This window comes from Nocardia sp. NPDC005746, assembly GCF_040630785.1.
GTDB lineage: Bacteria > Actinomycetota > Actinomycetes > Mycobacteriales > Mycobacteriaceae > Nocardia.
The window spans coordinates 1-55,871 of record NZ_JBEXYE010000011.1; the positions used below are offsets into that span (position 1 = coordinate 1).

Annotated in this window: 57 protein-coding genes, 2 tRNA genes and 1 pseudogene (1 of these 60 running past the window's edge); 39 read left to right on the plus strand and 21 right to left on the minus strand. The window is 68.7% G+C overall.

Annotated features, from left to right (window positions below; translation table 11 throughout):
- Positions 1-123 precede the first annotated feature (123 nt).
- The 3 genes from ABZ412_RS21125 to ABZ412_RS21135 form a co-directional block, all read right to left on the minus strand.
- Positions 124-1,020, minus strand: coding sequence for a helix-turn-helix transcriptional regulator (locus ABZ412_RS21125; protein ID WP_357282837.1), 897 nt, complete (start codon positions 1,018-1,020; stop codon positions 124-126).
- Between the two features lie 121 nt (positions 1,021-1,141).
- On the minus strand, positions 1,142-1,456 hold the full coding sequence (locus ABZ412_RS21130) for a hypothetical protein (protein ID WP_357282838.1): 315 nt from the start codon (positions 1,454-1,456) through the stop codon (positions 1,142-1,144).
- Positions 1,434-1,646 (minus strand): hypothetical protein, encoded by a 213-nt coding sequence (locus ABZ412_RS21135; RefSeq protein ID WP_357282840.1) that lies wholly within the window; start codon positions 1,644-1,646, stop codon positions 1,434-1,436. The genes ABZ412_RS21130 and ABZ412_RS21135 overlap by 23 nt, the downstream gene beginning before the upstream one ends.
- Before the next feature lie 180 nt (positions 1,647-1,826).
- Here ABZ412_RS21135 and ABZ412_RS21140 point away from each other — a divergent pair, with 180 nt between their 5' ends.
- Both ABZ412_RS21140 and ABZ412_RS21145 read left to right on the plus strand, forming a co-directional pair.
- On the plus strand, positions 1,827-2,741 hold the full coding sequence (locus ABZ412_RS21140) for a helix-turn-helix transcriptional regulator (RefSeq protein WP_357282841.1): 915 nt from the start codon (positions 1,827-1,829) through the stop codon (positions 2,739-2,741).
- Entirely contained in the window at positions 2,728-2,937 is a 210-nt protein-coding gene (locus ABZ412_RS21145) for a DUF397 domain-containing protein (RefSeq protein ID WP_357282842.1), read from the plus strand. The genes ABZ412_RS21140 and ABZ412_RS21145 overlap by 14 nt, the downstream gene beginning before the upstream one ends.
- A gap of 6 nt (positions 2,938-2,943) precedes the next feature.
- Here ABZ412_RS21145 and ABZ412_RS21150 read toward each other — a convergent pair.
- The 3 genes from ABZ412_RS21150 to ABZ412_RS21160 form a co-directional block, all read right to left on the minus strand.
- Positions 2,944-3,016, minus strand: a tRNA-Arg gene (locus ABZ412_RS21150).
- A gap of 69 nt (positions 3,017-3,085) precedes the next feature.
- Positions 3,086-3,158: transfer RNA gene (locus ABZ412_RS21155), tRNA-Leu, on the minus strand.
- A 259-nt stretch (positions 3,159-3,417) separates the two neighbouring features.
- Complete coding sequence (locus tag ABZ412_RS21160; protein ID WP_357282844.1) at positions 3,418-3,645, minus strand: hypothetical protein; 228 nt, start codon at positions 3,643-3,645, stop codon at positions 3,418-3,420.
- Positions 3,646-3,960: 315 nt separating this feature from the next.
- Here ABZ412_RS21160 and ABZ412_RS21165 point away from each other — a divergent pair, with 315 nt between their 5' ends.
- The 4 genes from ABZ412_RS21165 to ABZ412_RS21180 all read left to right on the plus strand — a co-directional run bounded on the left by ABZ412_RS21165 (position 3,961) and on the right by ABZ412_RS21180 (position 8,650).
- The gene (locus ABZ412_RS21165) at positions 3,961-4,719 is read left to right on the plus strand and encodes a PaaX domain-containing protein, C- domain protein (protein WP_357282845.1); all 759 of its coding nucleotides are present in this window, start codon (positions 3,961-3,963) and stop codon (positions 4,717-4,719) included.
- A 73-nt stretch (positions 4,720-4,792) separates the two neighbouring features.
- Positions 4,793-6,421, plus strand: a complete 1,629-nt coding sequence (locus ABZ412_RS21170; RefSeq protein ID WP_357282847.1) for an acyl-CoA dehydrogenase family protein — start codon at positions 4,793-4,795, stop codon at positions 6,419-6,421.
- Positions 6,422-6,454: 33 nt separating this feature from the next.
- Positions 6,455-7,963, plus strand: a complete 1,509-nt coding sequence (locus ABZ412_RS21175; protein WP_357282848.1) for a long-chain fatty acid--CoA ligase — start codon at positions 6,455-6,457, stop codon at positions 7,961-7,963.
- A gap of 195 nt (positions 7,964-8,158) precedes the next feature.
- Positions 8,159-8,650: a hypothetical protein gene (locus ABZ412_RS21180; RefSeq protein WP_357282850.1), complete on the plus strand. Its 492-nt coding sequence runs from the start codon at positions 8,159-8,161 to the stop codon at positions 8,648-8,650.
- Here the strand turns inward: ABZ412_RS21180 and ABZ412_RS21185 are convergent.
- The gene (locus ABZ412_RS21185) at positions 8,647-9,165 is read right to left on the minus strand and encodes a hypothetical protein (RefSeq protein ID WP_357282851.1); all 519 of its coding nucleotides are present in this window, start codon (positions 9,163-9,165) and stop codon (positions 8,647-8,649) included. The genes ABZ412_RS21180 and ABZ412_RS21185 overlap by 4 nt on opposite strands.
- 212 nt (positions 9,166-9,377) lie before the next feature.
- Here ABZ412_RS21185 and ABZ412_RS21190 point away from each other — a divergent pair, with 212 nt between their 5' ends.
- The 3 genes from ABZ412_RS21190 to ABZ412_RS21200 all read left to right on the plus strand — a co-directional run bounded on the left by ABZ412_RS21190 (position 9,378) and on the right by ABZ412_RS21200 (position 12,984).
- Positions 9,378-10,436, plus strand: coding sequence for an asparagine synthase-related protein (locus tag ABZ412_RS21190; protein WP_357282852.1), 1,059 nt, complete (start codon positions 9,378-9,380; stop codon positions 10,434-10,436).
- Positions 10,433-11,200, plus strand: a complete 768-nt coding sequence (locus ABZ412_RS21195; protein WP_357282854.1) for a pyrimidine reductase family protein — start codon at positions 10,433-10,435, stop codon at positions 11,198-11,200. The genes ABZ412_RS21190 and ABZ412_RS21195 overlap by 4 nt, the downstream gene beginning before the upstream one ends.
- A gap of 419 nt (positions 11,201-11,619) precedes the next feature.
- Positions 11,620-12,984 (plus strand): glycosyltransferase 87 family protein, encoded by a 1,365-nt coding sequence (locus tag ABZ412_RS21200; RefSeq protein ID WP_357282855.1) that lies wholly within the window; start codon positions 11,620-11,622, stop codon positions 12,982-12,984.
- Here the strand turns inward: ABZ412_RS21200 and ABZ412_RS21205 are convergent.
- The gene (locus ABZ412_RS21205) at positions 12,944-13,228 is read right to left on the minus strand and encodes a YciI family protein (RefSeq protein WP_357282857.1); all 285 of its coding nucleotides are present in this window, start codon (positions 13,226-13,228) and stop codon (positions 12,944-12,946) included. The genes ABZ412_RS21200 and ABZ412_RS21205 overlap by 41 nt on opposite strands.
- Before the next feature lie 41 nt (positions 13,229-13,269).
- Positions 13,270-13,812 (minus strand): amino-acid N-acetyltransferase, encoded by a 543-nt coding sequence (locus ABZ412_RS21210; RefSeq protein ID WP_357096706.1) that lies wholly within the window; start codon positions 13,810-13,812, stop codon positions 13,270-13,272.
- Positions 13,813-14,040: 228 nt separating this feature from the next.
- Here ABZ412_RS21210 and pgsA point away from each other — a divergent pair, with 228 nt between their 5' ends.
- The 14 genes from pgsA (at position 14,041) to ABZ412_RS21280 (ending at position 27,028) form a co-directional block, all read left to right on the plus strand.
- Complete coding sequence (gene pgsA, locus ABZ412_RS21215) at positions 14,041-14,649, plus strand: CDP-diacylglycerol--glycerol-3-phosphate 3-phosphatidyltransferase (protein ID WP_357283187.1); 609 nt, start codon at positions 14,041-14,043, stop codon at positions 14,647-14,649.
- 67 nt (positions 14,650-14,716) lie between these two features.
- A complete protein-coding gene (locus ABZ412_RS21220) occupies positions 14,717-15,196 on the plus strand; it encodes a CinA family protein (RefSeq protein WP_357283188.1) in 480 nt (159 codons plus the stop codon).
- Between the two features lie 81 nt (positions 15,197-15,277).
- Complete coding sequence (locus ABZ412_RS21225; protein WP_213556733.1) at positions 15,278-15,643, plus strand: helix-turn-helix transcriptional regulator; 366 nt, start codon at positions 15,278-15,280, stop codon at positions 15,641-15,643.
- Between the two features lie 187 nt (positions 15,644-15,830).
- A complete protein-coding gene (gene pspA, locus ABZ412_RS21230) occupies positions 15,831-16,655 on the plus strand; it encodes a phage shock protein PspA (protein ID WP_357096702.1) in 825 nt (274 codons plus the stop codon).
- Between the two features lie 654 nt (positions 16,656-17,309).
- Positions 17,310-18,233, plus strand: coding sequence for a hypothetical protein (locus ABZ412_RS21235; RefSeq protein ID WP_357282858.1), 924 nt, complete (start codon positions 17,310-17,312; stop codon positions 18,231-18,233).
- Between the two features lie 435 nt (positions 18,234-18,668).
- Positions 18,669-18,845 (plus strand): hypothetical protein, encoded by a 177-nt coding sequence (locus tag ABZ412_RS21240; RefSeq protein ID WP_357096697.1) that lies wholly within the window; start codon positions 18,669-18,671, stop codon positions 18,843-18,845.
- Positions 18,846-18,917: 72 nt separating this feature from the next.
- Positions 18,918-19,862, plus strand: a complete 945-nt coding sequence (locus ABZ412_RS21245; RefSeq protein WP_357282860.1) for an NADP-dependent oxidoreductase — start codon at positions 18,918-18,920, stop codon at positions 19,860-19,862.
- A 138-nt stretch (positions 19,863-20,000) separates the two neighbouring features.
- Positions 20,001-21,155, plus strand: coding sequence for a substrate-binding domain-containing protein (locus ABZ412_RS21250; protein WP_357282862.1), 1,155 nt, complete (start codon positions 20,001-20,003; stop codon positions 21,153-21,155).
- An 86-nt stretch (positions 21,156-21,241) separates the two neighbouring features.
- The gene (locus ABZ412_RS21255) at positions 21,242-22,015 is read left to right on the plus strand and encodes an ATP-binding cassette domain-containing protein (RefSeq protein ID WP_357282864.1); all 774 of its coding nucleotides are present in this window, start codon (positions 21,242-21,244) and stop codon (positions 22,013-22,015) included.
- A gap of 17 nt (positions 22,016-22,032) precedes the next feature.
- Positions 22,033-23,457, plus strand: a complete 1,425-nt coding sequence (locus ABZ412_RS21260) for an ABC transporter permease (RefSeq protein WP_357282865.1) — start codon at positions 22,033-22,035, stop codon at positions 23,455-23,457.
- A 25-nt stretch (positions 23,458-23,482) separates the two neighbouring features.
- Positions 23,483-24,634 carry an ROK family protein gene (locus tag ABZ412_RS21265; RefSeq protein WP_357282867.1) on the plus strand — a complete coding sequence of 384 codons (1,152 nt, stop codon included), beginning with the start codon at positions 23,483-23,485 and terminating at the stop codon, positions 24,632-24,634.
- A gap of 122 nt (positions 24,635-24,756) precedes the next feature.
- Positions 24,757-25,470 (plus strand): PIG-L deacetylase family protein, encoded by a 714-nt coding sequence (locus ABZ412_RS21270; RefSeq protein ID WP_357282868.1) that lies wholly within the window; start codon positions 24,757-24,759, stop codon positions 25,468-25,470.
- 88 nt (positions 25,471-25,558) lie between these two features.
- The gene (locus tag ABZ412_RS21275; protein WP_357282870.1) at positions 25,559-26,707 is read left to right on the plus strand and encodes a nucleotide disphospho-sugar-binding domain-containing protein; all 1,149 of its coding nucleotides are present in this window, start codon (positions 25,559-25,561) and stop codon (positions 26,705-26,707) included.
- A 129-nt stretch (positions 26,708-26,836) separates the two neighbouring features.
- Positions 26,837-27,028: a DUF3046 domain-containing protein gene (locus ABZ412_RS21280; protein ID WP_357282872.1), complete on the plus strand. Its 192-nt coding sequence runs from the start codon at positions 26,837-26,839 to the stop codon at positions 27,026-27,028.
- A gap of 7 nt (positions 27,029-27,035) precedes the next feature.
- Here ABZ412_RS21280 and ABZ412_RS21285 read toward each other — a convergent pair whose 3' ends face one another.
- Positions 27,036-27,587 (minus strand): CGNR zinc finger domain-containing protein, encoded by a 552-nt coding sequence (locus tag ABZ412_RS21285; RefSeq protein ID WP_357282873.1) that lies wholly within the window; start codon positions 27,585-27,587, stop codon positions 27,036-27,038.
- A 155-nt stretch (positions 27,588-27,742) separates the two neighbouring features.
- Here ABZ412_RS21285 and ABZ412_RS21290 point away from each other — a divergent pair, with 155 nt between their 5' ends.
- From ABZ412_RS21290 to ABZ412_RS21300, 3 genes are all read left to right on the plus strand, one after another.
- On the plus strand, positions 27,743-28,195 hold the full coding sequence (locus tag ABZ412_RS21290) for a VOC family protein (protein WP_357282875.1): 453 nt from the start codon (positions 27,743-27,745) through the stop codon (positions 28,193-28,195).
- Positions 28,196-28,277: 82 nt separating this feature from the next.
- Positions 28,278-29,195: a pyridoxamine 5'-phosphate oxidase family protein gene (locus ABZ412_RS21295; protein ID WP_357282877.1), complete on the plus strand. Its 918-nt coding sequence runs from the start codon at positions 28,278-28,280 to the stop codon at positions 29,193-29,195.
- Positions 29,196-29,230: 35 nt separating this feature from the next.
- The gene (locus tag ABZ412_RS21300) at positions 29,231-29,683 is read left to right on the plus strand and encodes a nuclear transport factor 2 family protein (RefSeq protein ID WP_357282878.1); all 453 of its coding nucleotides are present in this window, start codon (positions 29,231-29,233) and stop codon (positions 29,681-29,683) included.
- Positions 29,684-29,818: 135 nt separating this feature from the next.
- Here the strand turns inward: ABZ412_RS21300 and ABZ412_RS21305 are convergent, their stop codons facing one another.
- Together ABZ412_RS21305 and ABZ412_RS21310 are read right to left on the minus strand one after the other, a co-directional pair.
- Positions 29,819-30,394, minus strand: a complete 576-nt coding sequence (locus ABZ412_RS21305; protein WP_357282880.1) for an MFS transporter — start codon at positions 30,392-30,394, stop codon at positions 29,819-29,821.
- A gap of 44 nt (positions 30,395-30,438) precedes the next feature.
- Positions 30,439-31,224, minus strand: coding sequence for an MFS transporter (locus ABZ412_RS21310; protein WP_357282881.1), 786 nt, complete (start codon positions 31,222-31,224; stop codon positions 30,439-30,441).
- Positions 31,225-31,314: 90 nt separating this feature from the next.
- Here ABZ412_RS21310 and ABZ412_RS21315 point away from each other — a divergent pair, with 90 nt between their 5' ends.
- The 3 genes and pseudogenes from ABZ412_RS21315 to recX form a co-directional block, all read left to right on the plus strand.
- Entirely contained in the window at positions 31,315-32,337 is a 1,023-nt protein-coding gene (locus ABZ412_RS21315) for an AsnC family transcriptional regulator (protein WP_357282883.1), read from the plus strand.
- 171 nt (positions 32,338-32,508) lie between these two features.
- Positions 32,509-33,543, plus strand: coding sequence for a recombinase RecA (recA, locus tag ABZ412_RS21320; protein WP_357282885.1), 1,035 nt, complete (start codon positions 32,509-32,511; stop codon positions 33,541-33,543).
- A gap of 1 nt (position 33,544) precedes the next feature.
- Positions 33,545-35,062 (plus strand): annotated as a pseudogene (gene recX, locus ABZ412_RS21325) (recombination regulator RecX); the annotation flags it as partial.
- A gap of 641 nt (positions 35,063-35,703) precedes the next feature.
- On the opposite strand, the gene ABZ412_RS21330 reads toward recX, so the two are convergent.
- The 5 genes from ABZ412_RS21330 to ABZ412_RS21350 form a co-directional block, all read right to left on the minus strand.
- On the minus strand, positions 35,704-35,979 hold the full coding sequence (locus tag ABZ412_RS21330; RefSeq protein ID WP_357282887.1) for a hypothetical protein: 276 nt from the start codon (positions 35,977-35,979) through the stop codon (positions 35,704-35,706).
- 59 nt (positions 35,980-36,038) lie between these two features.
- Positions 36,039-36,950: an amino acid ABC transporter permease gene (locus ABZ412_RS21335; protein ID WP_357282888.1), complete on the minus strand. Its 912-nt coding sequence runs from the start codon at positions 36,948-36,950 to the stop codon at positions 36,039-36,041.
- Positions 36,947-37,627, minus strand: coding sequence for an amino acid ABC transporter permease (locus ABZ412_RS21340; protein ID WP_357282890.1), 681 nt, complete (start codon positions 37,625-37,627; stop codon positions 36,947-36,949). The genes ABZ412_RS21335 and ABZ412_RS21340 overlap by 4 nt, the downstream gene beginning before the upstream one ends.
- Before the next feature lie 91 nt (positions 37,628-37,718).
- Complete coding sequence (locus ABZ412_RS21345; RefSeq protein ID WP_357282891.1) at positions 37,719-38,558, minus strand: glutamate ABC transporter substrate-binding protein; 840 nt, start codon at positions 38,556-38,558, stop codon at positions 37,719-37,721.
- A 24-nt stretch (positions 38,559-38,582) separates the two neighbouring features.
- Positions 38,583-39,311, minus strand: coding sequence for an amino acid ABC transporter ATP-binding protein (locus ABZ412_RS21350; RefSeq protein WP_357096756.1), 729 nt, complete (start codon positions 39,309-39,311; stop codon positions 38,583-38,585).
- Between the two features lie 299 nt (positions 39,312-39,610).
- Between ABZ412_RS21350 and miaB the strand changes: the two genes are divergently transcribed.
- Both miaB and ABZ412_RS21360 read left to right on the plus strand, forming a co-directional pair.
- Entirely contained in the window at positions 39,611-41,137 is a 1,527-nt protein-coding gene (gene miaB, locus ABZ412_RS21355) for a tRNA (N6-isopentenyl adenosine(37)-C2)-methylthiotransferase MiaB (protein WP_357282893.1), read from the plus strand.
- Between the two features lie 256 nt (positions 41,138-41,393).
- Positions 41,394-41,975 (plus strand): hypothetical protein, encoded by a 582-nt coding sequence (locus tag ABZ412_RS21360; RefSeq protein ID WP_357283190.1) that lies wholly within the window; start codon positions 41,394-41,396, stop codon positions 41,973-41,975.
- Positions 41,976-42,295: 320 nt separating this feature from the next.
- On the opposite strand, the gene ABZ412_RS21365 is transcribed toward ABZ412_RS21360, so the two are convergent.
- Positions 42,296-43,732 (minus strand): DUF349 domain-containing protein, encoded by a 1,437-nt coding sequence (locus ABZ412_RS21365; protein WP_357282895.1) that lies wholly within the window; start codon positions 43,730-43,732, stop codon positions 42,296-42,298.
- A 174-nt stretch (positions 43,733-43,906) separates the two neighbouring features.
- Between ABZ412_RS21365 and ABZ412_RS21370 the strand changes: the two genes are divergently transcribed.
- The 4 genes from ABZ412_RS21370 to dapF are packed head-to-tail and all read left to right on the plus strand — an operon-like array spanning position 43,907 to position 47,370.
- Positions 43,907-44,695: a hypothetical protein gene (locus ABZ412_RS21370; RefSeq protein WP_357282896.1), complete on the plus strand. Its 789-nt coding sequence runs from the start codon at positions 43,907-43,909 to the stop codon at positions 44,693-44,695.
- Positions 44,692-45,600 (plus strand): tRNA (adenosine(37)-N6)-dimethylallyltransferase MiaA, encoded by a 909-nt coding sequence (gene miaA / locus ABZ412_RS21375; RefSeq protein ID WP_357282898.1) that lies wholly within the window; start codon positions 44,692-44,694, stop codon positions 45,598-45,600. Before ABZ412_RS21370 ends, miaA begins: the two co-directional genes overlap by 4 nt.
- 22 nt (positions 45,601-45,622) lie before the next feature.
- The gene (locus tag ABZ412_RS21380) at positions 45,623-46,444 is read left to right on the plus strand and encodes a TrmH family RNA methyltransferase (protein ID WP_357282899.1); all 822 of its coding nucleotides are present in this window, start codon (positions 45,623-45,625) and stop codon (positions 46,442-46,444) included.
- Positions 46,445-46,449: 5 nt separating this feature from the next.
- On the plus strand, positions 46,450-47,370 hold the full coding sequence (gene dapF / locus ABZ412_RS21385) for a diaminopimelate epimerase (RefSeq protein WP_357282901.1): 921 nt from the start codon (positions 46,450-46,452) through the stop codon (positions 47,368-47,370).
- Positions 47,371-47,378: 8 nt separating this feature from the next.
- Here the strand turns inward: dapF and ABZ412_RS21390 are convergent, their stop codons facing one another.
- Complete coding sequence (locus ABZ412_RS21390; protein WP_357282902.1) at positions 47,379-48,536, minus strand: alkene reductase; 1,158 nt, start codon at positions 48,534-48,536, stop codon at positions 47,379-47,381.
- Positions 48,537-48,596: 60 nt separating this feature from the next.
- Here ABZ412_RS21390 and ABZ412_RS21395 point away from each other — a divergent pair, with 60 nt between their 5' ends.
- Both ABZ412_RS21395 and hflX read left to right on the plus strand, forming a co-directional pair.
- Entirely contained in the window at positions 48,597-48,971 is a 375-nt protein-coding gene (locus ABZ412_RS21395; protein ID WP_357282904.1) for a MerR family transcriptional regulator, read from the plus strand.
- Between the two features lie 81 nt (positions 48,972-49,052).
- A complete protein-coding gene (gene hflX, locus ABZ412_RS21400; protein WP_357282905.1) occupies positions 49,053-50,546 on the plus strand; it encodes a GTPase HflX in 1,494 nt (497 codons plus the stop codon).
- A 347-nt stretch (positions 50,547-50,893) separates the two neighbouring features.
- Here the strand turns inward: hflX and ABZ412_RS21405 are convergent, their stop codons facing one another.
- The gene (locus tag ABZ412_RS21405) at positions 50,894-52,366 is read right to left on the minus strand and encodes a DUF222 domain-containing protein (protein WP_357282907.1); all 1,473 of its coding nucleotides are present in this window, start codon (positions 52,364-52,366) and stop codon (positions 50,894-50,896) included.
- 112 nt (positions 52,367-52,478) lie between these two features.
- Positions 52,479-53,939, minus strand: coding sequence for a DUF1254 domain-containing protein (locus tag ABZ412_RS21410; RefSeq protein WP_357282908.1), 1,461 nt, complete (start codon positions 53,937-53,939; stop codon positions 52,479-52,481).
- 357 nt (positions 53,940-54,296) lie between these two features.
- Between ABZ412_RS21410 and ABZ412_RS21415 the strand changes: the two genes are divergently transcribed.
- Together ABZ412_RS21415 and ABZ412_RS21420 are read left to right on the plus strand one after the other, a co-directional pair.
- Positions 54,297-55,187, plus strand: a complete 891-nt coding sequence (locus ABZ412_RS21415; protein ID WP_357283192.1) for a DUF1254 domain-containing protein — start codon at positions 54,297-54,299, stop codon at positions 55,185-55,187.
- Between the two features lie 67 nt (positions 55,188-55,254).
- Positions 55,255-55,871 carry the 5' portion of a hypothetical protein gene (locus ABZ412_RS21420; RefSeq protein WP_357282910.1) on the plus strand. The gene runs 115 nt beyond the window's last position, so the window shows 617 of its 732 coding nt (coding positions 1-617); it begins with the start codon at positions 55,255-55,257; its stop codon lies beyond the right edge, outside the window.

Here is a 55,871-nt window from a genome sequence, read left to right on the forward strand (position 1 = left end):
GGGGGGGGGGGGGCCTTCTTTTTTTTTTTCCCCCCCTCGCGGGGTGGGGGTCGACCCCTTTCTGCCCCCCCCCCACCACCACCCCCACGTGCGGCCGACCCCTCGACGGCCGCTGGAAAATGGTCAATGGGTTGCTGTGCGCTGGATTTCGCTCCGGAGTTCGGAGAGAAACGCACGAGCATCGGTGTCGTGTAAAGCCATTTCGGCCAGAGCCGCCCAGCGGCGGCGATGGGCGTCGACGAGTTCGGGGCCGCGCGTGACCATGCTTCCCGCGATCGGTTCCGAGGAGGCGAGGGCGTGGTCCTCGTTCTCGTAGATGACGAAACCGTGCGGGATCGTGGTGCTCGCCTCGATGTCCTGCGGAATCACCGCGATGGTGACCGTATCGAGGGTCTCGATCGAGATGATCCGGTCCAGTTGCGCGAGCAGCAGGCGATGGGGTCCGGGTCGAAAGCGCAGGGCCGCCTCGGTCATCAGGAATTCGAAACGCTTGGCGGGGTCGTACAGCACGCGCTGCCGATCCAGGCGCGCGGCGAGCGCGGCCGCCAGCGCGTCGGGCGCGTAGGGCGGATCGAAGGTGGCGAACACCCGGCGGGCGTAGTCGGCGGTCTGGAGCAGACCCGGCACCAGCGCGGGCTGGAAGTTCCGCACCACCTGCGCATCCTGCTCGAGGGCTTGCACATCGTCCTGCAGATGCGGACGGTGTGCCAGCGCGCCGGCCCAGTCCTGCACCTCGGGTGAATGTGCCGCCTCGGTGAGCGCGCGCAGCGACTGCCGAGAATCCGCGTCCGCCCCAACCGCTTCGGCCCAGTCGAGCACCTGCGGTAGCGGAGGAACCACGGTCCCCGCCTCGATCCGGGACAAGGTCGACTGGCTGATACCGACTCGCTTGGCCAACTCTCGCCCGGAGATTCCGGCAAGGTCCCGCAACCGGCGCAACTCCGCGGCCAGCTGCTGGCGCGGATTCGACTGGTGCACAACGGAACTCGCGGCGCTGACTGCCGCTTCCGTCGCGCCCACTGCCGGCTGATTCGATGAAACCATGATGATTCAGATCGAATCAGTTTGATTCAGCCGAGTCAAGCCGGGCCGGTCGACTCGTGAATCAGCGGGCTCGACGGGGGTGGCCATGGGGCGTCGTTCAGTTCGTGGGCGTGGCGTAGCCACGGACGGTCTCCTCCACCGAACGCCGCACGTCAGAACCATCGAATGGTTCTGTGCCGTCAAGGATTTCGTCCAGGATCGAGGCTCGATCCAGCGTCGCCGGAATGTGATGCGCATCTCGTGCGCTCACCACGACCGCCAGCAGCACCGTGGCGTAAACGCGCGACCGCGGCACGATCAACCGCCACCCGCGCCGCTCCAGTTCCCGGATCCTGGCCTCCACGGTGTCCAGTACGTCCTGAATCACCTGCAACTCGATCTGTTCGGAGTCATCGCACGGCATGGCGGCCACCCAATCCTGCCGTGCGGCTGTCGAGGAAGGTCAGCGCGAGCAGCGCCACGCCGAATCGCCATGCGCCGCACGAGCGCCTGCGGTGCGGCGTGGGCCGTCGCCGCCGACGACCGACGCTCCCGCCCCTCCGTCGCTCGGATTCGATGCGCTCGATGATGGACTGGGCCGACCACGGGCTCACGGTGGACATCACGATCTCCTCCCTGCCGATGCTGTGCCACCAGCACAGCACCGCCGGAGAATCGGTTGACGCAAAATCGGGTACCCGATCGAAAGTCGCCCGAAGATCCACCGCTCTACCCGATAATGCTCTATGCAGCACCCGATTTCGTGACCTGATCCACCCGGTTCGATGATGAGGGATGTCGGCATGGCCAGCGAAGATGACAGGGACGCGGCGGAAGCCGCTTCGGGCTCCACCTTGCCGCGACGGCAACTCGGTCGCTTTCTTCGGGAATGCCGGGATGCGAACGGGTTCACGATTGCCGCCGCGGCAAAGCTCACGGATCTCTCCGCGTCCGCGCTACAACGAATCGAGGCGGGCCAAACCCAGAAGGTGCGTAAGCAGGATGTGCGTGCGTTGTGCGAGATCTACGGGGTCGGCCCAGCCGACCTGCGTGCCGCTATCGATCTCGCGACGATCGCGCGAACGCACAGCTGGTATCACGCTTACGGTGGCCTGTATTCGGAGGCATTCAACATGTACACCGGTCTCGAAGCTGCCGCGGATCGGCTGACCACCTACCACGAGCACATCCCCGGGCTGCTGCAAACCGCCGACTATGCGCGGGCCGTGATCGGTGCATATCCCGGGTTCGCCAACCGCAATGGCATCGATCGTAGGGTCGAGCATCGAATGAGGCGGCAGGTCATCGTCACTCGCAAGACCCGCCCCATCGCGCTGGAGGTGCTGCTGCACGAATCAGCGTTGCACCGACTGATCGGCAGTCGCCCGGTCATGGCAGCGCAACTGCGTCATCTGGCCGAAGTCTCGAAGTTGCCCAACGTGACAGTGCGAATCCACCCGTTCTCGGCCGGACTGACCTGGGGCATGCCGCGCGGCTCCTTCACCCTCCTCGAATTCGAGCCCGACAGCGATCGAATCGAACCGCCGATCGTGTACATCGAAGGCGGCCCCACCCAGGACGTCTATCTGGAGAAGCCGGATGAGGTCCGGCTCTACAGTGAGCTCGCGGAGGCCATCCGCAACGCGGCACTGGAGGATGGGCCGAGCCGTGAACTGGTTCGCCGAGTCATCAAGGAGTTCGAGCATGAGCAGCACTGACCTATCCAGAGCTGCGTGGTTCAAGAGCAGTCACAGCGGGAGCCAGGGGGATTGCGTCGAGGTGGCCTGGCTCGGGGACGGCGGCATCGGCGTGCGTGATTCGAAGAACCCGGCCGGTGGTACTTTGGTTCTGCTTCCAGCCCAATGGGATTCGTTCATCGGCGTGGTCGCATCGGGGTCGTTCAACCGACGCTGAACTCGGCGTGCCCGGAAGGATTCGAACCTTCGGCCTCCTGCTTCGTAGGCAGGCGCTCTCTCCGCTGAGCTACGGGCACTCGGCCCCGCGCGGATGTCTGCCGTTGACATCTACTCGTCGTTGAGGTGCGCGGGGCGTGAGAAGTGGGTTCCCTCGGTGAGATTCGAACTCACACTGGACGGCATCTGAGACCGTTGCCTCTCCCATTGGGCTACGAGGGAATGGGCGTGGATGGCGAAAGGGCCGCTCCCCGCTGCGATGGTGCGGAGGCGGCCCTGACGGCTCGTGGGTCGAGGCCGTTAGGAGTCGCTCCGGACGCCGAGGCGGACGCGCAGGCGGCGGGCGAGGTCGAAGGTGGTGCGGGGCTGGTTCAGCTCGGTCACGGGGGCCGCCTTTCCTGTCGTCGTGGTGTGTTGGAACCACGGTAGCAACGGGTCGCGTAGCGGTAAAACGAATTTCGGAGCGGGGGAGGGCGGCGGGTCAGAGTGTGATCGGGCCGAGGTCGGCGGCGGTGCGGGCCAGTGCGTGCAGGGCGGGGTTGTCGGTGGTGGAGCGCCAGGTGAGGGCGAAATGCAGGGGCGGGGCGTCCGGCATGGGGAGGAAGACGATGCCGGGGGGATTGTTGTAGCGGGCGGCGATTTCGCCGAGCGGGTGGACACACCGGCCGGAGGCCACCTGGGTGAGGATCTCGTGGAAGGTTCGGGCCACGGGGCCACGGGACATGCGTCGGCCCGACGGAGTGTGGGCCGCGTTCATCGCCGTAGGCCGCTTCGACCACTGGTCGTTCGCCTGACCACCGGTCCCGCCGCCGCGACGCCCGGACCCGGGCCCGGACCGCTGACCGGACGCCGCCCGGGTTTCTCTACGGTTGACCGATGACGGCATCCGTGTCCGGCAGGCCCGATGGTCCGATCGGCCTGAGGATGAAGCGGATACGTCGGCGCCCAGTTGAAGGTCCGGGCGTCCGGATGGTGCAGGGTCGCGAGTGCCGCGCTCTGCCGCGCAGCGAGGAGTGCACGAGACGTGACTGACGCGACCGATTCCGCGCGTCTGGACCTGGCGGATCACCTTCCTCGCCTAACCGCGCGCGGAGTGATTCTCAGCCTGCTGGTGAGCAATCACCCGGCCCGCCCGACGCCCGCCCAGGTGGTGCGGGCCGCGGGCGCATTCGGCATCAAGGAATCCGCGGCCCGGGTCGCGCTGACCCGGATGGTCTCCGGCGGCGACCTGACCCGCACCCGCGAGGGCTTCCACCTGAGCGAACCGCTGCTCGAACGCCGGCAGCGGGTGCTGCACGAGGTCGACCAGCGGACCCGAGAGTGGAACGGGGACTGGGAGATCGTCATGGTCGCGGGCCCCGGGCGAGACCCGGCGGAACGCGCGACCTTGCGGGCCCGGCTGGCCCGCCTGCGCCTGGCCGAGCTGCGCGAAGGGGTCTGGCTGCGTCCCGCCAATCTGACCCGGCCGCTCGAACTCGGGGACGCGCCGGTGGAGATCTTCACCGGCCGGCCCGGGCGTCGCGATGCCGAACTGCTCGACCTGCTGTGGGATCTGCCCGCCTGGGAGACGCAGTCGCGCCGACTGCTCGACCTGATCGAGCGCGCCGAGAGTCCCGTCGACCGTTTCACCGTCGCGACCGCGATCGTCCGCCACCTGCTCACCGATCCCTTTCTGCCGCAACAGCTTCGGCCGCGACAGTGGTCGGCGGATCGCCTGCATCAGGTCTGGATCGCCTATCAGGACGAATTCGTCTCGATCCCGGAGGTCGGCCACGCGAACTGACCAAAATATTACTGATTGACTTCGACTGTTCGGAAAACGTAATGTCCGATTCCAGCAGTCGAAGGAGGCAGCCATGCAGACACACGAGGTGTTCAACCAGTCCGTGCCGCTCTACGGCCACAATGTCGCGGCCGACGCGACCCTGCTGGAGGGATTGGTCCGCGAGGGAGCCGAATGGGCGCTCGGCGACATCGAGCGCCTGGGCACGCTCGCCGGAACCGAACAGGTTCAAGAACTGGGGCGGCTGGCGAACGAGAATCCGCCGATCCTGCGCCCGTACGACCGATTCGGCCACCGCATCGACGACCTCGAATTCCATCCGGCCTGGCACGAACTGATGACGGCGGCGGTCGCCAACGGCCTGCACGGTGCGCCCTGGAGCGACCCGCATGCCGGAAGCCACGTGGCCCGGGCCGCGAAGTTCTACATCTGGAGCAACGTCGAAGCCGGTCACACCTGCCCGATCTCGGCGACCTACGCCGCGGTGCCCGCCCTGCGCGACGCCCCCGACCTGGCCGCGATCTACGAACCGCTGCTGTCGAATTCGAGCTACGAGGGCGGCCTGCGCACACCGCTGGACAAGCCCGGCCTGCTGGCGACCATGTCGATGACCGAGAAGCAGGGCGGCTCCGACATCCGCGCCAACACCACCCGCGCCACCCGGCAACCCGACGGGACCTACCGGATCCTGGGCCACAAGTGGTTCACCTCGGCGACCATGGCCGACCTGTACCTGGTGCTGGCGCAGACCGACGCCGGCGTCACCTGCTTCCTGGTGCCGCGTGTCCTCGAGGACGGCACCCGCAACAACGTCCGCCTGATGCGACTGAAGGACAAGCTGGGCAATCGCTCGAACCCGTCCGCGGAAATCGAATACGAGAACGCCCTGGCCTGGCGAATCGGCGAGGAGGGCCGGGGCGTGCCGACGATCATCAAGATGGTCAACATGACTCGGCTCGACTGCCTGATCGGAGCCGCCTCGGGGATGCGCCGCGGCGTCGTCCAGGCGGCCCATCACGCGACGCACCGCAAGGCGTTCGGACGCCACCTCATCGACCAGCCGCTGATGCGCAATGTCCTGGCCGACCTGGCGGTGGAGTCGGAAGCGGCGTCGCTGCTGATGATGCGGCTCGCGGGCGCGCACGATCGGTCGGTGCGCGGCGATCGGGCCGAGGCGGAGTTCCTGCGGCTGGCGCTCGCGGTCGGCAAGTACTGGGTGTGCAAGCGCTGGCCCGCCCACGCGGCCGAGGCGCTGGAGTGCTTCGGCGGCAACGGTTTCATCGAGGAATCGCAGATGCCGCGGCTGTTCCGGGAATCCCCGCTCAACGGTATCTGGGAGGGCAGCGGCAATGTCGCGGCGCTCGACGTGCTGCGGGCGATGGGCAAGAACCCGCAGACGGTCGAGGCGTTCTTCGCCGAAGTCGCGCTCGCCGGGCCGGAACCGAGCATCGACCGCGCGGTGCGTGAGATCCGGACCGGGCTGGCCGATCTCGCCGACGCGGAGATCGTGGCGCGCCTGGTGATCGAGCGCATGGCCCTGGTGCTGCAAGCGTCCCTGCTGGTCCGGTATGGCGACCACGCGGTGGCCGACGCGTTCATCGCCTCCCGGCTGGACGGTCACCGCGGCAGCGTCTACGGAACCTTGTCCGGTGCGACGGATTTCGCCGCGATTCTCGATCGCGTCATCCCGCAGGCCGGCTGACCCGGCCGGACGTCACAGCGAAGGAGTCGATGCATGCAGGGAATCGGTGACTGGGCCACGCGGCGAGCGCAACTCAGCGGCGACCAGGTCGCGTTCGTGTCCGGCGGCCACTCGTGGACCTATCGTGAGTTCGACGACCGCATCAACAGGTTGGCGAACCAGTTGCGGGACCGCTTCGGCATCCGGCGCGGCGACCGCATCGCCGCGGTCGTGCCGACCTCGGTCGAATGCCTGGAGATCCTGTTCGCCACCGCCAAGCTCGGAGCGATCTTCACCCCCATCAATGTCCGGTTGACGGCATCCGAGATCGCTTATGTGCTGGGCGATCTCGGCGCGGATCTGCTCTTCGCCCACACCTCGTTCCCCGCGGCCCGCAGTGCCGCGGGGGAACCGGGCACCCGCGTGCGGGCGATCGTCGAACTGGGCGAGGAATACGCGGCCCTGGTCGCCGACGCGGACCCCACGCCGGTGACGCCGCTCGCCCGCCGCGAGGACGTGGCGGTGATCATGTACACCTCCGGGACCACCGGCCGCCCCAAAGGGGCGATGATCACCCACGAGAACCTGCGGGCCAACGCCGCCGCGGTCGTCGCGGCCTTCGGTCTGCGATCCTGTGACGTCACGGTGACGGCGCTGCCGATGTTCCACATCGGTGGCCTGGGTCTGTACACCTTGCCCTTCATCTACATCGGGGCGCGCAATGTCATCATGCCGTCCTTCGATCCGGTGGCGGTCCTCGACGCGGTGGGGTCCGAGCGGGCGACCCAGTTGCTCCTGGTGCCGACCATGTGGCAGGCGGTGATGGCGGTGCCCGATCTGGACAGCTATGACCTGTCCTCGCTGACGTGCGCACTCACCTCCGGCGCGCCCGCGCCGCGCCCGGTGCTGGATTTCCTCGCGCGTAGCGGGATTCCGTTCCGTGAGGGATTCGGGATGACCGAATGCTCGCCATCCGTGGCACTGCTCGACACCGAATACGTCAGAGAGAAGGCGGGTTCCATCGGACGGCCGCTGTTCGGCATCGACACCCGGATCGTCGACGACCACGACCGCGACGTCGCGGTGGGCCAGGTCGGTGAACTGCTGGTACGCGCCGACAACGTGTTCGCCGGCTACTGGATGCGCCCGGAGGAGACGGCTCGGGCGTTGCGCGACGGCTGGTTCCACAGCGGCGATCTGGGATTCGCCGACCGGGACGGATTCATCACCCTGGTCGACCGGAAGAAGGACATGCTCATCAGCGGCGGTGAGAACGTGTACACCAGAGAGGTGGAACTAGCGATCGCAGCGATGCCGGGTATCCGGGATGTGGCGGTGGTCGGGGCGCCCCATGTGAAGTGGGGTGAAACGCCCGTCGCGTGCGTCGTGGCCGATCCTGGGGTGAGTCCGACCGAGAAGGAGGTCATCGCGTTCGCCCGGCAGCGGCTGGCCGGCTTCAAGACGCCCACCCGGGTGGTGTTTCTCGACGCCCTGCCGACGACCGCGACGGGCAAGATCCAGAAGAACGTGCTCCGCGATCGCCTGCTCGCCGAGCCGACCTGAGCGCTCGATCGGAGCGACCCCGCGCGACCCGGGTGGCCGACGTCCCCGGGTCGCCTACCTCCCGACCTCGTCCGCCCGGCTATCGTTGATTGGTCACGAATGGGAGAATTGCGGACGTGAGCGTCGCCATTATGAAGTACAGAATTCAGCACGGGGTGCCGGCAGGTGTCGCGGCACCCGTCGGAGGATAGTTCGATGTCGGACCAGGAAGTGCCGGGGCGGGGATCTCTGCCGGGGCCCGGCGCGAACCGGTTCGATGCCGTGGAACGGCTGCGCGCGAAGCTGGAAGCCATGCGGGCAGGCGACGCTTCCACGCCCGAAAAGGGCGATTCGAATCTCACCCGCCTGCCGCGTCGCCCGCGGCGCACCACCGATCCGGCCCCCGGCCCGCCGTCCATGCCCTGGAATCCGGCGGGCGGCTCCGCCTACGATCCCGCGCCGACCCGGCCGGTGACGCGCGCGGAACTGCAGGGGGAGACGGGCTGGCTGCCGATCGATCCGGGCCGCGCCCAGCACCCCGCGCCCGCTCCCGAGGCGGGCCGCGGCGACGGCAGTGTGATCGACTTCAATGCGGCGCGCCGGCGCCGAGCCGGTGACGATGCCCCGGCCACCGGCATGCGGCCCATCGCCAAACCGCGCCGCATCGGATCAGGCGACGGGCCCGAAACCAAGGGCGATCGCGGCTAGAGCCGTGTGAAGACCCAGCGGGCGCGTGGCTCGTCGCTGACGTGACCGAGCCGCGCGATCGGCACCGCCGACCCGGTATCGCCGTAGAGGGTCAGACTGGGGTCGGACGCCAGGCTGACACGATGATTGCCCGCGGTCTCGCTCAAATACCACAGGCCCGTGTCGGCGACCCCGCACACGGCCTGCCCCACGGAGTAGGTGACCGGATCGAGCTTGACCGGGTGCAGGCACAACCGGGTCGCAGAATTGAGCAGCTGGTACAGCGGACCCGCGGGTTTGTAGGTGATCAACACCGTCTCCCAGCGATTCAGGTCCGCGCCGTCGTCGACGATCGCCTTCGCGCCGGTGGGGGCCGTCACCGCCGGGCGCAGCGTATAGGCCGGTTGGGCTTCCAGGAAGATCCGATACCGGCCCGGGCGTAGTGGCTCGGCGGAGGCGGGGGTGATCGTGACTGCGGCGAGAATCAGGTGAATCACGATCACGAGAACGACGCGGGCGGACATGACGCTGCTCATCCTTTCAAGGTGGTGCGCGGACCGATTCACGCTGCGCACGGGGTGAATTCGAAACGCTCGGCGGCACGGACACGAACACGGTCCGCCACGCTTCCTATTCGAGGCCGATACTCGTCCGGCGTGCCCGATTTGCCCCGTCACGGCCGGAATTTCCGGAAGGCCGGGTGTTGTAGGTTCGACTGCGTGACTCGCGGCGAAGGAGTACCGAACCCATGACGACTGCTCGCAACGAGCGGGTCCGGGCCGACCAGACCGGCGAGACCATGGAGTTCGTCGCCGACTTGCGCGATATCGCCACGCCCGATCCGGGATTGCGGCAGGTCACCGACCCCGCGGTGGCGGCCGACCTGATCGGGCGGGAGGTGCGCGATCGGCTGTTGGCGGTGCTCGACGCCGCGACCGCCGACCCGGTGGTGCTGCTGTCGGGCGGAGTCGACTCGATCCTGGTCGCGGCGGCCGCCGTCGCGGCGGGTGCGCGCCCGCACGCGATCACCATTGTCTCCGAGGGCGGCACGGACCGGGAGAACGCGGAAGCCGCGGCGCGGGCCCTCGGCCTCACCCACGAAATCGTCGAGATCGACGAACACGCCGTCGTCGACCTGGCCGCGCACGCGATCGACCGCCTCGGCGTGCCGGAGCTGTGGGAGGTCACCTACGCCGTCCCACTGCTCGCCGCGCTGCCAGCCTTGGACCGCCTCGGTGCGGTCGGCCCGATCCTCACCGGCAGCGGCGCCGACGCGATCGTCGCGGGCGGCAGACAACTGCGGAACCCGATCGGCTCGCCCGAGGCCGTCGAGGAACTCGACCGCACCATCCGCAAGGAATCGGCGAACAACTTCGTCCACGCACGCCTGGTGCCGGACTTCTATCCGCGGATCATGGGGGAGTACGCCGACCGGTTCGTGCACGTATTCCAAACCGTCCGCATGTGGGAGGTCGCCGAGACCTTCGCCCCGACAGCGCTTTTCGGCGAGCACGACGGAGAACCGGCCGACAAGCTGTGCCTGCGACTGGCCTGCGAGGCCCTGCTGCCCGAATCGGCGCGCGGACTCGTCTGGGCGAAGAAGTCGGCGATCCAGCGTTCGGCGGGCATCATGGGCGCACTGGCCACCGCTGCCCGGAGGCGGGCTACGGCCATGCCCGGCGCGACCGCATACGGCGACCCGATGACCGAACCGTACGAATCGGTCGCCACCCGGCTGTTCCTGGCTCTGCTCGGCACGGATCGTGCAGGGCTCACCGCGGATCGAGAAGGAAAGGGCGTCCGATGACAATCAGCGGAACCTCAGGGGCGGGGATCCCCGACATCGTCGGCGCCGCCGGCCTCACCGACGACGACCTCGCCGACCTCTACGCCTACCCGGACACGACCGAGCCCCGCGTCCGCGCGAACTTCGTGGCCTCCGTCGACGGCGCGATCAGCACGAACGGCTCCTCCAGCGGCCTGACCAGTCCCTTGGATCAGCGCGTCCTGAAACTGCTGCGCAGCCTCGCGGATGTCGTCCTGGTCGGGGCCGCCACCATCCGAATCGAGGACTACCGGGGCATCCGGATCCCCGAATCGTGGCAGCAGCGCCGCAAAATCCAGGGCCTGGAACCGATTCCGCCGCTCGCGGTGGTCAGTGGCCGCGCCGACATCGATCCGGGCTCACGGCTGCTCGCCGACACGATCGTCCCGCCGATCATCCTGACCACCGCCGCCGCATCGGCCGCCGCCAAACGCGACCTGGCCGCCGCGGGCGCACAGGTCGTCGAGCTGGGTCCGGATCGCGTCGAGACCGCCGCCATCATGGACACCCTCGTCGGCCTGGGCATGCGCCGCATCCTGTGCGAGGGCGGCCCGAGCCTCGCGGGCCAGCTGGCGGCCGACGACGTGCTCGACGAACTCTGCGTCACCACCGCACCCACCGTGGTCTGCGGCGATGCCCGCCGCATCACTCACACCGAGCGTCCGGCGCAGCTCCGGATGGACTGCAAACACATCATCTTCGATACCGATGGCTTCCAGCTCGCCCGCTGGGCGCGGAAGCCATAGCGCGGGCGCCTCGATCCGGCGTGGCTCCGGTTCGACTCCGGCGCACGATGATTCGCGTGATCGGGCACTGATTGTTTTGTCGTGCCACGAAATATCGAGTGGCCCACTATATTCGGGCTGAGGCCCCTGCGCCTCGCGGGAAGTTGATCCAATCGTCGACGCCCACAACCGCGTGGGGCCACTGGCCAGGGCGTGTGGTACGGCTCACACGTCCGTTTCGGGGCGTGTCGCTCCCGGTACTGTCCTATTTCGTCAAACATGCTGAGCGATCACCATGGGCGATTACCCCCGAGCGGGCCCCGTACCGACGCAGACCGGTCCGGGGCCCGATCGGTCTTGCATGTCGAATGTGATGTGAAATCTGGTGTGCCGCAGTGTGATTGCTCCCGCTGTCCTGATTGTGTGGTTATCGTGGACTGATGGTTACGGGGGCTAAAGAGTTTGTCGTCAGGGCGCGGAATCCGCGCGCCGAGCCCGAAGTGACCGACCGGATGCTGGTCATCGGCCTGCTGCTCGCGGCGGCCGCGGTGGTGTGGCACATATGCGCACTGCCGATCGGCGATCCCTACTACGGACTGTTCAACAATGGCGTCGATCTGGACGTCTACCGGGCGGGCGGTGCGGTGATCCGCGCACGGCCGGGCCTGTACGACGGTCCGGTGGTGTTCGGCATGGAGTTCACCTACACCCCGTTCGCGGCCCTGGCCTTCGTGTCGCTCACGCTGTTCTCCCTCGTCACGGTCAAAGTGCTGTGGTGGACGGCCACCCTCGCGGCGCTCATCGCCCTCGCCGGGCGCAGCCTGATCGCCCTGGGATACCGGAACACGTTGCGCACGTGGATGTTCGCGCTGCCGCTCGCGGTGGCGTGCACGATGCTGGAACCGGTGCGCACGACCATCTGGCTGGGCCAGATCAACCTCTTCCTGGCGCTGCTGGTCGTCTGGGACCTCACGAGACCGCGCGCGGCATCGCTGCGCGGCGCGGGCGTCGGGCTCGCGGCCGGAATCAAGCTGACGCCGATCTTCTTCATGCTGTACCTAGCCTGTACCCGCCAATGGCGGGCCCTGGGCGTCGCGTCGGGAGCGTTCGCCGCGACCGTCGCGATCGGCTTCCTCCTGCGCCCGCACGAGGCCTGGTCCTACTGGAGCCGTCAGATCGCCGCCCCCGAACGCGTCGGCGCGGTCGATTCCCTGGCCAACCAGTCCGTGAACGGTTTCCTCGCGCAGCTGCTGCGCTTCTTCGACATCGAGCGCTACACGTCGAACCCGTTCGGTATGACGGTGTTCGAGCCACCGGCCTGGCTCTGGGTGCTCGTGGTTCTGCCGGTCGCGGTCCTCGGCCTGGTCGCCGCCGTTCTGGCCCACCGCGCGAACCGCGAGCTACTGGCCGTCACCGTGACGGGTATGACCGCCGCCTGCGTCTCCCCGTTCTCCTGGGGTCACCACTGGGTGTGGTTCATGCCCTTGGCGATTCTCGCCTGGCATTACGCGCGCGCCGCCACCGTCCGCTGGGCGATGCTGGCCCCCGCGAGTGTCGTCCTCATCGGATTCTGCTGGTGGTGGACGTTTTCCGATCGTCCGCCCATGGAGGGCTCCCCGCATCCGATCGGCATCGGCCTGTTCATGCTGCCCCGCGCAGACCGATCGGTGTGGTGGGCGTACCTCACCGTGCCGACCTACGCGGGCTGCTATCCGCTGCTGATGATCGCGACCAGCGCCGTGATCATCTGGCGCAGTGCGTGGTTCAGGGAACGAACGCGCCCATGGTCGGCAACCATTCGGTGATCCGCTTGTCCTCGAGCAGACCCTCACGATTGAACGGGTCGTCCTCGAACAGCTTGGTGACCGCGGCCAGATCGTCGGCCGAGACCAGGATGAGCGCCCCGGACCCGTCCGCGTAGGGTCCGCTGGTGAGCACGGTGCCCTCGTCGACGAGCGCGTTCAGCCAGGCCCGGTGCTCGGGACGGTGGATGTCGCGGGCCGGGACGGTGGCCTCGGAGTAGACGTAGTGGATGGCGAAGACGGCCATGGGCACGCTCCTGATCGAAGTCGGTGACGGATACGGAAGTGTCAGAGCGTCAACAGCATTCGGGTATTCCCGAGCGTGTTCGGCTTGACGTAGGACAGGTCCAGGAATTCGGCGACACCGGTGTCGTAGGACCGGCACATCTCGGCGTACACCTCCGCCGTCACCGGCGTGCCCTCGATCTCCGCGAACCCGTGCCGGGCGAAGAACTCCACCTCGAAGGTGAGCACGAACAGCCGCCGCAACTCCAGCTCGCGCGCCACCGCGATGAGCTGCTCCACGATCAGCCGCCCCGCGCCGGTGCCCTTGATGTCGGGGTGCACCGCGACCGTGCGCACCTCGCCGAGGTCGGCCCACAGCACGTGCAGCGCCCCGCAGCCGAGGATCACCCCGTCGCGTTCGGCGACCCAGAACTCCTGCACCGCCTCGTAGAGAGTGACCAGGTTCTTCTCGAGCAGGATGCGGCCGGCGTAGATGTCGATGAGGTGTTTGATCTCGGGCACGTCAGAGGTTCGCGCTCGGCGGACGACCGGCGCTCCCGCCGCCTGCCCGCCGATCGAACCGCTGTCTGGTGCCCGTGTTGTCATGGGGTGCACAGTAGTCGGCCCGCGTACCGATAGGCTTGTCGGTGTGTCGCACATCCAGCTCCCCCGCATCCCGGCCTGGTCCGGAAACCGTGGCCGGTCCCGCGGCCGGTGGGGGCGCTGGTGACGGTGCAGCGTGACGAGATCGAGGGGCGCTGGGCCGACCCCCGTCCCGCGGTGAGTCCGGGCTTCGTGCCCGCCGCTCGCCCGCAGGCCGACCGCCCGGACACCATGGCCGGGCACCGGGCGGAGACGCTGGTCGAGCCGAAGCCGGTGCCGTTGCTGAACATCGCCAACGTGCTCACGATCCTGCGCATTCTCATCGTGCCGCTGTTCCTGATGGCGTTGTTCGCCCGCGGCGGACACGACCCCCAGTGGCGCTGGGTCGCGGCGGCCGCGTTCGGCGTCGCCGCCATCACCGATCGCATCGACGGGCAACTGGCCCGCAAATACGGTCTGGTCACCGACTTCGGCAAGCTGGCCGACCCGATCGCGGACAAGGCGCTGATCGGGGCCGCGTTGATCGGGCTGTCCGTGCTGCACGACCTGCCCTGGTGGATCACGCTGGTGATCGTGGCCCGCGAGCTGGGCGTCACGCTGCTGCGGCTGGCCGTGGTCCGGCGCGGGGTGATTCCCGCGGGCCGGGGCGGCAAGGTCAAGACCCTGGTCCAGTCGGTCGCGATCGGCGTGCTGCTGCTGCCGCTCTCGGGCGCCTTCGCCACCGCCGGAATGGACTTGATGTACGTGGCCGTGCTGCTGACGGTGGTCACCGGTCTCGATTACGTCGTGCAAGCGGCCCGGCTGTGGTTCGGGTCGCCGGGCGGCAGTCGTGCCGCGTGAGGTCCGGCCCGACATCGACGGCCTGCTGTCGCGCGTAGCGACCGCCGGTCCCATCCCGCCCGACCCCCTGGTCACCTCCGCGCCCGCCGCCGACCTGGTGGCCGCGCTGCTCGACGCCGGTCAGACGGTGGCCACCGCGGAATCGCTGACGGCCGGACTGCTCAGCGCCGCCATCGCGGGAATTCCGGGCGCGAGCGCGGTGTTGCGGGGTGGGCTGATCGTCTACGCCACCGACCTCAAGGCGTCGCTCGCCGGTGTGAGTGCCGACACGCTGACCTCCGATGGTCCGGTGTCCGCGAGCACCGCCGAGCAGCTCGCCGTCGGCGCACGTGAGCGGTGCGGAGCGGACTGGGGAATCGGACTCACCGGAGTCGCCGGACCCGAACCGCAGGACGGCCGACCGGTTGGCACGGTATTTGTTGGTATAGCGGGTCCGGAGTCCACCGAGGTGCTTCGGTTGAAGTTGCCGGGAGACCGGTGGACGATCAGGGTGGGCGCGGTACGCGCCGCGGTCACCGAACTCGTCCGCTTGGTTCGGGGCGAGTGACGACACCGGGAACGCGCGGCCGACGCCGGACGTTGTCCAGTCAAACGCTGGGTCCGGCGAGACGAGTGTGAGGAGAACGAGATGACGCTGCTGCGAGAAGCCATCGGGGAAAGCCTGCGGCGCGCTCGGGTCGCCCAGAGCCGGACGCTGCGTGAGGTCTCCACCTCCGCGCGAGTGAGCCTGGGGTACCTGTCCGAGGTCGAACGGGGTCGCAAGGAGGCGTCGAGCGAGCTGCTCGCCGCCATCTGCCAGGCCCTGGACGTCCCGCTGGCGCAGGTGCTGTTCGATGTGAGCTCCACCATGGCCGACGCCGACAAGGCCGCCGCGAAGGTGCCCGTCCGGGGTGGCGACGGTGACGTGGCGATGGCCGCGGACGGAACTTTCGGCCCCCGCATCGTGATTCCGGCCCCCAAGTCGGATCGTCTGGTGCTGGTGGCCGCCAAGTGATCGCTGTACTGAGGGGCCGAAAGGGATAAATTCTCTGTAGGCTTCGTCCCGGAGAGGTCGTGCTGTTGCCGAAATCTCCGGAACGACCGTTGCACAGTGGAGATATGGGACAACAGGGGTGCGCGACGGTCGCGCACTACTGTCGCGCTACGGGGCGCGGCACGTCATATGGAGGCGGGATCAATCGATGGCTAATCCGTTCGTGAAGGCCTGGAAGTACCTGATGGCCCTCTTCGACTCGAAGATCGAAGAGCATGCGGATCCGAAGGTTCAGATCCAGCAGGCCATCGAGGAAGCCCAGCGCCAGCATCAGGCCCTGTCGCAGCAGGCCGCGTCGGTGATCGGCAACCAGCGCCAGCTGGAGATGAAGCTCAATCGTCAGCTGGACGAGGTCGAGAAGCTCAATGCCAATGCGCGCCAGGCGGTTATGCTCGCCGACCAGGCCACCGGCGCGGGCGACACCGAGAAGGCGATCCAGTACACCAATGCCGCAGAGGCTTTCGCCGCGCAGCTGGTCACGGCCGAGCAGTCGGTCGAGGACCTGAAGGTGCTGCACGACCAGTCGCTGCAGGCCGCCGCCCAGGCCAAGAAGGCCGTCGAGCAGAACGCCATGCTGCTGCAGCAGAAGGTCGCCGAGCGCACCAAGCTGCTGTCCCAGCTGGAGCAGGCCAAGATGCAGGAGCAGGTCTCGGCCTCGCTGCAGCAGATGGACTCCACCCTGTCGGCCCCCGGCACCACCCCCAGCCTGGACGCGGTGCGCGAGAAGATCGAGCGCCGCTACGCCAATGCCCTGGGTTCGGCCGAGCTGGCCCAGAACTCGGTGCAGGGCCGCATGATGGAGGTTCAGCAGGCCTCGATCCAGATGGCCGGCCACAGCCGCCTCGAGCAGATCCGCGCTTCCATGCGCGGCGACGCCCTGCCGTCGGGCGGCGCCCAGCAGCAGATCCCGCAGGGCCAGCCCGCCCAGCCGGCCGCGCAGCCCTTCAACAAGGGCCAGGCCGCCCAGCAGTAACTGCTGCGCGGAAAGTAGTACACGATGGGGAGATCGCGGGCCGACCAGAGTCCCGCGACCTCCCCTGCCCGTTTTCTCCGCCGAACCCGGACGAAAACCCCCGATCCCATCCCGGGCTTCCCCTCACCTTTCGGCCCGGCGGCAAACCCCCAGCAGTCCACCCAGCCCGAAACCTCCGCGCCCGGAACGGCTTCCGCACCGGCTCCGGCCGCACACCCGGCGCCGGGACCCAACCCGGTCGGTCACGCCGCTGCCGCTTCTCCGGCAGGCGCGCCTTTCGATGACCGCTCCGCCGCCCGAGCCGCCTCCGCGCCTGAGGAATTCGATCCCGCGCCGTCGACGACAGCCCCGCCCCACGCGCCCCGGTCGGCGCATCACGCCGTGCCACAGGTGCCGCCGACGGCCGCGGCGACAGGGTGGCGCAGCCGCAAGCGTCTGATCGGACGCGGCGTGCAGCCCGCCCCCTCGAACTCGGAATCGCAGCACTCGGGTGCGGTACCGGCCGCAGCCACTGGACAATTCGGCGCGCCGATTGATGCGGCTGCGCCACGCATCCCATCGGCGGGACCCGGTGTCGGGCGTCCCGCGTTCGCAGCGCCACCGACCTCCGTGGACGGAGCATTCAGCCGGGCACCGGGATTCGCGGATCGGCCGGTGAACGGGCGTGGAGCGGGCTCCGGTTCGGTGACGCCGGGTCCCGAGGTTCGAGCGTCCGGTCGGCGTGCGAAGACGCGGGCGCGGCGGGAACGGGCCACCGAGGCGGTGCGGGAGGTGTTGGCGCCTACCGGGTTCGAGCCCGAGGAGTTGGCGCAGCGGCTGCCGGACACGCTGCGAGGTGTGGGGGAGCAGGCGTTGGTGGCCGTGCGGAAGTGGGCCGATCCGCGGGAGCGGGAGTTGCGGAAGCGGCGGCGGGCTCGGCGGCGGAGTTTTCGGCTCGGGACCGCGTCGGGGTTGACGACGGCCGGAACCGTTGGGCTGGTGTTGATCTCGGCTCCGGCGTGGGCGGTGGTGGTTGTCGGTGGCGGCGCGGTCGCGCTGGTGACCGGGACCGCGGTGACGGCGCGACGGTATCTGGATATGCGGCGGGAGCCCTTGCCGCAGGCGGCGTTCGTGCCGCGGAAGTTGCCGCCGATCCGATCGGCGGCGCGGGCTTCGATCGCGCGGTTGGTGCGGGCGGAGCGGGCATTGCACGGGTTGCACGCGCAGATCGCGCGGTCGGGGCGGCTGCCCGCCGAGGATCTGGACGACACGCTGGAGACGGCCGCTTCCGGTGCCGCCGCACTGCACGCCCTCGCGCAGGATGTGGTCGCGATGGAGCAGGCCGCCGGTGCGCTCGGATCGAATTCGCCTCTGGGCGAGCATGTTCGGGCTGTCTCCGTGCGACTCGACGGCGGCGTGATCGAATTCGAGGGCATGGTCGAGGCCGCCGCTCGGGTGCTGGCGGTGCCCGAAAGCGCCGCGGTGGCCGATGATCTCGGCTGGGCCATGGTCGGATTGCGCGATGCCGCCGATCGGCTCGACGGCTGGGCGCAGGCGCTCACCGAGCTGGCCGACCAGCGGTTCCGCGCCAATCCCTGACCTCACCCCGAAAACCCGGCGGCTTCGGAAGCGCACTCCGTGCCTCGGGAAGCCCGGATCACGCGGCCTGCGACAGTTGACCCGCTCACGGGCGGCGAACCATGGATCGGCTGAATGTGCCGCCCGCCAGCGCCGGGCCCTCCACCGCCTCCACCAGCGTGGTGAGTGCTCATCTGCCATCTGCGGGTTTTCGGGCGGCGGTGCTCGTGCCGGCCACTCGGTGCACGTCATCGCACGGAATCGTGACGCGGCCCTGCCCAGGTAGATGGCCGATAGCCGGGCCGAAGGCGTTTCGCGCGCACGCCGGAGGTCTCGGGGTGAACCCTGATTTCCTCCCCGATATCGCTGCTGACCTGGTGATTTTCTGGGTTGCCCGACGCAGTATGGATGGTGTCGGATCGCGCGGACGGCGGTTCGGAAACTAGGAGGCAAGGAATGTTCTGGAAGATTCTCGGCGTCGTCGTCCTCGTCTGGATCGCATTCATGATTCTCGGCGCGCTGATCAAGAGCCTGTTCCCCATCCTGATGGTGAGCGCGGTCATCTTCGGCTTGTACCTGCTGTACAAGGCGGTGTCGGGGTCGAAGGACAAGTCGCCGTTGAGCAAGTTCTGACCGTACGGCCCGCGACGGACCGTCTACCCGGGGAGACCCGGGCGGGCGGTCCGTTCTCCGTATGATCGCGGTATGGCTACTGCTGTCGTTGCCACCGCTTACGGTGGACCGGAAGTCTTGTCGCTCATCGACGTCGACGTGCCCGAACCGGGGCCGGGCGACGTCACCATCGCGGTGCGTGCCGCCGGGGTGAATCCCTTCGACTACAAGCTCTACAGCGGTGCGTTCGGCACCGATCCGAGCAAACTGCCGATCCGGCTGGGGCTCGAGGTGGCCGGGGTGGTCACCGCCGTCGGCCCCGACGCGGTGGGCCCGGCCGGGCCGATCACGGCCGGTGACGAGGTCATCGCGACGGTGGGCGGCGGATACGCCACCGCTGTCACCGTGAACGCCGCGCGCGTCGTGCCCAAGCCCGCCGATGTGGACTGGAAGCAGGCCGCGGGTGTGCTCAGTGTCGGCGGCACCGCGGTGCACCTGCTCGCCGCCACCGCCGTCGGACCCGGCGACACCGTGCTCGTGCACGGCGCGGCGGGCAGCGTCGGCGCCCTGGCCGCCCAGCTGGCGGTCGCGCGGGGCGCGCGGGTGATCGGCACCGCCTCGCCGAGTCGTCATGAGCGGCTGCGGGCCTACGGCGTCGAACCCGTCGCCTACGGTCCCGGCCTCGCCGATCGGGTGAAGGCGTTGGCCCCCAACGGAATCGACGCCGCCATCGATACGGCCGGCACCGACGAGGCCGTGGACGTCTCCCTCGAACTGGTCGCCGACCGCGGCCGGATCGCGAGCATCGTGGCCTTCGGCCGCGCCGCCACGGACGGTTTCAAGGTGCTGGGCCAGGGCCCCGGCGCCGACCCGGGCACCGAGATCCGCGGCAACGCCTGGCGTGAACTGCTGCCGCTGCTGTCGGCGGGCAAGCTGGATCTGGCCATCGCGAAGACGTTCCCGCTGGCGGAAGTGGCTGCGGCGCATACGTTCGTGATGGAGGGCCACGCCGGTGGAAAGGTCATTCTATTGCCCTGACCGGCCCCGCCTGTTTTGGCGAATCGTCCTCTGCACGCACCGCACACGGCATATGTTGTTGCCCACAACATATGCCGTGTGTGCGGTCGCAACCCAGTGACCGCCGCGTGCAGCGTCATGGAAAAGAAGGTCACCCTGATGAGGACGAAAAGCGCGCTCCCGCCGAAGAAGTCCGGACGTCGACGGGGTCTCACCGCCGCCGCGCTGGCCCTGTCCGGCCTGCTCACCCTCACCGCCTGCGGATCCAATTCCAGTACCGACACCTCCACGTCCAACGCTCCCGCCGGTGGCGGGGGGAACGGGACGGTCGGTGTCATCCTCCCCGAGACGGCCACCTCGGCCCGCTGGGAATCCTTCGACAAGCCCCTGCTGCGAAGCGCCTTGAACCAGGCCGGATTCGACGCCGACGTGCAGAACGCACAGGGTGACGTCCAGAAGTTCACCACCCTCGCCGACGGCATGATCGCCAAGGGCGTGAAGGTCCTGGTGATCGCCGCCATCAACAGCGAGGTCGGCAGCGCCGTCGCGGCCAAGGCCAAGAAGGCCGGCATCCCGACCATCGACTACGACCGCCTCAACCTCGGCGGATCCTCCGACTACTACGTGTCCTTCGACAATGTGAAGGTCGGTGAGCTGCAGGGCCAGGGAATGGCGACCGCGCTCAAGGACAAGCCGGGCGCGCAGGTCGTCGAGATCGAGGGTGCGCCGACCGACAACAACGCCACCCTCTTCCACCAGGGCCAGCAGAAAGCCCTGCAGCCCCTCTACGATTCGGGCGCGCTGAAGCTGGTGCGCAGCCAGCCCATCGACGACTGGAACAACCAGAAGGGCGGCACCACCTTCGAGCAGATCCTCACCGGCAACGGCGGCAAGGTCGACGGCGTGGTCGCCGCCAATGACGGCCTGGCGGGCGCGGTGATCACCGTGCTGAAGAAGAACGGCCTCAATGGCAAGGTGCCGGTGACCGGTCAGGACGCCACCGTCGACGGGCTCAAGGCGGTGCTGCGCGGGGACCAGTACATGACCGTGTTCAAGCCCATCAAGGAGGAGGCGGAGAACGCGGCGAAACTCGCCGTCGCACTCGCCAAGGGCGACAAGGCCGCCGCGGACGCGCTGGCGCAGGCCGTGAGCCAGGACCCCAAGGGCAAGCGGGACGTGAAATCCATACTGCTGCAACCGCAACCGATCACCAAGACCGAGGTCAAGCAGGTGGTGGACTCCGGCTTCGTGAAGGCCGGCGACGTCTGCTCCGGCGACGTGAAGTCCGCCTGCTCCACGCTCGGCATCGCCTGAGGATCGCCGCGCATGAGCGGTCAAGCGCGGAGGAGGCAGCGCAGCGTAACCACGCAGCGCTCCGGTCATGCGCGAAAGGACACAGCATGAATGAGCCGCTGCTCCGGATCACCGGCCTGAACAAGAGTTTCGGACCGGTGCACGTGCTGCACGACGTGGACCTCACCGTGCCGGCGGGCGAGGTCACCGCACTCGTCGGTGACAATGGCGCGGGCAAATCCACGCTGGTGAAATGTGTCGCCGGAATCCACGCCGCCGATTCGGGCGAGGTGCGATTCCGGGGCGAACCCGTTCACCTGCGTGGCGCCAAGGACGCGGCGGCGCTCGGCATCGAGGTCGTCTACCAGGACCTGGCCCTGGCCGACAATCTCGACATCGTGGCCAACATGTTCCTCGGCCGGGAGCGCGGCAAGCCGTGGCTGCTGGACGAGGCGAGCATGGAGGAGGCGGCGCGGCGCACCCTGGCCTCGTTGGGGGTGCGCACCGTGAAATCGGTGCGCACCCCGGTCGCGGCGCTCTCCGGCGGGCAACGCCAGACCGTGGCGATCGCCAAAGCCGTGCTGTGGAACAGCAATCTGGTGCTGCTCGACGAACCCACCGCGGCGCTCGGCGTCGCGCAGACGCGACAGGTGTTGGATCTGGTGCGGCGGCTGGCCGAACAGGGGCTCGGCGTGGTGTTGATCAGCCACAACCTGGCCGACGTGTTCGAGGTCGCGGATCGGATCGCGGTGCTGTACCTGGGGCGGATGGCCGCGCAGGTGCGGACCGCCGATGTCACCACCGGGCAGGTGGTGGAGTTGATCACCGCCGGGCGCTCGGGGGAGCTGGGGTTGGCGCGGCCGGAAGCGGTGGCGTTGTGAGCGAGGAATCCACCGGTATGACCAATGTTTCGGAAGCGATGGCCGAATCCGGTACGGCCGTGACCGACTTCGGAATCGATACCACGACGCTGTCTGTGCGAGAAGCCCTGAGCGACTACATGGCTCGGCTGCGTGGCGGCGAGATCGGTTCGCTGCCGGCGATTCTCGGCCTGGTGGCCCTGATCGTGTTCTTCTCGGCTCTGTCGGACGTGTTCTTCTCCCTCAACAACATCGCCAACCTGCTGGCGCAGGGCGCGGGGCAGACCATCATCGCCATCGGGATCGTGTTCGTGCTGCTGATCGGCGAGATCGATCTGTCGGCGGGCACGGCCTCCGGGGTGGCGGGCGCGGTGCTGGCCATGCACTACGTGGAGAACGGGAACCTGTTGACCGGCATGGGGTCGACGGTGTTCTTCGTGTTCAACGCGATGCTGGCGCTGGCGGCGATCCTGGCGGGGCTGCTGCGGATCTGGCCGGGCGTGGCGTTCTCGCTGCTCGGCATTCTGCTGACGGTCCTGGGCCTGTCCGCGAATCCGTGGGTGGAGATGCTGCTCGCGGTGTGCGTGGGCGCGGCCATCGGGTCCATCACCGGGTTCCTGATCGCCAAGATCGGGATGCCGTCGTTCGTGGTGACACTGGCGCTGTTCCTGGCGTGGCAGGGCGTGATTCTCCAGCTCATCGGCGAAGGCGGGGTGCTGGGGATCAGTTCCTCGCACGTGCTCGACGCGGTGGCGAACGGGAATCTGTCGACGGTGGGCAGCTGGGTGCTGTGCGTGGTGGCGGCGGGCGGGTACGCCGTGGTCACGCTCGGCGGGCACGTGCTGCGCCGGCGGCGCGGGCTGGTGACGCGGCCGACGGCGCTGGTGGTCGTGAAGGTCGCGGCGCTCGTGGTCTTCGCGGTGGTCGTGACGGCGCTGCTCACCGTCAACCGGTCGCCGAGCTCGCTGATCGTCATTTCCGGTGTGCCGTACGTGGTTCCGATCGTGCTGGTGCTGCTGGTCGCCGGAACCTACGTGCTGACGCGGACCACCTACGGCCGTCACATCTACGCGGTCGGCGGCAATGTCGAGGCGGCGCGGCGCGCGGGCATCAATGTGACCCAGTTGCGGGCCAGCGTCTTCGTCATCAGTTCCGCGTGCGCGGCGGTCGGGGCGATCGTCTACTCCTCGAAGGTCGGTTCGGTGGATCCGCAGGCGGGCGGGCTCAATACGCTGCTGTTCGCCGTCGGTGCGGCCGTGATCGGCGGGACGTCGCTGTTCGGTGGGCGCGGGCGGGTCGCCGACGCGGTGATCGGCGGCGCGGTGCTGGCGGTGGTGTCGAACGGGCTGGGCCTGCTGCGGCAACCGGCGGCGGTGGTGTCCATCGTGACCGGGCTGGTGCTGCTGCTGGCCGCCACCGTCGACGCGCTGTCGAGACGCCGCGTGGCGATGTCCGGCCGGTGAGCCGCGCGATGGTATATCCGAGTTCATGACCGTCGCCCGTCCGGACGAGGTGCGCCGGTTCAACCGGTCGACCCTCCTGCGGCTGCTACACACCGGAGGCCCCGCCACCCGCGCGACCCTCGCGGCCGAACTCGGGCTCAACCGATCCACCATCAAGATGCTCGTGGACGGGCTCGCCGAGGACGGCGTGGTGGAGGAGAAGGTGCCGCGGCTGGCGCGCGGGGCCGGCCGGCCGTCGCTGCTGGTGCTGCCGCAGCCCGAGGCGGCGGTGGTGCTGGCGGTGGACGTGCAGGTCGAGCACGTGGGGATCGCGCTGGTCGGGTTCGGCGGGCAGATCATGGGCCGCAACAGCTGGAATCTGCGTGGGCGGCAACGGGAACCGGACGAGGTGATCACCCACGTCGCGGAATCCTCGGCGATCCTGGCCGAGGATCTGGGGCTGCGGCCGGTCGCGGCCGGCGTCTGCGTGCCGGGGGTGGTGCGGCGCGCCGACGGGCTGGTGCACAATGCCGCGAATCTGCGCTGGGGCGAGGTGGCTCTCGGGCAGCGGCTGCGGGCGGTGCTGGAGCTGCCGGTGACGGTCGGCAACGACGCCGAATTCGGTGCTCTCGCAGAGCATGTCCGGGGCGCGGGGCGCACCGCCGCCGATGCCGTGTTCGTTTCCGCCGATGTCGGGGTGGGCGGCGGGCTCATCGCCCAGGGCGAGCTGCTGCGCGGGCAGGCGGGGTATATGGGCGAGATCGGGCATATGACGGTGCGGCCCGGCGGGCGAAAGTGCTACTGCGGCAACGAGGGCTGCTGGGAGACCGAGGTGGGGGAGGCGGCGCTGTGCCGGGCCCTCGGCATGCCCGAGCACGGGCCGCGCGGCGCGATCGTGGCCGAACTGCGTGCGCTGGGCGGGGATTGGGAATCGCCGCTCGGCGAGTACCTGGACTGGATGACGCTGGGGCTGGTCAATGTCGTGAACATTCTCGGACCCGAACTGGTGGTGCTGGGGGACCTGTTCACCGCGCTGCCCGGCCCGGCGATCGCGCGGGTGCGCGAGGAGGTGCACCGGCGCAGCATGGTGAGCCGCGCGTTCGGCGGGGTGCGGATCGAGAAGTCCTGTCTGGGACCGGATCTCAAACTGCTGGGCGCAGCCGAGGCGGCGTTCGAGGGCGTGCTCAGCATGCTGTGAGGCGGCGTTCGCAGCGCGTGACGGCTCGGTCCGCGGCGCGTCGGGCGCGGTGTGATTCGTGGTCGGGTGCGAAGTTCGTGTCCTGCTGGCGCGGGCCCGCGCGGTCGGAGTTGAATACAGGCATGGAGCAGCTTCCCGAGGACTGGCAGCGGGGGATCGTCATCGTGGCGCATCCCGACGACATCGAGTACGGGGCCGCCGCCGCGGTCGCGCGGTGGACCGGGCAGGGCAAGGACATTCGCTACGTGCTGGTCAGCAGCGGTGAGGCCGGCATCGCGGGGCTGTCGCCCGCCGAGGCCGGGCCGCTGCGCGAGGACGAGGAGCGCGCCTCGGCCAAGATCGTCGGCGTCAGCTCGGTCGAATTCCTCGGCTATCCCGACGGCCGCATCGAGGAATCCCTCGCCCTACGGCGCGACCTGGCCGCCGCCATTCGCCGCCACCGCCCCGAGATGGTGATCCTGTTCAACTTCGGCGACACCTGGGCCCGCGGCTACGTCAACTCCGCCGACCACCGCGCCGTCGGCCGCGCCGCGCTCGACGCCGTCTCCGACGCGGGTAACGAGTGGATCCATCCTGATATCGCCGATCTCCCGGCTTGGTCCCCGCGCTGGGCCGCCGTCTACGGCGTCGGCGATGGCAGCCACGGTCTCGACGTCACCGACACCGTCGAGGCGGCCGTCGAATCCCTCACCGCCCACCGCCGCTACCTCGAGGTCCTCAGCCCCGAACCCGTCGAGGCCCAGGCCCGCGCCGTCATCGAGATGACCACCGGCCCCAAGGAGGGCTTCCCCGCCGCCCGAGCCCTCAGCTTCGAGCTCTATCGCTTCGCGGGCTGAGCTGGGACTTCGCCGCCCGCCCGGCGACGCGGAACCGGAAGGTGGGTGAGGTTCCGGATGTGTCGGGCGGGTGTGGGACGCTGGCTGCGTGCGAGTAGCGGTGGTGGCCGGGCCTGATCCGGGGCATGCGTTTCCGGCGATTGCGTTGTGTGAACGATTGCTGGTGGCCGGGGACGAGCCGGTGCTGTTCACCAGCCCGCGCTGGTTCGACGCCGCGCGGGAGGCCGGGATCGGGGTGCGGCGGCTCAAGGGCCTCGCGCCTCGGGCCGAGGACGACGACAGTGACGCCGGGGCGCGGATTCATCAACGGGCCGCGCATATTTCGACGGAGATCCTGCCGGATCTGAGCGCCATGCTGCCCGAGCTCGTGGTGTCGGATGTGCTCACCGCCGGCGGCGGGATGGCCGCGGAGCGGTTGCGGCTGCCGTGGGTGGAACTGTCGCCGCATCCGCTGTACCTGCAGTCGAAGGGGTTGCCGCCCATCGGGAGTGGCCTCGCGGCGGGGGAGGGGCTGCGCGGACGGGCGCGGGACTCGGTGCTGCGCGGGCTGAGCTCGCGCGCCGTGCGACGCGGGGAAGTACAACGTGAGCAGGCGCGGGCCAGTATCGGCCTGCCCGCGCAGGATCCGGGGCCCGATGCCCGGCTGATCGCCACGCTGCCCGCCCTGGAGGTGCCGCGGCCGGACTGGCCGGAGAACGCCCACCTGGTCGGGCCCCTGCTGTGGGAGCCCACCGATCACATCCTCGACCTGCCGCCCGGCGACGAACCGCTGGTCATGGTCGCCCCCTCCACCGCCCAGACCGGCCAGGTCGGTCTCGCCGAGGCCGCGCTGGCGGCGTTCGAGGGCGCGGGCGTCCGGGTCGCCATCTCCACCCTCGACACCCCGCCCACCGACCTCCCGTCCTGGGCCACAGCCGGTTTGGGTCGTCAGGACGAACTGCTGCGCCACGCCTCGGTCGTGATCGGCGGCGGCGGACACGGTCTGCTCGCCAAGACCCTGCTGGCAGGGGTCCCGATCGTCACCGTCCCCGGCGGCGGCGACCAGTGGGAACTCGCCAATCGCGCGGCCCGCCAAGGCAGTTCCCTGTTCGTGCGGCCGCTGACCCCCGAGGCCCTGCGTGACGCGGTGAAACGCATCCTCGACGACCCCGCCTACCGGAGCGCCGCCGAGTCGGCCGCCGCCGGCATCGCCGACACCGTCGACCCCGTCGAGATCTGTCACGCCGTGGTGCGCTGACACCGCCTGCTCGGCGAGAGCCGGACCAGCTGCGCGAGCTCCGAACCAACCGGTCGCGCACGAGCCGGGCGATCCGGTCGGACCGGTAGGCCACCGGCCGGATCCGGTCGGTGGCGTAGGCTCGCGGCCGTGCGGCTGACGGAGTTTCAGGAGTTGATGCATACCGAGTTCGGCACGGCGCGCGCCGACGCGCTGCTGGCCGATCACGTGCTGCCGTCCATGGGGCGGACCGGCGCGCAGGCCATCGAGGCGGGGGTCGATCCCCGCGACGTGTGGCGGGCGCTGTGCGCGGAATTCGATGTACCGAAGTCGCGCTGGTGAATTCGGGTTACCCGGCCGACTGCTCCGACTGGGTCTTCTTCGCGTAGTGCCGCGTCGCCTTGGCGCGATTCCCGCACGCCGCCATGGAATGCCAGCGGCGGGTGCCGTTCTTCGAGGTGTCCAGGAACCACAAAACACAGTGCGGGTGCGCACACTGCTTGATGCGTTCGGGGGAGCTCGCCAGCAGGTGTAGCAGGTTGTCGGCGGCGAGCCAGGCGGGTAGCCAGGCCGGGTCGGCGACCTCGGGGACCCCGGCCGGGCCGTCAGGAGTCAGAGCGCGGCGGATGCGGCCGTGTGCGAGCACCGCATTGAGACCGTCGGCGATGTGCGGATCGTCCGCGGAGTCGGCCTTGACCACGCGCAGGATCGCCTCCCGAGCGGCGAGCAGCGCGTTCAACGTGTCCTCGTCGGCGGGGGCGTCGAGGTTGTTGTCGGCCAGCCACTGCCGGGCGCCGGCCACGTCGGTGAGCAGATCCTGCGGGCCCGTCTGCGCGATCCAGCGCGTGTTGAGCAGGTCCAACGCGGGCGGTTCACCGAGGTGGGGGCGTGGTTCGGGCACGTCTGAGGGTAACCGGCTCCGTGTCGTCATCGGATCATCCACTCCCTTCTAACCAGGCAAATCAACTATAGGGGTTGACGCCGGGTGATCCCTGCGATTAGCTTCTAACCTGTCAAACCAACAATATGGGTTAGATCATTCCGAAGGGATTCATCATGACCGCACCCGTCCTCGCCACCGGGCACATCGGCCTCAATGTCACCGACCTCGACCGCTCGGTGTCCTTCTATCGACGCGCGCTCGGCTTCGAGCAGCTCGGCGCGGGCGGGGAGGGCGCGCAGCGCTTCGCCTTCCTCGGGCGGGACGGGCAGTTGCAGGTCACGCTGTGGCAGCAGAGCGACGGGGAGTTCTCGGCGAAAACTCCCGGCTTGCACCACCTCTCGTTCCAGGTCGACACCATCGACCAGGTCCGTGCGGTGGAGACCGCGCTGAAAGACCTGGACGTCGCGTTCGCCCACGACGGCGTCGTCGCGCATGGCGAGGGCGCGGCCTCGGGCGGCATCTTCTTCATCGACCCGGACGGCATCCGCCTCGAGGTGTACGCGCCGTCGGGTGCCGAGCACGCCCCCGCTCCCTCGGGCGGCGCCCCGACCTGCGGGTTCTTCTGAGCAGGAATATCGGACTCATACCGCGGGATTCGCATGACCGCGGCGCCTCCACACCGAACCGAGCCCCCGAACGGAGACGGACATGAACGACATACGGGTCCGGGACCTGCCCGGCGGGGTCGCCTATCACGCCGGGGAACTGGCGGTGCAGCGGCGGCTCGGCCAGGCCGACACCGCGCAGCGGGTCGGCCGGATGATCCGGCCCGACATTCCGGCTGCCGCCGCGCAATTCCTGGCCGAACAGCCGATGATCGTGCTGGCCGCCGCCGATGACGCGGGCCGTATGTGGGCAAGCCAGCTGGCCGGGGCGCCCGGATTCGTCCACGCCGCCGGTGAGCGCTCCATCGAGGTCGAGGCGATGCCAGTAGCGGGCGACCCGCTGGCCGAATCGCTGTGCGGCACAAGGCATGTCGGGATGATCGCGTTGCAACCGCAGACGCGCCGCCGCATGCGGGTCAACGGGGTGATCGCGCCCACCGCGACCGGACTGCGCATCGACACCGAACAGGTGTATTCGAACTGCCCGAAGTACATTTCCCGCCGAGGGGTCGAGGAATGGGTCGCGGGCGGGGCGCCGGAAGTGCGCCGCGGCACGGAGTTGGCTGCCGCGCAGCAGGAGCTCATCGCGCGCGCCGACACATTCTTCGTCGCCTCCGCCGACGCCGACGGGCACGCCGACGCCTCCCATCGCGGCGGCAATCCCGGGTTCCTGCAGGTGCTTTCCCCGAACCGCCTGCGCTGGCCCGACTATCGCGGCAACTCCATGTTCATGACCCTCGGCAATATCGCCGTCGATGCGCGCTGCGGCCTGCTCGTGCCCGACTGGCGCACCGGGACCACCCTGCAACTCACCGGAACCGCCGAGATCGCCTGGGACGAGGCGGTTTTCACGCCCGGCGCGCAATGCGCCATCGATTTCACCGTCACCGAGGTCGTCGAGATCTCGGGTGCCACGCCACTGCGCTGGACCGACCCCGAGCTGTCGCCAGTCAACCCCTGACCCCCGATCCCCGTCAACCCGAAAGGCTCACCGCCATGCGTCCCCCACTGCCGCCCTTCGATCTGGAATCCGCGAAGCAGAAGGTTCGCGCCGCCGAAAACGCTTGGAACACCCGCGATCCCGAGAAGGTCGCGCAGGCGTACACCGAGGATTCCGTCTGGCGCAACCGCGACGAATTCCTCACCGGCCACGCCGAGATCGTCGACTTCCTGAAGCGCAAATGGTCCACCGAGAACGGCTACGCCCTGCGCAAGGACCTGTGGACCTTCACCGAAGACCGCATCGCCGTCCGCTTCCAGTACGAATGGCACGACGACGAGGGCCAGTGGCATCGCAGCTACGGCAACGAACTCTGGGAATTCGCGCCCGACGGTCGCATGTCGCGTCGCGAAGCCAGCATCAACGATGTGCCGATCGCCGAGTCCGAGCGCCGCATCTTCGGCCCGCGGACGCCCGAAGAGGACAACGCACCCCTTCCCCTGCGGTAGCAACAAGATCAAGGAGCTCTCACCGAGGGGAATCCGGACAGATTCGTCGGTGAGAGCTCACTGATCGTGGGTGCCCGGGCATGCGGACGCGCGCCGGGACGGGCGCGGCAGACCGGCTTCGGGTGGTGAGCCGGGTCAGGCGAGCTGTGCGGGTTCCGGCGGGGTGATGACCGGGGCGTGCGTGGGGCGGGAGGCGCGGGCGTACAGGGCGAAAACCAGTGCGCCCGCAAGGATTCCGGTCACCCCGGCCGTCATCGTCGCGGTGTTCAAGCCGTCGACGAAGGCGTGGCCGGGTGTCTTTCCGGAGCCGACGTTGCGGAAGACGGTGCCCAGCACGGCGACTCCCAGCGCCAGGCCCAGCTGCCGCGCGGTATTGATCGCCCCGGCCGCGGTGCCGCTCTGGTGCGGCGGGACCGCCGCCAGGCCCACCGCCACCAGCGGCGGGGCCATGATGCCGACGCCGGCGCCGATCAAGAGATAGCCGGGAATCGTGGCGGTCCAAGAGGATCCGAGGTCGATGAGCGTCAACAGCGTGCTGCCCGCGCCGATGACTACCAGGCCGCCGCCGATCGTCCACTGCGGTGCGACATCGTGCAGCAGCCGGCCGAAGACGCCCGAGACCAGGAAGGCGCACACCGACAGCGGCAACATGGACAGTCCCGCCCGCAGCGGGGTCAGGTGCAGGTACTGCTGCAGCCACAGCGAAAGCAACGGGCTCGTGGAGAACGCGGCGAAGCTCAGGCCGGCGGCGGCGATCAGCGTGGCGGTGAAGCCCGCCCCGCGCAGCAGGGCGGCAGCATCGGTGCGGCGCTGCTGGATTCGACGACGACGAACGCCGCCAGCGCGACCACGCCGGTGATCAGCGCCGGCGCGGCCCCGCGATCACCCCAGCCGTGCTCGCCCGCGCGAATGATGCCGTAGGTCACGGCGGTCGCCGCCACCGTGAAGCTCAGCATGCCGGCCAGGTCCACGCGGCGGTCGGCACGGCGTGGCGACGGCCCGAAAGCGATGGCGGACAAGGCGATCGCCAGCGCGGCGATCGGCAGGTTGACGAAGAAGATCCACCGCCACGACAGCAGATCGGTCAACGCGCCGCCCAGTACCACGCCGACACCGGCGGCCGCGCCCGACACCGCGCCCCAGGCGCTGAACGCGATCCCGCGATCGCGGCCGGTGTAGGTGGCGTGCAACAGCGACAGCGTGGTGGCCAGCATGGCCGCGCCGCCAATGCCCTGTGCCGCGCGCGCGGCCACCAGGACACTCGGCGATCCGGCCACCCCGCAGCCCAGACTCGCGGCCGCGAACAAGGCGAGACCGATCAGATAGGTGGGTTTCGCGCCGAACCGGTCGGCCAGCGCGCCGAGCATGAGCAGCAGGGCGGCCAAGGCGAGCGCGTAGCCGTCGATGACCCATTGCAGTCCGGACAATCCGGCGCCCAGATCCGCGGCGATATCGGGCAGCGCGACATTCACGATGGTGACGTCGATGAGGAGCATGAACGAGCCGAGGCACGCGGCCAGCAGCGGAAGCCATTTCCGCACGGGAACCTCCAGGGAGCGATTTCGTCACCTAGACTGGCCACGAAGGCTGGTATCCCCTAGCTGTACCGCTGCAGGCGAAAGATTCCTCCCATGGATGCTGAACACGCGGATGAATCCGCCATTCTGGATACGCTCGACAAACGGATCATCCACGGCCTGGTCACCGACGCGCGCATCCCGTTCGCCCGGCTCGGCGCGATTCTCGGCGTGTCCGAGCAGACCGTCGCCCGCCGCTACCGGTCGCTGCGGCGGCGCGGCCTACTCCACGTGGCCGGGCAGGTGAATACGGTGCCGCTCGGTCGCACCCGGTGGATCCTGCGCATGCGGACCGCGCCGAATCGGGCGGTCGCATTGGCCGAAGCGCTCGCCCGGCAACCGGACGTGAGCTGGGTTTCCCTGCTGGCCACCGGATTCGAGGTCACCTGCGTGTGCCGGCCGCGATCGGTGGAGCGGCAGGACGAGCTGCTGTTGCGGATGATCCCGCGCGCCACCCAGGTGCTCGAGCTGACCGTGCACGAGGTGATGCGGCAGTTCCCGTTCGCCGAGGAGTGGCCGCGCTACAGCGGGCTGCTCACGGCCGAGCAGCTGCGTGAACTGGGGCCGCGGCCGCCCATGTGGGAGCCGCGGGGGCCGGAGAGATCGGTCCAGCTGTCGCGGGAGGACGAGGCGATGCTGGCCATCCTCGGGCGCGACGGGCGGGCTTCCTACGCGCGGATCGCGGGCGTCACCGGGTGGAGTGCGAGCCGGGTGGCGCGGCGCATGAGCGAGCTCATCGAATCCGGGGTGCTGTACTTCGATCTCGACTTCGCCTTGGAGCGAATGGGTTACGTGTCACGGGCCATGCTGTGGATGCGGGTGCGGCCCGGGGATCTGGAGGCGGCGGCCCGGGCGATCGCCACGCATCCGGAGGTCGCCTTCGTCGCGGCGACCACGGGGACCGCGAATCTGGTGGCCGCGGTGGTGTGTCACGACACCGCGCACCTGTACCGGTATGTCACCGAGTCGCTGGGGGTGCTGCCGGGGATCAACGATGTGCAGGTGCTGTCGGCGTTGCGGATGTTCAAGCAGTCGTCGACGCTGTTGGATGACCGGAAGGTGGGGATCGTGCCCTGAGGCCGGTCAGCTTGCCGATCGGTTGCTACCAGGTGTTTCGCGTGTCGTTCAGCGCGTCGCTTGCATCGAACACCTGTTCGTCTAAGCTCGTCGTCGGAAGTTGTCGGTGCCTCCCTCTAACGTGGGCGCCAACCACAGTATGAGACTCACCCGTTGAGAAGGGGACAGACGATGGCACCTCCGGCTTTCGATCGTGACAAGGCCCTCGAACTGGCGTTGGCGCAGATCGAGAAGGGCTTCGGCAAGGGCGCGGTCATGCGCCTGGGAGAAGAGGCGCGCCAGCCGATCGCGGTGATTCCCACCGGATCCATCGCGCTGGACGTCGCTCTCGGCATCGGCGGCCTGCCGCGCGGCCGCATCGTGGAGATCTACGGCCCGGAATCCTCGGGTAAGACCACCGTCGCACTGCACGCGGTCGCCAACGCGCAGGCCAACGGCGGCGTCGCGGCGTTCATCGACGCCGAGCACGCGCTGGACCCGGACTACGCCCGCAAGCTCGGTGTCGACACCGACGCGCTGCTGGTCTCCCAGCCCGACACCGGTGAGCAGGCGCTCGAGATCGCCGACATGCTGGTGCGTTCCGGCGCCATCGACATCATCGTCATCGACTCCGTCGCCGCCCTGGTGCCGCGCGCCGAGATCGAGGGCGAGATGGGTGACAGCCACGTCGGTCTGCAGGCCCGCCTGATGAGCCAGGCGCTGCGCAAGATGACCTCGGCGCTGAACAACTCCGGCACCACCGCCATCTTCATCAACCAGCTGCGCGAGAAGATCGGCGTTATGTTCGGCTCCCCCGAGACCACCACCGGTGGTAAGGCGCTGAAGTTCTACGCCTCGGTCCGCCTCGACGTGCGCCGCATCGAGACGCTGAAGGACGGTTCCGACGCGGTCGGTAACCGCACCCGCGTGAAGGTCGTCAAGAACAAGGTCTCGCCGCCGTTCAAGCAGGCCGAGTTCGATATCCTCTACGGCTTCGGCATCTCCAAGGAGGGCTCGATCATCGACATGGGTGTCGATCAGGGCTTCATCCGCAAGTCCGGCTCCTGGTACACCTACGAGGGCGACCAGCTCGGCCAGGGCAAGGAGAACGCCCGCAAGTTCCTGCTCGAGAACACCGACGTGCGCGACGAGATCGAGAAGAAGATCAAGGAGAAGCTCGGCATCGGCGCAGACGTCACCGCCGAGGAAACCGCCGCCGACTTCTGACATGACCTCGCGGGATTCCGAAGGGCCCCGGCGCACCCCGCCGGGGCCCACCCCCCAACTGGACGCGGTGGAACGCCTCCGCCGCCAACTGGAATCCCGCGACGCCAAGTCCGCCCGCCGCGGATCCCGCCCCACCACGCCTCGCTCCGCCGAGCCGAGCCACGACCTCTTCGGCCGCGATTCCGCCGACCCCTACGCCTCGGCAAGCGGCTGGAACTACGGCCCATCCGGCGGCCACGCCGACGCCTACCACGCCGCCCCCGAACGCGGTTCCACGAGCGATGACCGCTCCACCTGGCGAACCGCCGATGACGCACCGACTTCGTCCGACTCGGCTCGGTCGAACTCCCATACCGCGGATTACGATCCGGAAGCCCCCGGCTCCGCAGGCCCCGAGCAGCGAGCCCGCCACGACAGCGAATCCTCGACCGCGCAAGCGGCTGTCGGTGGGCGCGAACCCGATTCGAAGTCTGCGGCTCCGGCTGACCGGCTGGCTGCGGCACGCGCCGCCTTGGCCGAGGCCACCGCTGTCGCCGCAGCCAATGCGGCAGCGAACGCAGCTGCGTCGGAGTCACGGGGTCGGCGGGGGAGTCGGGAGAAGACGGCCTCGGCGGAACAGTCGAGCACTGCCAGGGATCAGGATGAGGGGATCACCCGCCGCAGGGGACATCGGGATAGCAGGAACTCGGTTGCGGGGGAAGCGTATTCACGCGATGACGAGTATTCGACTTCGGGGGAGTCGTATGGCCGAGATGAGGAGAATTCGGGTCCGGGGTCGGATGGCGGCAGGCCCGATGCGGATCGGGCTGGTGGACGTGGCCGTCGCGGTGGTCGTCGGCGCGACGAGTACGGGGAACGGGCTGCTGGGGGCGATGGCGCCTACTCCGAGGAAGACGACAGTCGGCGTGGGCGGGGCGGTCGTCGTCGGCGCGGGGCGTATGCGGACCGCGCCGGGGGTGATAGTCCAGATTTCGACGATGATGGGAGTCGTCGCGGGCCGGGACGTCGCCGTGGACGGAATGGGTCCGGTGAGGAGTCGGCCGGATCGGGCGCGCCCGCTGGTGGCGGCACCGAAGCGCAGGCGAAGGATATCTGTCTGCGTCTGCTGACGGACCGGGCGCGGAGTCGGTTCGAGTTGGCTGATCGGCTGGCCGTCAAGGGTTTCAACGCCGATGTGGCGAAGCGGGTGCTCGATCGGCTGACCGAGGTCGGGTTGATCGACGATGCGGCTTTCGCGCAGCAGTGGGTGCATTCGCGGCACACGTATGGGGGCAAGGGGAAGAAGGTGCTCGCCGAGGAATTGCGGCGCAAGGGGATCGCACCCGAACACGCCGAACCGGCACTGGAGGCGATCACCCCCGCCGACGAGCTGACCCGCGCATCGGACCTGGTCCGCCGCAAGGCCGCAACCCTCTCCCCGGAACTCGACCGAGACAAGGCCGTCCGCCGCCTGGTCGCGATGCTGGCCCGCAAGGGCTACAACCCCGGCACAGCGTTCGAAGTGGTGACCACCGAACTCCCGCCCCAACCCACCCCCCGCCGCGAAGCCCCGCCCGCCGCCTCCGAGCCGCCCGCCGACCCGAACCCCACCCACCCCCGCCGCGAGCCCCCCTCCGACGACACCGAATCCGCAACCGAACTGATCCGCACCAAACTCCGCACCCTGTCCCCAACCCTCGACCGCGAAACAGCCACCCGCCGCCTGGTAGGCCTCCTGGCCCGCCGCGGCTACACCTCCGCCACCGCCTACAAGGTCGTGACCACGGAGCTGAACACCGCCGACTTCGGCAGCGGCGCCCCCGATCGAGCCGACCGGATATCCACTGGAACAGCGGCCTCCCCGCGCCGCTCGAAGCTCTCGTCCCCGCCCCCGACCGACTCGGCCGACGATGACGAGCAAGCCCGTGCGGCCGAACTGGTGCGTGCGAAAATCCGCACGCTCCCCCGAAACCTGGACCACGCCAAGGCAACCCAACGCCTTGTCGGTCTCCTGGCCCGGCGCGGCTTCAGTGCATCGACGGCCTACGCGGTGGTGAAAGCCGAACTGGCCGAGGCCGATCGCTCGGGTGACTGATCACCACCGTTGAGGCTCACTTCGCCGGCGCGCGTAGGTAGTCGCGCTGGGCGCAGGAGTTCGGCCGATGTCCACTGGACGGCAGGTCAGTGCAGGACCCCGCCCGGGCGGCGGGTGGACAGCGCGCGGCGCGCATGCCGGTGCCCGGCGTGGCGGAGCGGGCGCTGGGCGGCGAGGTGCGGTGACTCGGGCTCCACAGGTTTCTCCCGGCGGGCGGTGCGCAGCCGGTGTGCGGCCTCGCGGGTGAGGTGGGCGCCGAGGATGGCGGCGAAGCTGGTGAGCCCCGCGAGGAGCGGGGCGAGCACCGTGGCCAGGAAGAGCCCGAAGACGAATTCTCTTCGAGCGCTGACGTCTTCGGTCATGAAATTCAGTATGCGAGCTGGGGGAGCGGCTTGTCCGGCGGTCGGGCAAGCCGCACCGGTCAGTTCGGCGGTTTCTGCAGGGAAACGTCGGACACCATGGCGTCCATGCCGGGCGGGGCGGTGATGGTGCCCGCCGCGACCACGGCTCGGGAGCCGCGTTTGCGGGTGCGCAGCCACTTCTCGACGCGGGTGGCGAGCACGGTCAGCGTGTAGTTAATGATGATCATGATGATGGCGATCACGATCAGCGACGGGATCGGGTTCTGCTGCGCGGCACCGAGTTGGGTGCCCGAGCGCACGATCTCGAGGTAGGTGATCTGGTAGCCGAGCGCGGAGTCCTTGAGCGCCACCACCATCTGCGAGATCAGCGCCGGCATCATGGCGGTGACCGCCTGCGGGAGCAGGATCGAGACCATCACCTGGGTTTTGCGCATGCCCAGCGCCACGGCCGCCTCGGTCTGCCCCTTGGGCAGCGCGCGGATGCCCGAGCGCACGATCTCGGCGATGACCGATCCGTTGTAGACCGTCAGCGCCGTCACCACCGCCGCCAGCGCCAGCTGATCGGAGGGGAAGGCGTTCTGCTTGGCGAACAGGTAGTAGAGGAAGATCATCAGGACCAGCACGGGAATCGCCCGCGAGACCTCCACCACCACGGCCGCGAACCAGCGGATCGCCCGATGATCCGACATGCGCAGAATGCCGAACAGCATGCCCAGCACCAGCGCCAGCACGATCGACAGCGCCGCCGCCTCGAGCGTGCCGCGCAGACCCGGCAGCAGGTAGGTGCTCCAGACCTGGCTCTCGGTGAACGGCTTCCATTTGGCTTCGGTGAACTGCCCCTTGTCGGCGAGCCCCCGGTAGACGAACCACAACACCGCGGCGACAGCGGCGATCGCGATGACCGAATAGATCCGGTAGCGCACCCGGGCGCGGGGGCCGGGCGCGTCGTAGAGCACGGACGCCGCGGTCATCGCGCCACCTCGTATCGTTTGGCCAGCCAGCCGAAGAACAGGCCGGTCGGCAGGGTCAGGATCACGAACCCGAGCGCGAAGATGGCGCCGATATTGAGCACCGCCGCCTCGTTCTCGTTCATCTCCGCCATGAGCAGCGCCGCCTCGCCGACACCGATGGCCGAGGCGATGGTCGAGTTCTTGGTCAGGGCGATGAGCACACTGCCCAGCGGCGCGATGACCGCCCGGAAAGCCTGCGGCAGCACCACCATGCGCAGGTTCTGCCCGAAGGTGAACCCCAGCGAACGGCCCGCCTCCGACTGCCCGAACGGCACCGTGTTGATGCCCGCTCGCAGCGACTCACAGACGAAAGCCGCCGTGTAGACGCTCAACCCGACGATCGCGAACCGGAAGTTGTTCTCGGAGATGCTGTTCGGTCCCTCCGCCGCGAGCCGCAGCCCGAGCGTGGAGTACAGGCCGATGGAGCAGAACACGATGATCAGCGTGAGCGGCGTGTTCCGAATGATGTTGACGTACAACGTGCCGATCAAGCGCGCGATCGGAATCGGCGACACCCGCATGCCCGCGACGAGGGTGCCGAGAATCAGCGCCCAGAACCCCGAATAGAGCGTCAGCTTGATGGTCACCCAGAACGCGTCGAGCAACTTGGTGTGATAGTTGGAGATCAAGTCGAACACGACTGCCCCATTCCTCCGATCGGAAAACGAAGCGTGCCAGGTGATTCCGTGAGCGATGTCAGCGGGAAATCACCCGGCACGAATCCGTGGATCAGTACCGGTCGACCTTGGGCGGCTCGGGAACCTGGAAGCCGGTGGCGCCGAACTCCTTCTCCAGCGCGGCCTTCCACGCCCCGGAGGCGATCATGGCGTCGATGGCGTCATTGATCTTGCCGCGCGATTCGGTGTCGCCCTTCTTCACGCCGATGCCGTACTTCTCGACGGTGAACGTGTTGCCGACCACCTTGAGCGCGCCCGGCGACTGCGCCGCGTAACCGCGCAGGATGATGTCGTCGGTGGTGACCGCGTCGACCGCGCCGGACTTGAGCGCCTCCACGCACAGTGAGTAGGTGTCGTACGTGATCAGCTGCACCTCATGGGCGGCGACGTACTTGTCCTTGATGTTCTGCGCCGGGGTGGAGCCCTTCACCGAGCACAGCTTCTTGTTGCCGTTCAGCGAATCCGGTCCGGTGATGTCGGTGTTGTCCGACCGCACCAGCAGCGACTGCCCGGTCTGGAAGTACGGGCCCGCGAAATCGACCTTCTCCTTGCGCTTGTCGGTGATCGAGTAGGTGGCGACGATGAAATCGACCTGCCCGTTCTCGATCAGCGTCTCGCGCTGCGCGGACGGCGACTCCTTGAAGGTGATGTTCTCCGCCTTCACGCCCAGCTTGTCGGCCACGTAGGTGGCGACGTCGACGTCGAAGCCGCTGAAGCTACCGTCCTTGTTGTGCAGGCCCAGGCCCGGTTGGTCGTACTTGATGCCGATGGTGAGTTTGCCGTCGGCGGCGTGCTGGCTGGCGGTCTTGTTGCTGCTGCCGCCGCACGCGGTGACAGCGAGAGCCAGGGCAGCCACTCCGGCGGCGATCCTGAGCGCGGGGTTGATCCTCATCGAACGTCCTGTTCTCTTGTGGAGTCAGTGGGAGAGGATCTTGCCGAGGAAGTCCCTGGCGCGATCCGATTTCGGTGCGGTGAAGAAGGATTCGGGTTCGGTGTCCTCGACGATCTGCCCGTCGGCCATGAACAGCACCCGATTGCCGGCGCGGCGCGCGAAGCCCATCTCGTGGGTGACGACCAGCATGGTCATGCCGTCGCGAGCCAGCCCGACCATGACCTCGAGCACCTCGGACACCATTTCCGGGTCGAGTGCGGAGGTGGGCTCGTCGAACAGCATCACCTTCGGGCTCATGGCCAGCGCGCGGGCGATGGCCACGCGCTGCTGCTGTCCGCCGGAGAGCTGCGCCGGATACTTGTCGGCCTGATTGGCGATGCCGACCCGGTCGAGCAGCTCCAGTGCCCGGGCTCGCGCCTTGGCCTTGTCGGTGCGGCGCACCTTCACCGGCGCCAGCATCACATTGTCGAGAATTGTCTTGTGCGCGAACAGGTTGAACTGCTGGAACACCATGCCCACGTCGGCGCGCAGCTTGGCGAGGGCCTTGCCTTCCTCGGGCAGTTTCACCCCGTCGACGGCGATCTCACCGGAATCGATGGTCTCGAGCCGGTTGATGGTTCGGCACAACGTCGACTTGCCGGAGCCCGAGGGTCCCACCACGATCACGACCTGCCCCTTGGGCACTTCGAGATTGATGTCACGCAAGACGTGCAGCGAGCCGAAGTGCTTGTCCACATTCCGCATCGAGATCATCGGCGCGGGAGTGCTGATGGAATCGGCCACGTCGGTCATGACCAGTGACCCTAACCACCTTGCGCCCGAAATGCTCGTCTTTGCCGGTCCGGCCCGGGTTGTGCCGAGACTCGACACCCGCGCGTAACCAGCGATTGACGCCGCCGAGACCAGCTCGGCCGGTCGGGCGTTGATTCGGCGACAATTCGGCGACCATCCACGGCACGGCCGCGGGGTCTGGGTGCGCGCGGCACGGACGGGTTTCGGCCGAGGCCCGGACGGGTTTAGGGCCTCCGCCGAGCAGCTATTACCCTGGTTGGGTGAATTCCCCGGCCCGGACCTACGAGGTCCGCACCTACGGCTGCCAGATGAACGTGCACGACTCCGAGCGGCTCTCGGGTCTGCTCGAGGACGCCGGCTACGTCAAGGCCGTGGCCGGCGATACCGCTGACCTGGTCGTCTTCAATACCTGCGCGGTGCGCGAGAACGCCGACAACAAGCTGTACGGCACCCTCGGCCACCTGGCGCCGATCAAGGCCGAACGCGAGGGCATGCAGATCGCGGTCGGCGGCTGCCTGGCGCAGAAGGACCGCGACACCGTGGTCAAGAAGGCGCCCTGGGTGGATGTGGTGTTCGGCACCCACAACATCGGCTCGCTGCCGGTGCTGCTGGAGCGGGCCCGCCACAACGAGCAGGCCCAGGTCGAGATCATCGAATCGCTCGAGGCGTTCCCGTCCACGCTGCCCGCCAAGCGCGAGTCCGCGTACGCGGGCTGGGTGTCGATCTCGGTGGGCTGCAACAACACCTGCACGTTCTGCATCGTTCCGGCGCTGCGCGGCAAGGAGGTCGATCGGCGGCCCGGCGACGTGCTCGCCGAGGTGCAGGCGCTCGTCGAGCAGGGCGTGCTCGAGGTGACGCTGCTGGGTCAGAACGTGAACTCCTACGGCGTCTCGTTCGCCGACCCCGAAGAGCCGCGCGACCGTGGCGCATTCGCGAAGCTGCTGCGCGCCACCGGCACGATCGAGGGCCTCGAGCGGGTCCGCTTCACCTCCCCGCACCCGGCCGAGTTCACCGACGACGTGATCGAGGCGATGGCCGAGACCCCGAATGTCTGCCCGCAGCTGCACATGCCGCTGCAGTCCGGCTCGGACCGCGTGCTCAAGGCCATGCGCCGCTCCTACCGCAGCGCCAAGTTCCTCGGCATCATCGAGAAGGTGCGTGCCGCCATGCCGCACGCCGCCATCACCACCGACATCATCGTCGGCTTCCCCGGTGAGACCGAGGAGGACTTCCAGGCCACCCTGGACGTGGTGCGGCAGGCGCGGTTCACCAGCGCGTTCACCTTCCAGTACTCGATCCGCCCGGGCACCCCGGCCGCGACCATGCCCGACCAGCTGCCCAAGGAGGTCGTGCAGGAACGCTACGACCGGCTGATCGAGCTGCAGGAGCAGATCTCGCTCGAGGGCAATCAGGCGCTGGTCGGTTCGACCGTCGAACTGCTGGTCGCCGAGGGCGCGGGCAAGAAGAACGACAAGACCGCCCGCATGTCCGGCCGCGCCCGCGACGGCCGCCTGGTCCACTTCCGCCCGACCGCGAACCCGGCGCCGGGCAGCGAGATCCGGCCCGGCGACATCATCACCATCGACGTCACCGGCGCGGCCCCGCACTACCTGATCGCCGACGGCGAGGTGCTGAGCCACCGCCGCACCCGCGCGGGTGATGCCCATGAGCAGGGCATCACCCCCAAGACCGCGCCCATCGGCGTCGGTTTGGGCCTGCCGAGCATCGGTGCGCCGGTGGTGGTCGAGACGGCGGCGGCGGGCTGCGGGTCCGCCTGCGGCGAGTAGTCGCAGGTGGGGGTCGCTGGTCAACTACGCTGCGTCATAGGGCAGGATCGCGGGAGACGTGCGCCGTCGGCTCTTCGCCCGCGCACGCCGCACCCAGTCACGGCGCGGGAGCGCTACGGCGTCAGCGAGGATCAGCATGACCGAGCAGCAGCCCACCGGCTCCGACGAGCCTCGTGACCGGCCGGAGCAGCCGGAAGGCGAAGCAGCACAATCGGATACGGCGTCGCAGCAGGCGCCCGACGCGAACGAGGAGAGCATGAAGGCGGCCGACCACAGTCAGGACTTCGAGCAGTTCCGCGCGGACCTCGAGGCCGTCGAACGCAAGATCGCCGGCGAGATCGACCCGGGCATGCGCGCCATGGTGGTCGCCGGTTCGGTGTTCGTGCTGCTGGCCTCGCTGGTGCTGCCGCACGCGGGCAAGACCCGCGGCTTCGACGTGCTGCTCTACGACACCGTCGCCCAGGCCGACCACATCGGCCTGCCGTCGCGGGTGTTCGTCTGGTTCGTGGTGATCTTCGGCATCGGTTTCTCGGTGCTCGCGCTCATCACCCGCCGCTGGATGCTGGCCTGGATCGCCGTCGCCGGTTCCGCCGTCGGCAGCGTCTTCGGCGTGCTGTCCATCTGGCACCGCCAGACCCCCGGCCTCGGCAACTACCACGGCGCCGGCCCCGGCGCCGGCCTCATCCTGGCCACCCTCGCCATCATCGTGCTGACCTTCCACTGGGTCCGCGTGGTCTGGGCCCGCACCTCGGTCCAGCTGGCCGCCGAGGAACAGCGCCGCCTGGCCGCCGCCAAGGCCGAGGACCAGCAGCGTCGCCGCCTCTTCGGCGAGGACTGAGCCGCGGCACGATATTTCGACAGGCCCGGTCGCAACCGAATCGGTTGTGACCGGGCCTTTTCGTGGGATCTCCAGCGTTCCGCCGAGCGAGGCGGTCATCGTGTGATTCGCGGGGGCCGTCCTGTTCGATGGCGACTTCGCGGGGCGCTGCGAATTCCCAACGGCTTGGATGCCGCCGCGGCCCGGCCCGCGGGAAGGTTGATCGGGTGGCGATGGTACGAAAGAGGCCCGGCGGCAACCTGATCGGGTTGCCGCCGGACCTTTTCGACCGGACGTGCGGCGATCGTCCGGGCCGCGACGCGGCCCGGGCGATCGGTGTTTCAGCGCTGGCTGACCGCGCCTTCGGCGGCGTCGGCCCATTCGCGCCACTGCTTGGCCTGCTCCAGAGCCTTCTCCGCGTCGCGGGTCTTGCCCGCGGCCTGGGCCTTGGCGGCCTGCTCCTCGAACTGGGCGACGCGCTCGCGGAACTGGGCGGCGCGGGCCATGGCCTCGGGGTCGGTGCGGCGCCACTGGGCGTCGGCGGCCTCGCGGACCTTCTTCTCGATGGCGCGCAGACGCGATTCCAGGTCGTGCATGCGCTCGCGGGGCACCTTGCCGATGGCGTCCCACTTCTCCTGGAGTTCGCGCAGGGCGTTGCGCGCGGCATCGAGCCCCGTCTCGGGGTTGATGTGCGCGTAGGCCTCGAGCAGTTCCTCCTTGAGGGAGGCGTTCTGCTCGAACTCGTGGTCGCGTTCGCTGGCCGCGGAGTTGCGGGCGGCGAAGAACACGTCCTGTGCGGCCTTGAAGCGACGCCACAGCTGCTCGTCGGCCTCGCGCGGAGCGCGACCGGCGGCCTTCCACTCCGTCAGCAGCTCACGGAAGATGGCGGCGGTGCCGGACCAGTCGGTCGAGCCGGACAGTTCCTCGGCGCGGCCGCAGAGCTCTTCCTTGCGGCCCTTGGCGGCGGCGCGTTCGCGATCCAGATCGGCGAAGTGCGCCCCGCGGCGGCGGTTGAACGCCTCGCGGGCCTTGGAGAAGCGGCGCCACAGCGCGTCGTCGACCTTGCGGTCCACGCCGCGAATGGTCTTCCACTCGTCGAGGATCTCCCGCAGCCGGTCGCCGGCGACCTTCCACTGGGTGGATTCGTTGGCGATCTGCTCGGCCTCGGCTGCCAAGGCCTCTTTGCGCTCGGTTTGCTCGTGCCGGGTGCGGTCCTTCTCCTCCTTGGCGTGCGCGGCCGCCTCGTCGGAGTGTTCGATGATGGCCTGCAGCCGGGCGGACAGACCGTCCAGATCACCGATCACCGAGGCCGTCGGCAACGTTTCGGCAAGCGCGGTGGCGGCGGTCTTGGTCTTGCGGGCGTCGGTGCCGGCGGCCAGGCGGGCCTCCAGCAACGCCACCTCGGTGGCCAGATCGTCGTAGCGGCGGCCGAAGTGGGCCAGGCCCTCGGCGGCGTCACCGGCCTGCCAGGAGCCGATCACCCGCTCGCCGTCGGCGGTCTTGACCCAGGCGGTGCCGTCGTCGTCGACCCGTCCCCACTGGCTGGGGTCGCTGACGTTCGGTACCACGACCGGGTGCGGATGCGCCGCGGCCGGGCCGGGCATGGCGTGCGGTTTGGGAGTTTCGGGTTTGCGGCGCGGGCCCCCCGGGCGGGGTGCGGCGGCGGCCGCCGGTGATGGCTTGGCGCTCTCGCTCGGGGCAGGCACGGCGGCGCCGGGCTGAGGCGTCGGGGTCGACTCCGGGTGGGTAGCCTTCTCGTTTCCGTTGTTGTCGGTCATAGCTCCTCGTCCCTGCCGCGCGTCACGGCTGCCTGGTTACGCCCTAGCTCATCGGTCTAGCTCATCCCATTCAACCAGGCTGAGATACGAAATGCTGTCTTTGAGCCCGCTTCGGCGGCGCGGCGATCGGCGGGGGTGGGGCTGGTGAGGTGCGGTAGCGCTACGGTTGACGGCGTGTTCTGTGTTGCGTCACTGGTCCCCTCGCCGCCCGTGCTGGTTCCCGAACTGGAGGGCGCGGCCGGGTCGGCCGTCGAGGGGGCTGTCGCGGAGCTGCGAGCTGCGGTGTCGGCTGCGGGCCGGGAGTTGGCCGCCCGCGTGTCGCGATGGGTCGTCGTCGGCGTGGCGGAGCCGGGGGAGGGCGCGGGCGATTCGGGCCGGGTGATCGGCGCTGACGCGGTGGGCACATTCCGGGGATACGGCGTGGACGTGCGGGTCGGTTTGTCAGGCCCGGTTGCCGAGCGTGTCGCGGATGTCCTGTTGCCGCTGCCCGCGCTGATCGCGGGCTGGCTGCGCGAGCAGGTCGCACCCGAGACCGTCGCGGAATGCCGTCTGATCTCGGCCGATGCCACCGCGGAGGAGAGTCTGGCCTTCGGGCGGGCGCTGCGAGCGGAACTCGACGCCGAATCCGAACCGGTCGGTGTCCTGGTGGTTGCCGACGGCGCGGCCACCCTCTCCCTGAAGGCCCCCCGCTACCTCGACGAGCGAGCGGAGGGCGTGCAAGCCGACATCGACCAAGCCCTGAGCGCCGGCGACCGCAAGGCCCTCGCCGACCTCGACACCGCCCTGTGCGCCGAGATCGAGGTGGAGGGCCGGCCCGCCTACCAGGCATTGGCCGGACTGTTCGCCGCCGACCCGGCCGATCCGCAGGTCGAAACCCGCTACGCCGCAGCCCCGTTCGGCGTCGCCTACCACGTCAGCGTGTGGCTCCCGACGCTCTCCGCCGATGGCGGGGTCACCGCGTGACCCGCCCCGTCGCGGTCGTCGGCCCCACCGCCACCGGAAAGTCCGACCTGGCCCTGGATCTGGCGGAACGCCTGGACGGCGAGATCGTCAATATCGACGCCATGCAGCTCTACCGCGGCATGGACATCGGCACCGCGAAACTTCCGGTCGCCGAACGCCGCGGCATCCCGCACCACCAGCTCGATGTCCTCGACATCACCGAAACCGCCACCGTCGCCTCGTATCAGGCGGCGGCCCGCACCGACGTGGAGGCGATCATGGCGCGCGGCCGCACCCCGGTCATCGTGGGCGGCTCCATGATGTACGTGCAAGCGCTGCTGGACGATTGGGATTTCCCGGCCACCGATCCGGAGATCCGCGCCAAGTGGGAGACGGTGCTGGCCGACCGCGGCACCGTCGCCGTGCACGAGGCGCTGAAGCAGGCCGATCCCGTGGCCGCGCAGACGATCCTGCCCACCGACGGCCGCCGCATGGTGCGCGCCCTCGAAGTGGTGGAGCTGACTGGGCAGCCGTTCGCCGCCTCGGCGCCCCAGATCGGTGAACCCCGTTGGGGGACAGCCATTATCGGTGTCGATCGTGAGACCGCCGAACTGGATGCCCGCATCGAACTGCGCACCGCGAAAATGTTCGAGTCCGGCCTGCTCGACGAGGTCGAGGGCTTGCTCGCACACGGTCTGCGCCATGGCCAAACCGCCCGCCGCGCAATCGGTTACGCCCAAGTCCTGGATTTCCTGGACAACGAATACGACCTGAACGAAGCTCAGGAGCGCACCTTCATCGGCACCCGGCGCTATGTCCGGCGACAGCGGTCGTGGTTCCGCCGAGATCAGCGGGTGCGATGGGTGGACGGCGCGGATCCCGCCTTGGCGGAGACCGCGCTGGCCCTCCTCGAGCCTCACCGATGAGGGACGAACAGGAACAACCACAGTGACGCGTCGCGCGAACACACGCACCGCCGCGGTCGGGGTGTGGCAGGCCTACCTGACCACCCGCGCCGCACGCACCCGGGATTCCCGATTCCTGGTGCAGGGCATGCGACCCATCAGCCGCGCCCTCGAATGCCGTTGGCCGCTGGAGACTCTGGTCTACCGGCTGGGCGATCCGGAACCGTCGCCGTGGGCGCGGCAGGTGCTGGACTCCAGTGGCGTGCCGAGCATCGGCCTGGTGCCGGAGGTGATGGCCGAACTGGCCGAACCCAGCGAGCCGGTGCCGGAACTGGTCGCGGTCGCGGTGACGAAACGGCCCGAGCTCGAGGACTTCGCGCCGGGCACCGCGGACGATCCCGCGACCGTCGTGGTCGTGGATCGGCCCGCGTCGGCGATCCGGTTGGGCGCGTTGATCCGATCCGCGGCGGCGTTCGGGGCGGGCGGGGTGATCGTGACCGGTTCCGGTGCCGACCAGTACGACCCGCAGAGCGTGCGCGCGTCCGACGGCGCCCTGTTCGAGGTGCCCGTGCTGCGCACCTCCGGTCCGGCGCAGGTGGCGGCGTTCCGGGACCGGCAGCGGGCGCGTGGCGTCCCGACCCGGATCGTCGGCAGCGACGATCGCGGCGGCCTGGCCCTCGACGACGCGAAATTCGACGGCGGCACCGTGCTGGTACTCGGTGACGACACCGACGCCCTGGCCCCGGGTTGGCGGCAGGTGTGCGACGAACTGGTCTGCATTCCCACCGACGGCACGCTCGGCATGCCGTCCGCGGCCGCGGTGGCCCTCTACGAAATCTCCCGGCAGCGCCGGGCGCTACCGTAATGACCATGACGAGCGAGAGCAGCGCCGCTGATATCGAATTCAGCAAGGGCCACGGCACCCAGAACGATTTCGTGGTGCTGCCCGACCCGGACGCCTGGCTGCAGCTCACCGAATCCCGGATCGCAGCCCTGTGCGATCGGCAGCGTGGGCTCGGCGCGGACGGGGTGCTGCGGGTGGCCCGCGCGGGCGCGCTGATCGAGACCGGCGTGCTGGCCGCACTGCCCGAGGGCGTCGACGTCGACGACTGGTTCATGGACTACCGCAACGCGGACGGGTCCATCGCCGAGATGTGCGGCAACGGGGTGCGGGTGTTCGCGCACTACCTGGTCGCGACCGGGCTGGAGCAGCGTTCCGAGTTCGTGGTCGGCTCCCGCGCGGGCGCGCGGCCGGTGGTCGTGCACCACGCCGATCCTGTGCACGGTGAAGTGACCGTCGCCATGGGCATTGTGAAGAACCTCGGCCCCTCGACGGCGACGCTGAGCGGACGTGAATTCACCGGGATCGGCATCGACGTCGGCAACCCGCACCTGGCCTGCGTGGACCCGGACCTGACCCCGGCGCTGCTCGCGGACCTCGACCTCGAGCATGCCCCCGGCTTCGATCACACCCTGTTCCCGCACGGTGTGAACGTCGAGATCCTCACCCCGTTGAACGTCGGCTCCGACGGCGAGCGGGGTGTGAACATGCGGGTGTACGAGCGCGGCGTGGGCGAGACCCGATCCTGCGGCACGGGAACCGTCGCGGCGGCCGCCGCGGCCCTCGCCCGCGACGGTTTCGACCTCGCCTCGGACACCGGGCATGTGAAGGTCCGCATTCCCGGCGGCGTGGTGACCGTCGGCATCGAGAACGGTTCGGCGTGGCTGCGCGGCCCGTCGGAGCTGGTGGCGACGGGCCGCATCGCGGCCAAATGGTGGCAGGACGCCTGAGCGGATCTTCACGCCGCGCTGACGGTGAGGAGCTGCTTCGTGGCGATACCGTCCAGCGCGGAATCGCCGGTGGCGGAGTTGCCGGCGAGCACCGGGTAGTCGGTGTAGCCGGTCGCGCCGCCTACGTACATCAGGTGCGCGTCGCGGACGGTGTTGAGCGGCGCGCCGACCCGCAGGCGTTCCACCAGGTCCGGATTGGCCAGGAACGAGCGGCCCAGCGAGACCAGGTCCGCGCCCGCGCCGAGGAGCGCCTCGGCCGCGGCCGCACCGCCGTCGGCGGGTAGCGGGACGCCCCAGCCGAGGTTCGGGTTCGCGATCAGGGTGGTCGGCCACAGGCTCCGGATGCGGTGGAAGAGGCTGCTTTCCGGGTCGGCGAAGACCACGTGCAGGTAGGCGGGTCGCCGCTGCGCGAGGGCGGACACGAGCGCCGGGTACAGCTCGTCGGTGTCGGTTTCCGCGATGCCGTTGACGTTCACCCCGGGGGCGATCCGTACCCCGACCCGCTCGGCTCCGACGGCCGCGATCACGGCGTCCACCATCGCGACGGTGAACCGGATCCGGTTGGCGATCGACCCGCCGTAGGCGTCGGTGCGCTGGTTGGTGTTGTCGGACAGGAACTGGTGCAGCAGATAGCCGTTGGCGCTGTGGATTTCGACGCCCTCGAATCCGGCCGCGATCGCATTGCGGGCGGCGGTGACGAAATCAGCGACGGTGTCCTGGATGTCGGCGACGGTGAGTTCCCGTGGGGTGACGGCGTCCTGGTGTCCGGTGGGGGTGTGCACGGTGTCGGGCAGGGCGATGGCGGAGGGTGCGACGGGAGTCAGTCCGCTGTTGTCCGGGTGCCCGACGCGGCCGCCGTGCTGGAGTTGCAGCACCATGCGCCCGCCCGCGGCCCGCACCGAGTCGGTGACCCGCCGCCAGCCCGCGATGTGCGAATCGGTGTAGATGGCCGGGATATTCGGGTAGGTCAGTCCGACCTGGTTGGGGGTGGCGGCTTCGGCGATGATCAGTCCGGCGCTCGCGCGCTGGGTGTAGTAGGTGGCCATCAGCTCGGTCGGGGTCCCGTCGGCGGCCGCGCGATTGCGGGTCATCGGGGCCATCACGAGGCGGTTGGGGAGTTCGACCGCGCCGACGCGGCCGGTGGTGAAGAGGTCTGTGTTCGTCATGCCGGTAAGGTAAAACCTGACATCAATGTGAGGTGCAAGCCTTGGATTCCGGAGTGCCGCATGCGAATCGGTGAGCTGGCAAAACGTACCGGCGTGAGCGATCGGTCGCTGCGCTACTACGAGGAGCAGGGGCTGCTGGTGGCCACGCGTACCCCGGGCGGCCAGCGCGACTATCCGGAGCTCGCCGTGGACCGGGTCATCCACATTCAGGAGCTGTTCGCGGCCGGCCTCAACAGCAAGAAGATCTTCGAGATCCTCCCGTGCATGCGTGACACCGACGGCGGCGCGAACGAACGCGCCACACCCGAGCTGGTCGGCGAATTGCGCGCCGAACGCGACAGGATCGATCGCACCATCGCGGACCTGCTGCGGTCCCGCGAGGTGCTCGACGATGTGATTGTGCGCGCAGGGGAGCGGTTCGTGGCCAGGTCGTGAGCGGTGGCCCGCGGGCGGGCGGCGGTCGCCCCGAAATAACCGAGTGCGGCCGTTCGTTGGGACGTGGGACTATGGAGGTGTATGAGTAAGCCAGAAACGTATGAGTTCACTCCCGCCGAGGACCTCGACGAGGAGACCAACGACGCGCCCGAGACCGGCCGCAATGGCTGGTCGGCCGCGCCGACCGTCGGCGAGCAGCAGCTCGAGGAGCGCGCCGCGCTGCGTCGCGTCGCGGGTCTGTCCACCGAGCTCGAGGACGTCACCGAGGTCGAGTACCGGCAGCTGCGACTGGAGCGGGTCGTTCTGGTCGGTGTCTGGACCGAGGGCACGGCTGCCCAGGCCGACGCGAGCATGGCCGAGCTGGCCGCGCTTGCGGAGACCGCGGGTTCGGAAGTGCTCGACGCGCTGATCCAGCGCCGCGACAAGCCGGACAAGTCCACTTACATCGGCTCGGGCAAGGCCGACGAGCTACGCGGCATGGTGCTCGAGCACGGCGCCGACACCGTCGTCTGTGACGGTGAGCTCTCGCCCGCGCAGCTGACCGCGCTGGAGAAGATCGTCAAGGTGAAGGTCATCGACCGCACCGCGCTGATTCTGGACATCTTCGCCCAGCACGCCACCTCACGTGAGGGCAAGGCGCAGGTCTCGCTGGCCCAGATGGAATACATGCTGCCGCGACTGCGCGGTTGGGGTGAGTCCATGTCCCGGCAGGCCGGTGGCCGTGCGGGTAGCAACGGCGGTGTGGGTCTGCGTGGTCCCGGTGAGACCAAGATCGAGACCGACCGTCGCCGGATTCGCGAGCGAATGGCCAAGCTGCGCCGCGAGATCCGCGAGATGAAGACCGCCCGCGACACCAAGCGCGCCAGGCGCTCGTCCAGCGGCATCCCGCAGGTCGCGATCGTCGGCTACACCAATGCGGGCAAGTCCTCGCTGATGAACGCGTTGACCGATGCCGGAATCCTGGTGCAGGACGCGCTGTTCGCCACCCTGGATCCGACCACCCGCCGGGCGGCGCTCGAGGACGGGCGTGAGGTCGTGTTCACCGACACCGTCGGTTTCGTCCGCCACCTGCCCACGCAGTTGGTCGAGGCGTTCCGGTCCACCCTGGAAGAGGTGACCGGCGCGGATCTGCTCCTGCATGTGGTAGACGGTTCCGACGCGCTGCCGGATCAGCAGATCAAGGCGGTTCGCGAGGTCATCACCGATGTGCTGAAGGAAACCAAGACGCCTGCTCCGCCGGAGTTCCTGGTGGTCAACAAGATTGACGCCCTGGATCCGCTGGAGGTGACGCAGCTGCGGGGTTGGCTGCCCGATGCGGCCTTCGTCTCCGCTCGCACCGGCGAGGGGGTGGATCAGCTTCGGGACCGACTCGGTCAGATTCTCGGCGGGCTGGATGTCGAGGTCAGTGTGTTGTTGCCTTACACCCGTGGTGATCTGCTGGCTCGTATCCACGCGGACGGTAAGATCCTCAGCTCCGAGCATGAGGAAACCGGTACCCGGGTTCGCGCACGTGTGCCGAACAGCCTTGCTGGTCAGCTCGCTGAATTCGCGCATGCGGGCGGCACGGCCGCATAGGGCCAGAACAACCGAAGACCAAAGACGCCTGGAGCAGGAAGAGAGGGTGGCCGAGCTTGCGAGGCCCCCTCACCTACCAGCCCCCGCACGGCTCGGCCGCGCATCGTCCCGGGGCAAGGGCAAAGGGATCTTTGGGTTGTCTGTAGAAGGTGATGCGTGCGGTCCGTGGGCTGGGGGTGGCGGCTCCAGCCTGGCGTCAGCCCAAATCCGGTAGGGCAGGCGAGGCGACCACACTCCGCGTAGCTCTGCGCACGCCCTTGTGACACGAGCAGCCGTGACGCACGCAGCCCGAAGGGCCCCACCTTCAGTAGGGCTCGGGCTTTGCATGATCGAGGGAGGGTCACCCGTCAGGCGAGTGACCACCATTTGACCGGTGGGCGTGTGCCATCGCGCAGCCTGGCCAGGGAGGCGGCCATCAACTCACCCGCACGGTGGCGATCGTTGACCCGGGGTGTTCCGGTGGGGTCGATGTGGCGTGGCGCGATCCACCCTGTCCGGCCCGCACGGTCGGAATCCTTCGGCATGACAACGGTTTTCCAGCCGCCGGGCCCGTCATGGATCAGTGCGTGGCAAGCATCGCAGGCCAAGGTCAATTCTTCGATGTCGGTCCGACCGCCCTTGGCCCACTCGGTGACGTGGTGCACCTGGGTCAGCGTGGCGGGTGCGTTGCATCCCGGACGGGTGCAGCCACGCTCGGTGGCGATCAACGCCATACGCTGTGCGGAGTTCGCGAGCCGCTTGGTCCGCCCGAGGTGCAGGGCCTGCCCGGCGTGATCGAAGATCGCCAGGAACGGCGTCGACTTCTCGGCCAGCCGCAATGCTTCTTCCAGCGGCACGGTCCCACCCGACGCGGTCGTGGACACCCCGGCAGCCGCTTCGACCTCCGCCAGCGACATGGTGATGATCGTCGAGACGGGCAGCCCACGGTGCTGACCGGGAACGGTCGGACCCATCTCGGGCCGCAGGAACGCCAGCAGCGCGTCATGGTTGCGCTGCGCGGCGGTGCGGTCGTCACGGCGTGCGGCGCGCTCCAGCCCCGCAAGGGCTGCGTCGTCGAGTCCTTCAGTGGACCAGGGGCTTTCGGCATCATCGGGGTTGCACATACCGGGCCGGGCCAGGCTGGCGAAGATCGGGTCGAGCACGGCCCGCAGTGCGGGAGTCACCTGCGCGGTGATGGCCGACATGCCATCGACGCCCTGCTTGCCGAAGCTGATCCCGCGCCGACGCTGCCGGTCACCTTCGTCGGTGAGACGCCCGTCGGGATCGAGGTAGCCCAGGATCCGGTCCCCGATCTTGGGCAGATCATCGGGTGCGGATTCGGTGGCGAAGTGCGCGAGCTGGAATTCGGCGCGGTCGCGGGTATCGGCGTCGACCTTCCCCGGAATCTTGTCCATGATCTTCGCGATGTGGCGCGCGGAATCGGCTGACACCAAACCCATTTCCTGGAACGCCGCCGTCCACGACAGCCACGGCTTGACCATCCGCCCGGCTTCCCGCCGCATCCCCAGCAATTCCGCGGCGCGCACCCGCGCGCAGGCTTCGGCGTGCCCGAGACGCAAGGTCTGCTCGAGATATCTCGAAGTCCGTTTCACCCCGGCCTTTTCCGGCAGCCCCCGGTTCTCGACTTCCCGAATCATCTTGTGCTCGAACGCGGCCGTGCTGCGCCGCATGCTCTCCCAATCCCGCAGCGCATCCACGAGGTCGTCGTCCTCGATCGGGTCGAGGGATTCGGCGATCAGGACCTCGGTCGCGACGCGCATCATATCGATGGCATCCGCCACCATGATGTCGTCCGTGAGAACCTGACCTGCCGAATTCATACCCCTATTCTATCGCGCAGTCCTCATCGAGATGCATGAATTAAATTGTTGCACAACCAATTTCAGACTTTACCAATTGCCGGAGCGGACCGACCGCCCCGGCGTCCATGCCTCAGGCGGGTTGGATATCGGGCAGCTTCCAGGTCTTCTCCGACAGTGGCGGCTGGGGTCCGTAGAAGCGGAACATGATCTCGAAGTTCCGGCCGGACTTGGTGGGAATCCAATTGGACTTGTTGCCGTCGGGTGCGCTGGGGTCGAGGTAGAGGTCGACCGATCCGTCGGAATTGGTCTGCAGGCCAGGGGTATTGGATGCGCGACTGGCCCAGTCCACGTCGCGGATCGGGGTATGGGTGCCGCGGTCGTAAGCGGTGGCGGACCAATAGAGCGACACCGGGACGTGGGCAGGCACGTTGATCTTGTAGTGCTTGCCGTCATCGAGGTCTTTGCCGTCGGAGTCGTTGATGGCGACCAGATAGAACTGCCCTTTGCCAAGGTTCTTGGCGGCGAAATAGGCGAACGAATATGCCATGCCCCGGACGTCGACCGGATAGTTGGAGGGGTCGGTGAATCCGTCGCTCATCGCCTTGACCAGTTGCTGGTTGGCCGGGAGCGCCCAATGCGTGTTGTCGAAGTACGGGGGCGTGAACGATTTGACGTAGAGCTGTTCGAGCCATTTGCCCGCGTCGGTGGCGGCTTCGTCGAACCGCTCGAGGTTCGCCGAGTCCGGCTGGTAGGGAGCACCTTTGGTGATGCCAAGGCTGGAGAGCTGGTCGATCATCGCCATATCGCGCGGCAGCCACACCTCGGCCTGCACGATCCTGTTCAGGTTGGTGAAGAAGTCCCGGTTGTAGGGAATGGTGGAGTCGAAGTCCTTGCCCGAGGCGTCGACATACGGTGTCGGAGGCGGGTTTCCGGCGGCGTCGAGCCGATACAGGCCGATGCGCTTGCCGTAATTCACCGCTGCCGCGATATCGGCGTCACTGCCGCTCTTCAGATTCGAGCGCATGATGGCGAATCCGGCATAGGTCTCCGAGCGCAGGGGGATGAACCCGTCCGGGATCTCGCCGGTGTAGCCGGGCGGCAGGATCAGGTATCGGCCACCCGCGCCCTTGTCCGTCCCCGCGGGGCCGACATCGGCGAGTGGGGTCTGCCAGACCGAGTCGATGGAGCCGGTGATCGTGGAGTCCCCTTCGGCGGGTGGGACATCGATCACGACGGGCCCGGACGTCGTGTCGTAGAACGGCATCAGATAGATGGCGTTCGGGTTCGGGGTAAGCGTCTGGTTCTTCCAGTCCAGCAGCTTCGACCAGTACACGATCTGGTTCGGTCCGGCGCCGACCGCGATCGCGGCCTGCAGCATCCGGTCGTAGTTGACGGCAGGCATACCCCACACGACCGCGTCGAACGCCCGGGAGGAGACCACATCGCGGTCGATGTCGGAGTCCGACTTCGCGGACGTGCTGGATTTCGGGTCATCGTCGTCGCGCTTCGAGACCGCGACCACGCCACCGCCGATCGCCGCGCCGAGTATCGCGGTGGCGGTGGCGCCGAGAATTGCTGCGCGCCGGGACACGGTGGGTCCGGATTGGCCTGCTTTGGCTACTTCATCGCTATCTGATGGCATGGTGTGAAACTAGCGCTGGTCAATCGGTTGTAGCGGATTGCCACGCGCCCAATATCAAGGCTCTTGCAACGTCTCCAGTGAAGGAGTGGGTACATGAAGGCGATGCGATCCGGTGCCGTGGTTATCGGCGCGCTACTGGTATGCGCCACCGCGGCCGCCTGCGGCAACGATTCCTCGAGCTCGACCACCACCAATACCAGCGCCGCGTCCGGAACCAAGGCCAAGGCCGTGGACTATCCGCCGAACCAACCGGCGATCGTCACCGTCGAGAACTTCGCCCGAGCCGAGACCGACCGTGAGTTCGCGATGTCGGTGCAGGATGGCGGAATCGGCAATTTCCACCACATCCGCGAGCCCATGCCGATCGATCGCCAGACCGTGATCCGGGCCAACCGCGACACCCTCTACTCGTCGGCGGTCATCGATCTCGACGCCGGCCCGGTCTCGATCACCCTCCCCGACGCCGGCGATCGCTTCATGTCCATGCAGATCATCGACGAGGACGAGTACACCCCGGAGGTCGTCTACAAGGCCGGCACGTACACCTATGACCGCGACAAGATCGGCACCCGGTACATGATCGCCGCGGTCCGCACCTTCGTCGACCCGAACAACCCCGCCGATGTCGACGCCGTCCACAAGCTGCAGGACGCCATCGCCATCGAACAGAAGAGCAAGGGCGCCTTCGAGATCCCGCAGTGGGACAAGCCCAGTCAGGACAAGGTTCGCGACGCCCTGCTCACGCTGGCGACCACCCTGCCCGACACCAAGAACTCCTTCGGTCCCCGCGGACAGGTCGACGAGGTCCGTCACCTGATCACCTCCGCCTCCGCCTGGGGCGGTAACCCGGAGAAGGACGCCCTCTACCTCAACATCACCCCGCCCGACAACAGCGGCAACGTCGACTACACCCTGCGTGTGAAAGACGTTCCCGTGGACGGCTTCTGGTCGGTCAGCGTCTACAACGCCGAAGGCTATTACCAGCCCAACCCGCTCAACGCGTACTCGGTCAACAACGTCACGGCAAAGAAGAGCGCCGACGGTTCCTACGACATCCAGTTCGGCGGCTGCGACGGGCAGATCCCCAATTGCCTGCCCACCACGCCGAACTGGAACTACATGGTCCGCCTCTACCGTCCGCACCAGAACGTCCTCGACGGCACCTGGTCCTTCCCCCAGGCCCAGCGCATCGGGTAGTCCGCCGCTTCCCGACTGGCGGCGCGCCACCGGCTGGAGGCTGTGACCTGCGACTATTCTGCGCTGCATGGGTTCCGGTGGCGAGGTGACCGGCCCGGCGGATCGTCAGGATTCGGCGGGCGACACGGGCTCGGACGAGCCCGGCGCCGCCTGGTCGACGGGGCTGTCGTTGACCGGGGCCGCGGTGTTGTTCGTGGTGCTGCGGTTGTTCGCGGTGTCCGATTACGACTGGGTGCGGGCGGCGTCGGTGGCCGACACCATCGGCCTCGACGACGCCCCGCGCATGGTGCTCGCCACCCTGATGGCCGATCCGAGGGTGACCGCGGTGGTGCTGGCGGTGCTGGTGCCGGTGTCGCTGGTTCACCAATGGCGGCTGGGGATGCCGTCGTTCCAGAACGCCGGGAATCTGGCGATGCTGATCGTCGTGGTGTTGTTCGGGGCGGTGCTGCTGATCACCATCCGGCTGTGGTGGATGCTGATCATCGTCGGCGTGGTGGGCGTGCTCGTGATCGCGTTGCAGACCACAGCGCATCGGGATCCGGAGGGGCGGCGCTTCGCATTGGGCGTGATGCATCGCAGCGGGGCGGTCGCGATTCTTGCGATGCTGGCGGCGGCGGCGATCGTGCGGGTGCCGTGGGCGCCGTTGGAGCGCATCGAGACTCGCGACGGCACGGTGATCGGGTA

Coding starts and splice junctions, on each gene's coding strand:
- ABZ412_RS21135 (WP_357282840.1), bottom strand. CDS start 1,646: ATGTCCACCGTGAGCCCGTGGTCGGCCCAGTCCATCATCGAGCGCATC.
- ABZ412_RS21140 (WP_357282841.1), top strand. CDS start 1,827: ATGGCCAGCGAAGATGACAGGGACGCGGCGGAAGCCGCTTCGGGCTCC.
- ABZ412_RS21145 (WP_357282842.1), top strand. CDS start 2,728: ATGAGCAGCACTGACCTATCCAGAGCTGCGTGGTTCAAGAGCAGTCAC.
- ABZ412_RS21170 (WP_357282847.1), top strand. CDS start 4,793: ATGCAGACACACGAGGTGTTCAACCAGTCCGTGCCGCTCTACGGCCAC.
- ABZ412_RS21175 (WP_357282848.1), top strand. CDS start 6,455: ATGCAGGGAATCGGTGACTGGGCCACGCGGCGAGCGCAACTCAGCGGC.
- ABZ412_RS21180 (WP_357282850.1), top strand. CDS start 8,159: ATGTCGGACCAGGAAGTGCCGGGGCGGGGATCTCTGCCGGGGCCCGGC.
- ABZ412_RS21185 (WP_357282851.1), bottom strand. CDS start 9,165: ATGAGCAGCGTCATGTCCGCCCGCGTCGTTCTCGTGATCGTGATTCAC.
- ABZ412_RS21190 (WP_357282852.1), top strand. CDS start 9,378: ATGACGACTGCTCGCAACGAGCGGGTCCGGGCCGACCAGACCGGCGAG.
- ABZ412_RS21195 (WP_357282854.1), top strand. CDS start 10,433: ATGACAATCAGCGGAACCTCAGGGGCGGGGATCCCCGACATCGTCGGC.
- ABZ412_RS21200 (WP_357282855.1), top strand. CDS start 11,620: ATGGTTACGGGGGCTAAAGAGTTTGTCGTCAGGGCGCGGAATCCGCGC.
- ABZ412_RS21205 (WP_357282857.1), bottom strand. CDS start 13,228: ATGGCCGTCTTCGCCATCCACTACGTCTACTCCGAGGCCACCGTCCCG.
- ABZ412_RS21210 (WP_357096706.1), bottom strand. CDS start 13,812: ATGACAACACGGGCACCAGACAGCGGTTCGATCGGCGGGCAGGCGGCG.
- pgsA (WP_357283187.1), top strand. CDS start 14,041: ATGGCCGGGCACCGGGCGGAGACGCTGGTCGAGCCGAAGCCGGTGCCG.
- ABZ412_RS21225 (WP_213556733.1), top strand. CDS start 15,278: ATGACGCTGCTGCGAGAAGCCATCGGGGAAAGCCTGCGGCGCGCTCGG.
- pspA (WP_357096702.1), top strand. CDS start 15,831: ATGGCTAATCCGTTCGTGAAGGCCTGGAAGTACCTGATGGCCCTCTTC.
- ABZ412_RS21240 (WP_357096697.1), top strand. CDS start 18,669: ATGTTCTGGAAGATTCTCGGCGTCGTCGTCCTCGTCTGGATCGCATTC.
- ABZ412_RS21245 (WP_357282860.1), top strand. CDS start 18,918: ATGGCTACTGCTGTCGTTGCCACCGCTTACGGTGGACCGGAAGTCTTG.
- ABZ412_RS21250 (WP_357282862.1), top strand. CDS start 20,001: ATGAGGACGAAAAGCGCGCTCCCGCCGAAGAAGTCCGGACGTCGACGG.
- ABZ412_RS21255 (WP_357282864.1), top strand. CDS start 21,242: ATGAATGAGCCGCTGCTCCGGATCACCGGCCTGAACAAGAGTTTCGGA.
- ABZ412_RS21260 (WP_357282865.1), top strand. CDS start 22,033: ATGACCAATGTTTCGGAAGCGATGGCCGAATCCGGTACGGCCGTGACC.
- ABZ412_RS21265 (WP_357282867.1), top strand. CDS start 23,483: ATGACCGTCGCCCGTCCGGACGAGGTGCGCCGGTTCAACCGGTCGACC.
- ABZ412_RS21270 (WP_357282868.1), top strand. CDS start 24,757: ATGGAGCAGCTTCCCGAGGACTGGCAGCGGGGGATCGTCATCGTGGCG.
- ABZ412_RS21290 (WP_357282875.1), top strand. CDS start 27,743: ATGACCGCACCCGTCCTCGCCACCGGGCACATCGGCCTCAATGTCACC.
- ABZ412_RS21295 (WP_357282877.1), top strand. CDS start 28,278: ATGAACGACATACGGGTCCGGGACCTGCCCGGCGGGGTCGCCTATCAC.
- ABZ412_RS21300 (WP_357282878.1), top strand. CDS start 29,231: ATGCGTCCCCCACTGCCGCCCTTCGATCTGGAATCCGCGAAGCAGAAG.
- ABZ412_RS21315 (WP_357282883.1), top strand. CDS start 31,315: ATGGATGCTGAACACGCGGATGAATCCGCCATTCTGGATACGCTCGAC.
- recA (WP_357282885.1), top strand. CDS start 32,509: ATGGCACCTCCGGCTTTCGATCGTGACAAGGCCCTCGAACTGGCGTTG.
- ABZ412_RS21330 (WP_357282887.1), bottom strand. CDS start 35,979: ATGACCGAAGACGTCAGCGCTCGAAGAGAATTCGTCTTCGGGCTCTTC.
- ABZ412_RS21335 (WP_357282888.1), bottom strand. CDS start 36,950: ATGACCGCGGCGTCCGTGCTCTACGACGCGCCCGGCCCCCGCGCCCGG.
- ABZ412_RS21345 (WP_357282891.1), bottom strand. CDS start 38,558: ATGAGGATCAACCCCGCGCTCAGGATCGCCGCCGGAGTGGCTGCCCTG.
- ABZ412_RS21350 (WP_357096756.1), bottom strand. CDS start 39,311: ATGATCTCGATGCGGAATGTGGACAAGCACTTCGGCTCGCTGCACGTC.
- ABZ412_RS21360 (WP_357283190.1), top strand. CDS start 41,394: ATGAAGGCGGCCGACCACAGTCAGGACTTCGAGCAGTTCCGCGCGGAC.
- ABZ412_RS21365 (WP_357282895.1), bottom strand. CDS start 43,732: ATGACCGACAACAACGGAAACGAGAAGGCTACCCACCCGGAGTCGACC.
- dapF (WP_357282901.1), top strand. CDS start 46,450: ATGACGAGCGAGAGCAGCGCCGCTGATATCGAATTCAGCAAGGGCCAC.
- ABZ412_RS21390 (WP_357282902.1), bottom strand. CDS start 48,536: ATGACGAACACAGACCTCTTCACCACCGGCCGCGTCGGCGCGGTCGAA.
- ABZ412_RS21395 (WP_357282904.1), top strand. CDS start 48,597: ATGCGAATCGGTGAGCTGGCAAAACGTACCGGCGTGAGCGATCGGTCG.
- hflX (WP_357282905.1), top strand. CDS start 49,053: ATGAGTAAGCCAGAAACGTATGAGTTCACTCCCGCCGAGGACCTCGAC.
- ABZ412_RS21405 (WP_357282907.1), bottom strand. CDS start 52,366: ATGAATTCGGCAGGTCAGGTTCTCACGGACGACATCATGGTGGCGGAT.
- ABZ412_RS21415 (WP_357283192.1), top strand. CDS start 54,297: ATGTCGGTGCAGGATGGCGGAATCGGCAATTTCCACCACATCCGCGAG.